This is a genomic window from Pseudomonas sp. GW821-FHT12A04, assembly GCF_058807755.1.
Map to the genome: position 1 here is coordinate 1 of NZ_JBXAQZ010000008.1, position 57,365 is coordinate 57,365.

Genomic DNA, 57,365 nt, shown 5'->3' on the forward strand with positions numbered 1-57,365 from the left:
CATGGAGCAAAAAGCGGCATAAACACCGTAACCGGTGTCCGGGATTACTTGACCAGTTCAAGCTCGCTCCCACAGGGTGGTGCACCAGGATTTTGCGGTTTTACCGCGATTGCGCCTGCTCCACCAACCACCCCATCAATTCACGCAACTTCGGCGAAGGCCCGGGTTTTTCCGGGAACACCAGGTAATACGCCAGCCCCGTTGTCACCTTCAAATCGAATGGCATGACCAGCCGCCCGGCGTTCAGGTCATCGCCGATCAGCGACCAGTCGCCAATCGCCACACCCGTTCCCTGGGACGCCATCGACATCGCCAGGTCCAGTGTTTCGAAGTGCTGGCCCTTGCCGACATTGGTCAAATGCACATTCGCGGCTTTCAACCAGGCCTTCCAGTCCCGTTCATCGCGGGTCGGATGCAGCAACAGGTGTTGTTGCAGATCGGCCGGATTTTGCAGGGGCATAGGGCCTTCGAGCATCGGTCTGGAACACACCGGCGTGAGTTGTTCGTCGAAGAGTTTTTGCGACATCAATGAATCATCCGGCGGTGCGCCGTACATCACCGCCGCATCGAACTGCTCGCGATGAAAATCCACCCCGTGCTTGACCGTGGTGGTCAGTTCCACCGGCACGTCCGGGCGTTCCCTTTGCCATTGCAACAGACGCGGCAGCAACCAGCGCATCACGCAGGTCGGTGCCTTGAGTTGCAGGGTTTCACGCTTCTCGCCGATCTGTTCAACGGCCTCGTCGATCAGGCCGAAAATCTGCTGGACCCGTGGCAGCCATTCCCGTCCCTCGGCTGTCAGGTCCAGGCCTCGGGCCAGGCGGATGAACAGTTCATAACCCAGATGATCTTCCAGCCCGGCGATCTGCCGACTCACCGCGCCCTGGGTGATGTGCAGCTGTTCGGCGGCCCGGGTGAAATTGCAGCACTGCGCGGTAATCAGAAAAGTGTGCAGCGCCGGCAGGGGAGGCAGTCGTTTCATTGGGATCCAAGGTATGACGTGAGGACATGGCTAGTATGACTTTTTATCCATTGTTGCGGCTACCTGTCGCCCGTTCCAATGAGGCCATTCCCGGGCCTGCGAATCCATCATAAACACAGCGCACGCCCGGCGTCTCAAACGAACAAAAAGGGCAAAGACATGGCGACGTGCGGCGAAGTATTGGTCAAGTTACTCGAAAACTACGGGGTCGAGCAGGTGTTCGGCATTCCAGGGGTGCACACCGTGGAGCTGTATCGCGGGCTGGCCCGTTCGAGCATCAACCACGTCACGCCGCGCCATGAACAGGGCGCCGGCTTCATGGCCGACGGCTACGCCCGCACCAGCGGCAAACCGGGTGTGTGCTTCATCATCACCGGCCCTGGCATGACCAACATCACCACCGCCATGGGCCAGGCCTACGCCGATTCGATCCCGATGCTGGTGATCTCCAGCGTGCAATCGCGCAGCCAGTTGGGCGGCGGTCGCGGCAAGCTGCATGAACTGCCGAACCAGGGCGCACTGTGTGCCGGCGTCGCGGCGTTCTCCCACACCCTGATGTCGGCGTCGGAATTGCCGGGTGTGCTGGCTCGCGCCTTTGCACTGTTCCAGGCTGGCCGTCCGCGTCCGGTACACATTGAAATTCCGCTGGATGTTCTGGTTGAAGAAGCCGACGACTTGCTCGCCAGCCTGCCGGTCAATATCGACCGCGCCGGTGCTTCGCCGAGCGCCGTGTCGCGCATGGCCGAGTTGCTGGCCGGCGCCAAGCGTCCGCTGATTCTCGCCGGTGGCGGCGCCATCGACGCGGCCGTCGAGCTGACCGAGCTGGCTGAACTGCTGGACGCGCCGGTCGCCCTGACCATCAATGCCAAGGGCATGCTCGCTTCCGGCCACCCGCTGCTGATCGGCTCGACCCAGAGCCTGGTCGCCACCCGAGCGCTGGTCGCCGAGGCCGACGTGGTACTGGCCATCGGCACTGAACTGGCCGAGACCGACTACGACGTGACCTTCGCCGGTGGCTTCGAAATTCCTGGCAAGCTGCTGCGCGTCGATATCGACCCGGACCAGACCGTACGCAACTACCCGCCGCACGTGGCGCTGGTGGCCGACTCGCGCAACGCCGCCCAGGCGTTGCTCAGTGCCCTGTCGCACAAATCCCTGGCCGAGCGTCGCAACGATTGGGGACAAGTACGTGCCGCCCGTCTGCGTGAAGACCTGGCCGCAACCTGGGACGCACCGACCCTGGCCCAGACCCGCTTCCTCGAAACCGTGCTGCAGGAACTGCCGGACGCGGTGTTCGTCGGCGATTCGACCCAGCCGGTGTACACCGGCAACCTGACGTTCAACCCGGAGCGTCCGCGTCGCTGGTTCAACTCGTCCACCGGTTACGGCACCCTCGGCTACGCCTTGCCGGCGGCGATTGGCGCCTGGCTGGGGGGCCGCATCGAAGGTGGCGCGCGTCCTCCGGTGGTGTGCCTGATCGGCGACGGTGGCCTGCAGTTCACCTTGCCGGAACTGGCCAGTGCCGTTGAAGCGCGCACCCCGGTCATCGTGCTGCTGTGGAATAACCAGGGCTACGAAGAGATCAAGAAATACATGGTCAACCGCGCCATCGAGCCGGTGGGCGTGGATATCTACACCCCGGACTTCATCGGTGTGGCCAAGGCATTGGGTTGCGCCGCCGAAGCGGTCAGCAGTGTCGAGCAATTGCGCGGCGCATTGCGGGTGGCTACCGATCGCCAGGGCCCGACCCTGATTGAAATCGACCAGACCCAGTGGATGCAGGCGGTGTCGAAATGAGCTTCCCGACGACTCTGGATGGCCTGTACATCAACGGCCAATGGTCGGCCGGCAACGAACACCTGCGGGTGATCAACCCGGCGACCGAAGCCCTGTTGACCACCGTCAATGGCGGCGACGAACGCGCGGTTGATCAAGCCGTGAACGCAGCGACCCAGGCATTCGCCGACTGGTCGAAAACCACGGGCGCCGAACGCGGTGCGATCCTGCGCAAAATCGCCACGGGCGTGCAGGCCAACCGTGAAAAACTGATGCACTTGCAGTCGAGCAACAACGGCAAACCGCAGTTCGAAGCCGCGATCGACGTCGATGACGTGATCGCCACGTTCGAGTATTACGCCGGTCTGGCCGAAGGCCTGGATGCCAAACAAGACAGCGCGGTAGAGCTGCCGACCGACGACTTCAGCGCTCGCCTGCGCCGCGAGCCGTGCGGTGTGGTCGGCCTGATCGTGCCGTGGAATTTTCCGATGGTCACCACCGCATGGAAACTCGCCCCAGCCCTGGCCGCCGGTTGCTGCGTGGTGCTCAAGCCTTCGGAAGTGACGCCGCTGCCGGAACTGGAACTGGCCGCGATCATCGCTCATGCCGGTGTGCCGGCGGGTGTCTTTAACCTTGTGTGCGGCACCGGCCTGGCCGTTGGCGCTCCGCTGTCGGCAGATCCGCGCATCGCCAAGGTGTCGTTCACCGGCAGCAATGCCGTTGGCGTGCAGGTCATGCAACGGGCGGCGGAAACCGTCAAAGGCGTGAGCCTGGAGCTGGGCGGCAAATCTTCGCTGTTGGTGCTGGCCGATGCCGATCTCGAACTGGCGGTGGAAGTGGCCTGTGGCGGTGGTTTCTTCAACGCGGGGCAGATGTGCTCTGCCACCAGCCGCGTGCTGGTCGCCGATGAACTGGCCGATGAATTCCTGAACCGAGTGAAGGCCCGTGCCGAAGCCATCCGCGTGGCCGACCCGTTTGACCCGAACGTGGAAATGGGCGCGCTGGTCAATCAGGCGCAATACCAGCGCGTGCTCGGTCACATCGATCGCGGTTTGAGTGCCGGTGCCAAGCTGGTTTGCGGTGGCAATCGCCCGGCCGACCTGCCGCGCGGATATTTTTTGCAGCCGACGGTGTTCACCGACGTGCCCCTCGACAGTGCGTTGTGGAATGAAGAGATTTTCGGCCCGGTGATCTGCGTGCGCCGTTTCGCCTCCGAGGCCGAAGCGATTGCCCTGGCCAACGACAGCCAGTTTGGCCTGGTCGCCAGTGTGGTGACGCGCAATGCACAGACCGCTGACCGCGTTGCCAATGCTTTGCAGGCGGGGCTTGTGTGGATCAACGCGCCGCAGGTGATCTTCCCGCAGACCGCCTGGGGCGGCTACAAGCAGAGCAGCATCGGCCGCGAATTGGGGCCATGGGGCTTGCAGGCTTTCCAGGAAATCAAACACGTGATCCGGGCCGTCTGACGCCTGGCACTGTGTAGGAGCGAGCTTGCTCGCGATGGACGCATGGACGACACGGGCTGTCTGATGCCCCGCATTATTGTTGACGTCCATCGCGAGCAAGCTCGCTCCCACAAGGAAAAGGAGGCATGCGCTGGCGTCATGGCTTCAATGAGTTTTTATCGATAGTCAGGTGTTTTACGCGACCTCAGGATGAACTTGCCGGCTCAGCCAAGCCCCCGAAAATACGAGGGCTAACGCTGGTCCGGTCGCGCGGATGCAACAGTTTCGACCTGCCTTATACCTACAAAAACAAAGGGAGTCCGTAATGGGCGAGCATGATCTGAACAGACGTCAATTCATCAAGACCGTGGGCGTAGCCTCGGTTGCAGCGGCAGCCATGAGCATGCCGTTCATCAAGGCCAATGCCAGCGACACACGCTTTGCCGGCAAGACCCTTCGTCTGCTGACCTGGTCCGATGACACCGGCCTGGCCGCACTGCGCAACATCGCCGCGACGTTCGAAGACAAGTACGGCTGCAAGGTCATCGCTGACCGCACCGGCAGTACCTCGGAAATGGTCGCCAAACTCAAGGCCGGCGGTGATCGTCCGCAGTACGACATCATCACCCTGGCAGGCGTTGGCGCCGAAGGTCTGGCCGCCGCCAACCTGCTGGAAAAACCCGACCTCAACCGCATTCCCAACCTCGTCGATGTACCGGAGAAATACCGCACCGGCGCCAATGGCCACGGTATCGGTTACCTGCTGTGGTGCAACAGCCTGGTCTACAGCACCCGCACCCAGAAAGAAGCCCCGACCAGCTACGCCTCCCTGTGGGATGCCGACGCGGCGCCGAACATCTTCCTGCCGCCGCCGAACTGGACCGAGGCCATGGACCTGATCATCATCGCCGCCAAACTGGCCGGTGGTGACGAACACAACATCGAGCCTGGCTTCAAGAAGCTCGCCGAGCTGAAGGATCGTGTGGTGACCCTGGGTGAAAACCCGAACCAGATCGCCGAACTGTTCCGCACCGGTTCCCTGGACATGGGCGGCCTGTACGCGCCAGCCTTCTTCCCGAAACAGATCCGCGATCCGAACTACGGCCTGGGCGCCACATTCGGCATGAAGGAAGGTTTCTACACCGACCTGATGCTGTCGGTGATGCCGAAGAACCGTCCGGGCGATACCGACATGGCCTACGCCTTCATCAACCACTCTCTGGACCCGCTGGTGCAGGGCAAGATGGCTGAAGACATCTACAACGGCCCGGTCAACGCCAAGGCGATCATTTCCGCCGAAGCACGCAAGAGCCCGTACATCCTCACGCCGGAGCAGATTGCCGAGAAGGCGATCATGCACGACAACGCCTTCCTGGCCAGCGTGCATGACCAATGGATTCGTCGTTACACGGAAATCTTTTCTTCCTGATCGAGTGACGTACACAGGATCTTCAAACACTGAAGATCCCCTGTGGGAGCGAGCTTGCTCGCGATATCGGAGTGTCAGTCGACATCATTGGCGACTGACAAGCAGTCATCGCGAGCAAGCTCGCTCCCACAAGGGGGCAAAGTGACCTTGAGGCTTGTGTTTGTCAGCTGCTGTCCATTGACGAGACCCTTTGCTATGGAACACCAACCTCTGACTCATCCGCTGAGTGCCGCCCCCGTGCGCGCCGCTCGGGGTGTTTCGCCGACCGCGCGCGCCTGGCTTTTCCTCACGCCGTCGATGCTGTTTCTCGGCGTTTTGATTGCCGCGAGCCTGCTGGTACTGCGCATGAGCGTGGGCACCAAAGGCGCGGAATGGTCCGGGTTCAGCCTGGCCAGTTACGCCCAGTTGCTGGAACCCTATTACCTCAAGTCGCTGATGCTGACCCTGCGCCTGGCGCTGATCAGCGCGGTGATCGCAGTGATTCTGGCGATCCCGGTGGCCTACACCATGTCGCGCCTGACCTCGCCGTTCGTGCGACGGATCTTCCTGGCGGCGGTGTTGCTGCCATTGCTGGTCAACCTGCTGCTGCAAAGCTACGGCTGGCTGGTGATCCTCGGCCCTGGCGGCATGCTCAACCAGGCACTGATGGGCCTGGGCCTGATCAAGCGCCCGATCATGCTGTTGTACAACCAGAACGGCGTGTTGATGGGCTTGGTGCAAACCGCCTTCCCGCTGGCCGTGTTGCCGATTGCCAGCGCCATGCGCGGTGTCGCCCGCAGCTACGAAGAAGCTGCCGCCACCCTGGGCGCCAGTCGCTTCCAGGTGTTCCGCCAGGTGGTATTGCCGATGAGTCTGCCGGGGATCATTACCGGTGCGACCCTGGTGTTCGCCTACAACGCCAGCAGTTTCGTGGTGCCCTTGCTGCTCGGAGGTCGGCGCGTGCCGATGCTGGCGGTGATGGTGCATGACCAGATCGCCCCGCTGATGAACTGGCCCGCCGCATCCGCTGCCGGCGTGGTGCTGATCGTCACCACCCTCGCGATCATGACCTTGTCCGAATACATCACTGGCCGTCGTCGGCGCATGCTGGAGGCTTCCCAATGAGCACCCTGACCAAAAAGCGTTATGGGCTGTTGCCCGGCGAGACCGGCAAGTTTGCCGGCATCCTTTCCGGCTTCATCCTGCTGCTGGCGGTACTGCCGATCCTGACCATGATCGTCATGTCGTTCAGCGGCGCGTCGAACCTCGACTTCCCGCCGAGCAGCTACAGCCTGCAATGGTACAAGGCCGCCTGGCACACCTTCGTGTCGCCGGATGCCAGTGACGTCCTGAGCCTCGGCCAGGCCATGTCTACCAGCCTGCTGGTGTCGTGCCTGACCATGATTTTCGCCACGATCATCGCGGTGCCGGCGGCCTACGCGCTGACCCGTTGCGAGTTCCGCGGCAAGGCGGTGGCGCTGCAACTGATGTCGTTGCCGCTGGTGTTTCCGATGGTGGTGCTGGGCCTGGCGTTGCTGCTGGTGTTCGACAGCCTGCCGTTCCACATGACCACCTCGCGCCTGGTGATTGCCCACGTGATCCTCGCGTTGCCATTCGTGGTGAAGAACTGCACGGCGGCGATGCTCTCCATCGGCAGCGAAGTCGAAGAGGCCGCGCAAATGCTCGGTGCTTCACCGCTGCGGGCGATTGTCGATGTGGTGGTGCCGTTGATGAAGTCGGGGATCCTGGCGGGCATGCTGCTGGCGTTCATCGTCTCGTTCAACGAATTCACCGTGACCTATTTCCTCTACACCATCGACGTCATGACCGTGCCGATCTGGATGTACAGCCGCACCGTGTCTTCGCTCGACCCAACCGTATTTTCGTTTGCCGTGCTGATCGTGCTGATCGACTTCGTCCTCATCTGGGCGCTGGAGAAGCTGGTTGGTGAAGGTGGCGTTTCGTTCTGATTTCTTGAGGTGATTCTTATGTCTGGTCTGATTCTGGAAAACGTCGAGAAACATTACGGCTCGGCCTGCGCGGTAAAGGATGTAAACCTGCATTTGCCCGAGGGCAAACTGGTGTGTTTCCTCGGTCCTTCGGGCTGTGGCAAAACCACCTTGCTGCGCATGATTGCCGGCCTTGAAACCCTGAGCGGTGGCGAGATTCGCCTGGACGGTGAGGACATCGGCCACACCCCGGCGCATCTGCGTAATTTCGGCATGGTGTTCCAGTCGCTGGCGCTGTTCCCGCACATGACGGTGGGGGAGAACATCGCCTATCCGCTGAAACTGCGCGGGGTCAGCAAGGCTGACCAGCAGGCGCGGGTGGTGGAATTGCTGGAACTGATCCAGCTGCAAGCGATGATCAATCGTCCGGTGGCCAAGCTGTCCGGCGGCCAACGCCAGCGCGTGGCGATTGCCCGGGCGATTGCCAATCACCCGAAAATCCTCCTGCTCGACGAACCTCTGTCAGCGCTGGATGCCAAGCTGCGTGAGTCGATGCAGGTGGAAATCCGCCAACTGCAACAACGCCTGAACATCACCACCATCATGGTGACCCACGACCAGCGCGAGGCCATGACCATGGCCGATATCGTGGTCGTATTGGGTGAGCACAAGGTGCAGCAGGTAGGCACGCCGATCGAGATCTATCGCCACCCGGCCAACGAGTTCGTCGCGGACTTCATCGGCTCGGGCAACATCTTCCCGGCCACGGTGCTGGGTAACGGCAAGGTCAGTTTGCCGGGCGGCGATGCGCTGCAAGTACCGATCTGCAGCAGCATCGTGGTCGGTGAAAAGGTGAAGATGCTGATTCGCCCGGAAGACCTGCAACTGTCCGCACCCCAGGCGACCGCGGGCAACCGCTTGCTGGGCAAGGTGACGTTCGTGCGCGATATCGGCGCGACCATCGAGACCACGGTGGAGTGTTCCGGGGTGTCGTTTACCGCGCTGAGCACGCCATGTCAGGGCTTTGGCCTGAGCGTTGGTCATCCGGTGTCGGTGACCTTGCCGGTGGAGGCATGCCGGGTACTGGGCGCCTGATCCGGATTTGATATTGGCCTCGCTGGCCTCATCGCGAGCAAGCTCGCTCCCACACTATCGGTGTACACCGGACCCTGTGGGAGCGAGCTTGCTCGCGATGGGGTCGGCACAACCAACACAAATTCTGGATCAGACTGACAACCGCAACCGCGCCAGATCCCGCAACGGCGGCGCCCCGAACAACCGGCTGTACTCTCGGCTGAACTGCGACGGACTTTCATACCCGACCCGATAGCCCGCCGCCGAAGCCTCCAGCCCTTCGGCGAGCATCAGCCGCCGTGCTTCCTGCAGGCGCAACTGCTTCTGATACTGCAACGGACTCATCGCCGTCATCGCCTTGAAGCGGTGATGCAGCGTCGACACGCTCAGGTTCACTTCCTTGGCCAATTCATCAATGCGCAACGGCTGTTCGAAATTGCCGTTGAGCCATTTGATCGCCTGGCTGATGCGATGGCTCTGACTGTTGGCGATGGCGATTTCGTACAGCCGATGCCCCTGTTTACTGCGCAACAGGCGATAGAGGATCTCCCGGCGAATCAGCGGCGCGAGCATGGCGATGTCTTTTGGCGTGTCCAGTAACCGTGCCAGGCGCAGCACGGCGTCGAGCATCGCGGTGTCGAGTTTTTCGACATACAGCCCGCGCCCGGTCGGCCGGGTGGGCACGCCGAGGGGGCCGGCGTCAGCGATCAGTGCGGTGATTTCCGTCGGGTCGATGTCCAGGCGCAAGGCCAGGATCGGTTCCTCAGGCGAGACATCCACCACTCGTCCACTGAGCGGCATCGAGACCGAGACCACCAGGTAGTTCAGCGGGTCGTAGTTGAAGTATTCGTTGGCCAGCTGAACTTCCTTGCGTCCCTGGGCCATGATGCACAGCGCCGGTTGCGCGAGCACCGGGGCGAACTCGTGGGACTGGCTGTGGCGGGACATGAACAGCGAGCCGATGGCCGTGGCATAACTGCCATCTTCGGCGGTGTTGCGGCGGATGATGGCCGCCAGTTCCGCGCGCTGCTTTTCCATGTCGGTGTCCAGCGGGGCTTGAAAGTGATCGAGCGACGACATGCGAGGCATCCTCGGCAAGGCATGAAGGGAGTGGTGCAGAGCATAAGTTTGTGCAAGCGACAGCGGTAGACACATCCTGCCGGATGCTTGCCTGATTCTGCCTGGGGGCGACCGGCGGTGTAGCCAATAGAGCCTTGTGCCGCAAGAACTTGCTTGAAACTCGTATGGCAGAACCGTGACAGGGTTTTACAGCTTGTTACAGGCTGGCGATGAAGTTTCGCAGGATTGTGCAACGCGCCGGCAGGAATCGACTAACGAGACAGGCATCGCGGCCCTTAACCTTTGATCCTGTCGCAGCCCGTCCCCCGGCTGCCACGCGACTCCCCGGGAGGGTTGAACATGTCCACGCAGATCCCCGTCAGTCATATGGCCTTCGTTCGAGCGCGCGCCGGGCGCTCGGAGGAACTCGGTGTGCGCCTCAGCGCCCTGATCGAACCGTCCCGCGCAGCGCCAGGCTGCCTGAGCTTTGCCTTGCAGCATTCGCAATGCGATCCGGAGCTGTGGCTGGTGTCCGGTTTCTGGAGCAATCAACAGGCCATGACCGCGTACTTCAGCACGCCGGCGATGGAGATTTTTGCCGAGCTGGTGCAGGAGCTGGTGGTCAACAGTCTGGATTTCCACACCTTCAAGGATGTCTCGGCGGCGCAGGCCCTGGGTCAGTCCGCAGTGGCGGTACACAAACTGGCCGGTTGAGGGTTTAATGACGGCATTCTCAACCAGCCAGGATTCGCGACATGGCACGTAAAGCCTTTGAACACTTCGAAGCTGTTTCCGCTGTAGTACCGGGCGAGGGTGGTTACCACGCCGCTATCGCCGTCAAAGCGCTGGGTGGTTCCGGCGCCCCGCGTTTTCACAAAGTGCTGGAAGGGCAGATCTTCAAGACCGCCCATGACGCCGACCTGGCAGCAGCCAAAGAGCTGACCCACCTCAAGGACGTCAAAGAAGACGCCGACCTGCTCTGGTGATCACTTCACCGCCCCCGGGCGGTACATCTTGAACAACGCCTCAGGCCCCAGCTGGAAATAATCCGCCGGCCCGCCGCCGCGCAGAATCGGTTCTGCCGCGGCGGTGTCGTATACCCCGTCCTTCAACAGCCATTTGGCGATATGCACGGCGACCACTTCGCCGAGGATCAGCCAGCTCGGCACCACGTTGCCGTCCGCCCGTTGCAACTGAATGATCTGCGTGACCTTGCACTCGAAGGACACCGGGCTCTCGGCGACCCGTGGCACCTGAATGACCTTCGAGGCAGCGGTCGTCAGTCCGGCCAGTTCGAATTCGTTGACCTCAGGCCCGACCATGGCGCAGCTCTGGTTCATCTGCTCGGCCAGCGGCCGCGTGGCCAGGTTCCAGGCGAACTCGCCGGTCTGTTCGATGTTGTTCAGGCTGTCTTTGCGCCCGACGCTGGAAAACCCAATGATCGGCGGAATGTAGTTGAAGGCGTTGAAGAAGCTGTAGGGCGCCAGGTTCAGGTGGCCCTTGGCATCCTGTGAAGAGATCCAGCCAATGGGGCGCGGGCCGACGATAGCGTTGAACGGATCGTGGGGCAGGCCGTGGCCGTTGGCGGGTTCGTAGAAGTGGATGTCGTCAGGCATAGGAGAGAATTTCCGGAGCGGGCTGGAGGCGCTCATGGTGCAAGCACGCGCCGCAGATTTCCAGCCCGACCTCACCCCCTGTAGGAGCGAGCTTGCTCGCGATGGTCGTTAACGATTACGCGTGTTCCCTGGCTGAACGCGGCGTGCTTGAGTCCATCGCGAGCAAGCTCGCTCCTACAGGTTTTGAAGCCGGATCAGCCGATAGCTTCAGCGCTACCGGTTTTGTCGAAACCGTCGGCAGCGATAGCGTCCGCGCTACCGGTTTTATCGAAGCCGTCAGAAGCATAGGTGCCCGAGTGGCTGCGTTCGATGGCGGCGCTGGCGCCGGAGCCGTAAGAGGCCGAGCCGGTTTTGTCGTAGCCATCGGCGGCGAACGTGTTGGCGGCCAGTACGGAAAGGGCCAGGGCAAGGATCAGTTTGGTCTTCATGGTAGTGACTCCCGTCTCGTTGGCGTTTAGTGGAAAAAAGCCAAGACGCCAGATATATCGATTAATTTTCGCAATTAAATCCTGCTACCTATCGATTAATTGGATGTTAAGGCCGTCAGGCTTTTTCGCTTTCAAGGACTGAGTGAGCGCATCGCAATGAATCGATCAGGCCGTTAAAGGTTGGGCGGCGAGCATTAACGCGTGATTAATCGGCTCTTTTACCTGGGTGACGGATTTTTCATGAAGCCTGTGGAGAACAGGTTCGGCAAGCGCGAGGGGGCGCAGTTGCCCTGATAGACCGAGTTGCGCCTATCGCGAGCAGGCTCGCTCCCACATTGGACCGCATTCCTCCTGGGGTACGCGGTCAACCTGTGGGAGCGAGCCTGCTCGCGAAGGGGCCTTGGCAGTCACCCTTGCGGTAACTGCCTGACGTCTGTCAGTCAGTGACGATCCGCGAATGCTTGCGGGTGTCTTTCATGGTGATGTACACCAGCAACGACACGGCAATACACGCGGTGACATACCAGTAGTAACCCGTCTCCATGCCGATGCTCTTGAACCACAGCGCGATGTATTCGGCGGTGCCGCCGAAGATCGATACGGTCAGTGCGTACGGCAGGCCCACGCCCAGGGCGCGGATCTCGGTCGGGAACAGTTCGGCTTTCACCACGGCGTTGATCGAGGTGTAGCCGCTGACGATGATCAGCGCCGCCATGATCAGGAAGAACGCGCCCCACCAGGTCGTAATGGTGTGCAGGGTGGTCAGGATCGGTACGGTGAACAGCGTACCCAGGATACCGAAGGCAATCAGGATCGGCCGACGACCGATTTTATCCGACAGCCCGCCGATGATCGGTTGCAGGCACATGAACAGGAACAACGTGGCAGCGGAAATGGTGGTGGAGTCGGAAATGCTCATACCGACGGTATTCACCAGGTATTTCTGCATGTAGGTGGTGTAGGTGTAGAACGCCAACGTACCGCCCATGGTCAGGCCGACCACGGTCATCAATTCCTTGGGGTGGCGCATCAAGGTGCGCATCGCGCTTTCCTTGGCTTTTTCTTTCTTGGTGAAGGACTCGGTTTCTTCCATGCCACGACGCAGGTACAGCGCAACCACGGCACACAGCGCGCCGATGGCGAACGGGATGCGCCAGCCCCAGGCGTAGAGCTCCTCGGTGGTCAGGAAGTTCTGCAGGACAATCAGCACCGCCAAAGCGATGAGCTGGCCGGAGATCAGGGTCACGTACTGGAAGCTGGAGTAGAAGCCGCGACGCTCCTTGGTCGCCATCTCGCTGAGGTAAGTGGCGGAGGTGCCGTATTCGCCACCCACCGACAGGCCTTGCAGCAAGCGCGCGAACACCAGCAGGATCGGCGCGCCGATGCCGATGACTTCATAACCCGGGCTCAGGGCAATCAGCAGCGAGCCAAAGCACATCAGGTACACCGAGGCCATCAGGGCCTTTTTGCGCCCGACCTTGTCGGCATACAGACCCATCAGCCAGCCACCGATCGGACGCATCAGGAAGCCCACGGCGAAGATCGCGGCGGTGTTGAGCAGTTGGGCGGTGGTGTCGCCTTTGGGGAAGAAGGTCTTGGCGAAGTACAGGGAGAAGGCGGCGTAGACGTACCAGTCGTACCACTCGACCATGTTGCCAACGGAACCGCTGAAGATCGACTTGATGCGGCTGGAAGTGGTTCTTTCTTTGGCCGGCGCGGCAGCCGACCCAAGCGGCAGGGAGTTGGAGTTATCCATTGAAGGATCCTTCATTTAATTGTTTTTGTGGAGCGCGATGAAACGCAGCCTGCCAGGGCTATAGCAGGAGCTGTGCCAACGGGGAGAGGGCCGGTTTAGAGGGGGTAGAGTGTTTCGGTGAGCGGAAATCCGCTTATTCGCGGCAGGTGATGGGCGGAAAATTGCTTACGGCTTTGTTGGTTGCTTTGCCTGTACAGGCCTCATCGCGAGCAAGCTCGCTCCCACAATGTTTGGCGTATACAGATCCACTGTGGGAGCGAGCTTGCTCGCGATGGGGCCAGGGCAGACACCACAAAAATCAGGCCTCGGGCAAAAACATCTCCCGGCTCAACCCATGCCGCTGCATCTTTTCATTGAAGGTCCGGCGTGGCAGTTGCAGTTCTTCGAGCACCGCTTTCACATCGCCCTTGTGCCGGGTCAATGCCGCACGCAGGCATTGCGCTTCGAACGCCTCCTGCTGAGCCGCCAGTGACTGGCCGGGCTCGATGCCCAAGGGCTCCGGTTCACCGAGCCCCAATACCTGACGCTCGGCGACATTCGCCAATTCGCGCACGTTGCCTGGCCAGTCGTGGCTCAGCAGATGACTCAACTGGGCGCCGCTCAACGGTGGAAATTTGCGTCCCAGGCGTTCGGCGGCGTTTTGGGCAAAGGATTCAAACAGCAGGGGTATGTCTTCACGGCGTTCGCGCAAGGGCGGCAGGCGTAGCTCAGCGACGTTCAAGCGATAGGCCAGGTCTTCGCGAAAGCGTCCGGCCCGCGCTTCGTCGAGCAGGTCCGGCTTGGTCGCGGCAATGATGCGCAAATCCACGCGGATACTCTGGTTCGAGCCCAGCCGTTCAAGCTTTTGCTCCTGCAACACCCGCAGCAGTTTCACCTGCTGGGCCAACGGCATGCTTTCGATTTCATCGAGAAACAGTGTGCCGCCGTCGGCGTATTCGAGCTTGCCGATGCGCTTGCCGGACGCCCCGGTGAACGCGCCGCTTTCGTGACCGAACAGCTCGGCCTCGAACAATTGCTCGGGGATGGCCGCGCAGTTGAGTGCGACAAAGGGCTTGTCGGCCCGCGGCCCGAAGTCGTGCAGGCAACGCGCGACCAGTTCCTTGCCGCTACCGGTTTCGCCGCGAATCAGCACGTTGACCGGCAGTGCTGCCAGGTCCAAAACTTGCCGACGCAGGGTCTGCAGACCCCGGGACACGCCGAGCAGCGTGGCATCCAGTTTGGCGCGGTTGTCCGCCTGTTCGTGCAGCGCGCGGTTTTCCAGCACCAGCCGGCGTTTGTCGAGGGCGCGGCGCAGGCTGCCGAGCAGGGTTTCCGGGCTGAAGGGTTTTTCGAGGAAGTCGTAGGCGCCGTCGCGCATGGCTTCGACGGCCATCGGTACATCGCCGTGACCGGTCAGCAGGATCACCGGCAAATCGGCATCCCGGCGCTGCACCTCGGCCAGCAGTTCGAGGCCGGTCATGCCGGGCATGCGCACATCGCTGAGAATCACCCCGGCAAAATGCCTGGGCAATTGCGCCAGGCATTCATCGGCGCGACTGAACAACTGTACCTCGAAACCCGACAGGCTCAACCATTGCTCGACGGCACTGCGGATGCTGCTTTCGTCGTCGACCACGATCACTGAGTTCAGCATGGTTCATGCACCTCCAGGTCGATGGGCAAGGTCACGGTGAACACGGCACCTTTGTCATGATTGTCGGCACTCAAGCGCCCGCCGGATTCGTGAACGATGGCAAACGATACGGCCAAACCGATCCCCAGGCCATCGCCCACCGGTTTGGTGGTGAAGAACGGATCGAAGACCTTGGACAGGTTCTCTTCGGCGATACCGCCGCCGTTGTCGATCACACTCAGGCGCCATAGTTGTTCGTCGGCTTCGAGGCGGATTTCCAGGCGTTTGCAGGGCTTGTCCTGCATTGCATCGAGGGCATTGCGCAGCAGATTGATCAGCACCTGTTCCAGGCGAATCGCATCGCCACGCACCCAGGCCGGGCGGGTCAGATGCAGCACGGTGCTGACCTGTTCGTCGCGCAGCCGGGTGTCGAGCAGTTGCAGCGACTGATCCACCACCGCCGCCAGGTCCAGGCGTTCGCGCAAACCGCTGGGGCTCTTGCGGGCGAAGGTTTTCAGGTGGCCGGTGAGGGCCGCCATGCGGGTGAGCATTTCATCCACCGGCTTGAGCGCCTTGTAGGCGTCGTCGACGCGGCCGTTGTCGAGCAGCAGGCGCAAGGTCGCCAGCTGCATGCGCTGGGCGGTGAGCGGCTGGTTGATCTCATGGGCCAGGGCGGCGGACATCTGCCCCAGCGCAGCGAGTTTGGCCGACTGCACCAGACCTTCCTGGGCGGTGCGCAGGTCGCGGGTACGCTCTTCTACAAGCTGTTCGAGTTCTTCGCGACTGCGCTGACGCAGTTTGGCCAGGCGCCAGCGCTGGTTGAGAAACAGCAGCAGGAATACCAGGGTCAGCCATAGCCCGGCCGCGGCGAGGGCGGCGTTGCGGCTGTCTTCGAAGGCGACTTGTGGGCGCCGCAGCAGGTGCAGGGTCCAGCCCTCGGTATTCAGCGGCAGGGATTCCCACAGGTAATCCGCCTTGCCGTCGGGGCCGTCGACCCGAGCCAGGTCACTGTTATCGTCGAAGCGCCGCAACGATTGAAATTCAAGCGGCGTCAGCGGCTGCTTGTCGTACTGGCGGGTGGTCTTGAGTTCGGCATGATCGCTGTCGCTCAGCGGCTTGAGCAGGCGATAGCGCCAGCCCGGCTGGTTGGCGATGAAGATTATTCCACGTGCGTCGCTGACCAGCAGTGTGTCGCTGCCCTGGCGCCACTCGCGTTCCAGTTCGGGGAACTCCAGTTTCACCACCATGGCGCCGAGGAACTGGCCATCGTCATCGCTGACCGCGCTGGAGAGGAAGTAGCCGGGAATTCCGCTGGTCACCCCCACGGCGTAAAAGCGCCCGGTGCCCTGGGTGCGGGTCTGGTTGAAATAGGGACGGAAACCGTAGTTGTGGCCGACATAACTGCTGGGCAAACGCCAGTTGCTCGCCGCCACGGCGAGGCCGGTGTGATCGAGCAGTTCCAGGGTCGATGATTGGGCGGCGCCGTTGATTTTTTCCAGTTTGCGGTTCAATGCGTCCTGCTGTTCGGGGCTCACCGCCCCCTTGAGCGCCGAGCGCAGCTCCGGGTCCAGCGCCAGCACCGCGGGCAGGGCGCGGTAACGTTCGATCAGGGTATGCAGGGACGTGGCATACAGCGCCAGTTGCTGATTGGCGCGAGCCGCGTCTTCGACCATTGACTGGCGCACGGTGTGGCGCATAGCCAGGGTGGCCGCGATGGCAGCACCGGCAATGATCAATACGGTATAGAGCGCCAGGCGCAGGGATCGAGATGACTCAAACATGCAGGGCTTACACAAGGAATACGGAGGGGTCGCACGATAACATGAGCGACTTGGCCCTTGTAGGAGCGAGCCTGCTCGCGATGGAAGTCAACGATAACGCGGGGCACCATTCAGCCCGTGTCGTCCATGCGTCCTTCGCGAGCGGGCTCGCTCCTGCAGGGGTATGGCTTGGCAATAAAAAAGGCGACAGGGATAACCCTGTCGCCTTTTCTGGAGCAGTCCAAGCGCTTACTGCACTTCTACCGCCAGGCTTTCACTGATCTTTTTCTGCCAGATGGCAGGACCGGTGATGTGTACCGACTCACCTTTGCTGTCGACGGCAACAGTCACAGGCATGTCTTTCACGTCGAACTCGTAGATCGCTTCCATGCCCAGTTCGGCGAAAGCCACCACGCGGGACTTCTTGATCGCTTGCGCTACAAGGTAAGCCGCGCCGCCGACTGCCATCAGGTAGACAGCCTTGTGGTCCTTGATCGCGTCGATTGCGGTCGGGCCGCGCTCGGATTTGCCGATCATGCCCAGCAGGCCGGTTTGCTCGAGGATCTGACGGGTGAACTTGTCCATCCGCGTGGCGGTGGTAGGACCGGCCGGGCCAACCACTTCGTCACCGACCGGATCGACCGGGCCGACGTAGTAGATGAAGCGACCCTTGAGGTCCACCGGCAGGGTTTCTCCCTTGTTCAGCATCTCGACCATGCGCTTGTGCGCAGCGTCGCGGCCGGTGAGCATCTTGCCGTTGAGCAGAACGGTTTCGCCCGGCTTCCAGCTCTGCACTTCTTCCGGGGTCAGGGTGTCGAGGTTGACACGACGGGCCGACGGACCTGCTTCCCAGACGATTTCCGGGTAGGCGTCCAGCGGTGGCGCTTCCAGCGAAGCAGGGCCGGAACCGTCGAGCACAAAGTGTGCGTGACGGGTGGCGGCGCAGTTCGGGATCATGCACACCGGCAGCGAAGCGGCGTGAGTCGGGTAGTCCATGATCTTCACGTCGAGCACGGTGGTCAGGCCACCCAGGCCCTGGGCGCCGATGCCCAGTTGGTTGACCTTCTCGAACAGCTCCAGGCGCATTTCTTCAATGCGGTTCTGTGGGCCACGGGCCTTCAGCTCGTGAATGTCGATGGATTCCATCAACACTTCCTTGGCCATGACGGCAGCTTTCTCGGCGGTGCCGCCGATGCCGATGCCGAGCATGCCCGGTGGGCACCAGCCGGCGCCCATTTCCGGAACTGTCTTGAGCACCCAGTCGACGATCGAGTCGGACGGGTTGAGCATGGCCATCTTCGACTTGTTCTCGGAGCCGCCGCCCTTGGCTGCCACGTCCACTTCCACGGTGTTACCCGGAACGATGGAGTAGTGGATGACCGCCGGGGTGTTGTCCTTGGTGTTCTTGCGAGCGCCCGCCGGGTCGGCGAGGATCGAAGCACGCAGGACGTTTTCCGGCAGGTTGTAGGCGCGACGTACGCCTTCGTTGATCATGTCGTCCAGGCCCATGGTGGCGCCATCCCAGCGCACGTCCATGCCGACACGCACGAACACGGTGACGATACCGGTGTCCTGGCAGATCGGGCGGTGGCCGGTGGCGCACATGCGCGAGTTGATCAGGATCTGTGCCATCGAGTCGCGGGCCGCTGGCGATTCTTCGCGCAGGTAGGCCTCGTGCATCGCCTGGATGAAATCCACGGGGTGGTAGTAGGAAATGAACTGCAGGGCGTCGGCAACGCTCTGAATCAGGTCGTCTTGCTTGATCACGGTCATGAGTCGCGCTCCTCTAAAAGACGGGAACATTCAATAAGGTGCTTGCAGCTTGGGTGCATCGGTCGGTTGCAAGCACCTTTCAAGGCACGCCGGGCAAGCTGGCGCGACGCTAAAAAGGCGCGGCAGTATACCGCGCCTCGCGGACAGGCACACGCGCCGGCAGTCAATCGTTGGTCGCATAGAAGCAGCTGCAAGCGGCAAGTTTGAAGCTGCAAGAGGAGTGCGTGGCTTTTGTGGCGAGGGGGCTTGCCCCTGTTCGGTTGCGAAGCAGCCGCAATACCGGTGAAAACAATCCGCCTGACACAACGACCTGTCTGTTACCGGGACTGCTCCGCAGTCCAACGGGGCGATGCGGCGGTCCGACAAGCCCCCCTCGCCACAGGGTCGCGCAAGGCTCGACCGTCGATCCCGAAAATTGAATGGTCATTTATCGGCCACGCCACTAAAGTGACATACGGTCTGTAGAGTAGGACGCTCTGTCAGTCTCCTTTCATTTGGTGAATCAACGATTGACCCAAAACGCCATCCAGCGCCTGTTGCTCAAACGTTTCGCCCTCGCGGCCGGCACCTATGCCCTGGCATTACTGTTGCTGTGGCTGGCGTTTTTTACCGGTCACTACAACGCGCCGCTTTCCAGTGTCGCCATCGGCAGCGCACTGGTAGTGATCAGTCAGGCCATCCTGTTCGCGGTGTTCTACAGCGGCTGCAACCTGCGCTTCACCGACCCCAGCCTGACCGAGGCACAAGTGTTGCTGGGGCTGGGTTGGCAAACCTGGCTAATTGCCCATCTGGACGAAGCCCGGGGCGCGTTTCTGGTGTTTTACGTGCTGATCCTGCTGTTCGGCCTGTTCCATCTGTCTCGCCGGTCTTTAGTACGATGCGCGCTGCTGGTGTTTTTGAGTTTCAGTGCGATCACGCTGTGGGAGGGCTACCACTTCCAGCTGCCTGACCCGGCCATGGCGGTGTTGCAGGTCTGTGTGCTGTTCATCGTGCTGGTGTGGCTGGTGCTGTATGCCCGCTATGTCCAGGCCTCGCGACAACGCATGCGCCAGCGGCGTTTTGCCTTGCAGGCGCACCAGGACACGTTGCGCGGGATGATGCGCCAGCTCGAAGACCTGGTGGCCACCGACGAGCTCACGGGCCTGTTCAATCGTCGGCATTTCCTGCGCCTGGCGTCACGCGAGCTGAACGCCATGGACGCCGGTGTCGTGCATGGCCTGGCACTGATCGACCTCGACCATTTCAAACGCATCAACGACCTGCACGGTCATGCTGCCGGCGATCAGGTGCTGCAAGCCTTTGCCGGCGTTGCCAGCGCGTGCCTGCGTGACGGTGACGTACTGGCTCGCTACGGTGGCGAAGAATTCGTGGTGCTGCTGCCCGATTGCGATGCCGACAGTCTGACTTCGTGCTGCGAACGGCTGCGCATAGCGTTCACCGATGTCGAGCTGATTGGTCTGAATGTGCGCAACCTCAGCCTGTCCGCCGGCATGACCCTGCTGGAATTGGGTGACGACCTCGATGATGCGTTGCAGCAGGCCGATCAGGCGCTCTATCGCGCCAAGCGTGACGGCCGCAACCGATGCGCGGCAGCGTGGGAGAACGTCGATGCCTGAGCTGCGGGTCGGCGAGCACCATTGGTCGGTGGCGGCGGGCAGCAATCTGCTCGATGCACTGAATCAGAACGGTGTGCCAGTGCCTTACAGTTGCCGCGCCGGCAGTTGTCATGCGTGCCTGGTGCAGTGTGTGCGGGGACTGCCGAACGACAGCCGCCCCGATGCCTTGAGTGCACAGCAGCGTGAACAAGGCTGGCGGCTGGCGTGCCAGTGCCAGGTGGTCGAGGACTTGCAGGTGCACGCCTTCGACCCGCAAACCGATGGTCATCCGGCCGAAGTCGCGGCGGTCGATTGGCTGACTACCACGGTGCTGCGCTTGCGGGTAATCCCCCAGCGACCGTTGCGTTATAGCGCCGGGCAGCACCTGGTGTTGTGGGCGGGCAGCGTGGCGCGGCCGTATTCCCTCGCCAGCCTGCCGCAGGAAGACCGTTTTCTGGAGTTTCATCTCGATTGCCGCACGCCCGGGGAATTCAGCGATGCCGCCAGGCAAATGCGCATCGGCGATCCGATCCGTCTCGGTGAACTGCGCGGCGGTGCCTTGCATTATGACCCTGACTGGCACGCCCGGCCGTTGTGGTTGATGGCGGCCGGCACCGGATTGGGGCCATTGTTTGGTGTCTTGCGCGAAGCATTGCGCCAGGATCATCAAGGCACCATCCGCGTCATCCACCTGGCCCATGATACCGATGAGCACTACCTGGCCAAACCCCTGCACGCCATGGCAACCAGCCGTCCGAACCTGAGTGTCGAACTGTGGACCCCGGCCGAGTTGCCAGCGGCTTTGGCGCAACTGCGGCTTGTTTCCCGGCAAACCCTGGCCTTACTCTGCGGAGGCCCCGACAGTGTCGACGCCTTTGCCCGGCGCCTGTACCTGGCGGGATTGCCGCGCAATCAACTGCTGGCCGATGTGTTCCTGCCCCGTGGTTGAGCGCTGACTTTTCAGACGCGAGACCTGCCATGACCGATGCCATCCAAGTTGAACGCGAACGCGGCCTGTTGACCCTGCGCCTGAATCGCCCGGACAAGAAAAACGCCCTGACCCGCGCCATGTACAGCCACTTGGCCGAGGCGCTGAAACAGGCCGACAGCGACCCCAATATCAACGCCGTGTTGATCACCGGCTCTGCCGAATGCTTCACCGCCGGCAACGACATCGCCGATTTCATCCAGCAACCGCCGAACAGCCTCGACAGTCCGGTGTTCCATTTCATGCTCAACTTGCTCGAATGCCGCAAACCGGTGATCGCCGCCGTGGCCGGAGCGGCGGTGGGCATTGGTACGACCATGTTGCTGCATTGCGACCTGGTGTACGTCAGCCGCGACGCCCGCCTGCGCATGCCGTTCGTCAACCTTGGTCTTTGCCCGGAGTTCGGTTCCAGCCTGATCCTGCCGCGTCTGCTCGGGCAGGCCAAGGCGGCGGAGTTGTTGCTGCTCGGTGAAGGTTTCAATGGGGAGCAGGCTGCCGCGTGGGGTATTGCGTCCGAAGCCTTGGGCAGTGGCGAAGAAACCTTGGCCAGGGCGCGGGAGATGGCGTTGCGATTCGAGTCGCTGCCGCCGGAAGCAGTGCGTATCAGCAAGCAATTGATGAAAGCGCCGGACCGGGAGCTGTTGCGCAAGGTGATTGAAGAGGAGGGTGCGTTGTTTACCCAGCGGCTGCGGTCGCCGGAGGCGTTGGCGGCGTTGACGGGGTTCATCAAGCGGCATTGAATCTTTCGCTGACTGGGCCGGCCCCATCGCGAGCAAGCTCGCTCCCACAGTAGATTTGTGTACACCAAACCATTGTGGGAGCGAGCTTGCTCGCGATGAGGCCAGCCTGAACAACACAACTATCGGATCAGAATGCAAAAAGCCCCGCCATTCACATGGCGGGGCTTTTGTTTTTCAGCAGCCGGTCACTCAGACCATCGGATCGCCAACGTGCAGGATCTTCATGCCGTTGGTGCCACCGGTAGTGTGGTAGCTGTCGCCTTTGGTCAGGATGACCCAGTCGCCTTTCTGTACCACGCCGCGCTTGACCAGCTCGTCGATAGCCTTCTGGCTGACTTCGTTCGGCGCCAGCGAAGCCGGGTCGAACGGGATGGTGTACACGCCACGGAACATTGCCGCGCGAGCCTGGGCTTCGCGGTGCGGGGTGAACGCGTAGATCGGCACCGAGGAGCGGATGCGCGACATGATCAGCGGGGTGTAGCCACTTTCGGTCAAGGCGATGATCGCCTTCACGCCCGGGAAGTGGTTGGCGGTGTACATGGTCGCCAGCGCGATGCTTTCGTCGCAGCGCTGGAATTCCTTGCCGATGCGGTGGCTGGAGGTCTTGCTGGTCGGGTGCTTTTCGGCACCGACGCAGATACGCGCCATGGCCTGAACGGCTTCCAGCGGGTACAGGCCAGCGGCGCTTTCGGCCGAGAGCATCACGGCATCGGTGTAGTCGAGCACGGCGTTGGCTACGTCGGACACTTCGGCGCGGGTCGGCATCGGGTTCTGGATCATCGACTCCATCATCTGGGTCGCCACGATCACCGCCTTGTTGTGGCGGCGTGCGTGCAGAATGATTTTCTTCTGGATGCCCACCAGCTCGGCATCGCCGATTTCCACACCCAGGTCACCACGGGCAACCATCACCGCGTCGGACGCCTTGATCAGGCCGTCGAGGGTTTCGTCGTCGGCCACGGCTTCGGCGCGTTCGATCTTCGCCACCAGCCAGGCAGTGCCGCCGGCCTCGTCGCGCAGTTGACGGGCGTACTCCATGTCGGCGGCGTCACGCGGGAAGGATACCGCGAGGTAGTCGACTTCCATTTCCGCGGCGAGCTTGATGTCGGCCTTGTCTTTTTCAGTCAGGGCCGGAGCGGTCAGGCCGCCACCGCGACGGTTGATGCCTTTGTGGTCGGACAGCGGGCCGCCGATGGTCACTGTGCAGTTCAGCTCGGTGGCGGTGGCGGTATCGACGCGCATCACCACGCGACCGTCGTCGAGCAGCAGCTCGTCGCCCACACCGCAGTCCTTGACCAGGTCCGGGTAGTCGATGCCGACCACTTGCTGGTTGCCTTCGGTCAGAGGATGGCTGGTGGAGAAGGTGAATTGATCACCGATCTTCAGTTCGATCTTCTTGTTGGCGAATTTGGCGATACGGATTTTCGGGCCTTGCAGGTCACCCAGCAGGGCGACGAAGCGGCCGTGCTTGGCAGCGAGGTCACGCACCAGCTTCGCGCGAGCCTTGTGCTCGTCGGGGGTGCCGTGGGAGAAGTTCAGGCGGGCGACGTCCAGGCCAGCCAGAATCAGCTGTTCGAGAACTTCCGGCGAGTTACTGGCCGGGCCAAGGGTGGCGACGATTTTGGTACGACGGACGGACATGCAAAGACTCCTGAGTTCAAGCGCTGAGTGAGGCTACTATGCTCCGAAGGTGTAGTCATTGTTCGTATGCACTACTTTTCGTGAAGAGCTTGGTTTTTTCGAAGAACCTGGTTATTGCCTTCTTTATAGAACCGCGCAACTTTGCATCCGGCAGCCTGAAGATTTCCGACCATGGGTCGATACAGCGTTCATGACAGGAGATTTTCCCATGCGTTGCGTACTCATTGCCGCCCTTGCCATCAGCGCCCTCAGCGTCACGGGCTGCACCCGTTGGTCGATGAACCATCATTTGAACAATGCCTACAAAGCCTATGACCGGGGCAATTGCGAGCAAGTCATGCTTGAACTGTCCAAGGTCGAGCGCGAAAGCCGGGCGCGACCTTATGTGTGGCCGGAAGCATCGATGATGCGCGGCCTTTGCCTGGAACGGCAGAAGATGTTTGTCGATGCGGCGCAGACGTACCAGTTCATCATCGCCTCGTACCCACAGAGCGAATACGCCTACCGCGCCCGAGCCCGTCTGGAAACCCTGCAAAGCCTGGGTCACTACCCGTTGCGCAGTGCCGCCGCGGCAAAATCCACGCAGTTCTGACGGCCGTAACCCTCTGATCGCTGGCTCCCCGGCGGTGGTGAGCTATAGTCCAGGGAACCGGTTTTAGAGCGTTGTCTCTGATGAACCGGGGCAACACCTGTGACCGGCACAAGCAAGACTCTGCGCTACAAGGACTGGCGCACCGGAATCGGGGAGAGCGGGCAAAGACTTATGCATACCCGTTCCGAAGCAGTAGTGCGGCTCTGCTTAAGAGCCTTGCATAGCGAAATTGCACATGTTCACTGACCGCCGAATCGAGCGGCATCAACTGCCGTACTTCCTGAAAGTGTTCAACGGCATCACCGGCAAACCCATCGGCTACCTGGGCAATGTCTCCGAAGACGGGCTGATGTTGATCAGCCAGCTGCCGATGATGATCGGCGCGGACTTCAGCCTGCGCCTGAAAATTCCCGCCAGCGAAGGTGGTCTGCGAATCATCGACCTGCAGGCCTGTTGCCTGTGGTGCCACGAAGACGCGACCCCCCAACATTTCGACGCCGGGTTCAGCCTGCAACGGGCACCGCCGGAGTATGGGCAACTGGTAGAGGCGTTGAAGCAGTATTTCAGTTTTCTGCCGCTGCCGGCTTCGGCCTGAGATCAATGAGAACCTGGCTGTGAGTGATTGCCCAGGCTCAGAGTCCGGTTCTCTTCCAGCCCAGGTACCGAGTCACCAACTCTGCCCCCAACTCACCGGGCCGCGCATCCATCACCAATACGCCATGAGCGTTCAAGCGCTCATGGAGTTCGGCGCGTGCATTCAGGTAGTCCACGGTCCCGCAATAGGCCAATGCTTCGGGCAAAGTCTGCACCGGTGACTGACGCAGGGTGTCGAGCACGTCTTCGTGCAGGCTCGCTACCAGCACCTGATGCTGCCGGCTCAGGCGGTGGATGGCCGGAAGCAATTCATCGTCGTCCTCTTCGCGCAGGTTGGTCACCAGCACCACCAGTGCCCGGCGTTTTTGCCGTGCCAGCAGTTGCGTGGCCGCGGCTTGATAGTCGGCGCTGCGTTGGGTGCTGTTCAAGTCATAGACGGTGTTGAGCAGGGTGTTGAGATGGCTGGTGCCTTTTACCGGCGCGAGGTAGCGCGGCTGTTCGCTGGCAAAAGTACTCAGGCCCACGGCGTCGCCCTGACGTAGAGCGACGTAGCTGAGCAACAAACAGGCGTTGAGGGCGTGATCGAAGTGCGACAGCTCATCATCCTGGCTGCGCATGTGCCGGCCGCAGTCGAGCATGAAAATGATTTGCTGATCGCGTTCGTCCTGATATTCCCGGGCAATCGGCGTGCGCTGGCGTGCGGTGGCTTTCCAGTCGATCTGGCGCAGGCTGTCGCCCTCGCGAAATTCGCGCAATTGATGGAATTCCAAGCCCAGGCCCCGCCGTTGTTTCTGGCGGACGCCAAGCTGGCTGAGCCAGTTGTCCACCGCCAGTAATTGCCCTTCATAGAGACGGGCGAAGTCGGGGTAGACGCGGGTGGTGTCGGGCAGGTCGAGCAAGCGTTTTTGCGACCAGAGCCCCAAGGGGCTTGGCAGGTTGATTTCGCAGTGTTCGAAGCTGAAGTGGCCGCGCTTGAGCGGGCGCAGGCGATAACCGGCCAGGCTGTGCTGGCCGGGTTGCAGCTCGACCGTCAGCGGCAGGTTTTCGAAACTCAGGCCCGGTGGCACATGGTCGAAGACTTGTACCTTCAGCGGTTGCGCAAAGTCGTGTTCGACCGTCAGTTGCACCTCGCTCCATCGACCCAGCGCCAGGCTGCCGGGTATCTGGCGTTTCAGCCGGGGCGACGGCAGGCGCTTCACGCACACCGCATCCAGCAGTGCCAGGGCCAGCAGCGCCAGGAGCAACCCCCAGTTGATCGCCATGAGATTCGTCGGAACCGAGACCTCCAATGCCACCAAAGTGCCCGACACAATGGTGCAGGCCAGCAGGATCAACAGCCAGACGAGCACCAGGCGCGAGGGTTTCACAGGCGCGGCGCCGGCACTTGGTCGAGCAACTGCTGGAGCACCTGATCGACATCCAGACCCTCGATATCCAGCTCCGGCGCGATGCGCACACGATGGCGCAGCACGGCCAGGGCGCAGCCTTTGATGTCATCCGGAATCACGAACTCACCGCCGCGCAGCAGCGCCCGGGCCCGGGCACATCGCACCAGCGCGATGGATGCGCGTGGGCCGGCGCCGAGGATCAAACCAGGCCAGTTGCGGGTGGAACGGGCCAGGCGCACGGCGTAATCGAGCACCTGGTCGTCCAGTGCCAGGTCGCTGGCGATGCGTTGCAGGGCCAGTACATCCCTGGCCTGCAATAACGTGCGCATCGGTTGGACATCAAGCATGTCGGCCCGGGTCGAGCGGCTGACCTGACGCACCATGTCCAGCTCCTGCTCGGCGTCGGGGTAATCCATGCGGACCTTGAGCATGAAGCGGTCCAGTTCAGCCTCCGGCAGGGGGTAAGTGCCTTCCTGTTCGATCGGGTTCTGCGTGGCAAGCACCATGAACGGTTGCGCAATCGGCAATGGACGGCCTTCGAGGGTGACTTGCCGTTCCTGCATGGCTTCGAGCAGCGCGGCCTGGGTTTTCGCAGGGGCACGGTTGATCTCGTCGGCCAGTAGCAGGTTGGTGAACAATGGCCCTTTGCGCAGTTTGAATTGCTCGGTCTGCAAGTCATATACGGCATGCCCGGTGACATCGCTGGGCATCAGGTCCGGGGTGAACTGGATGCGTGCGAACTCGCCGCCGAAGCAGCGGGCGAGGGCGCGCACCAACAGGGTCTTGCCCAAACCCGGCACGCCTTCGAGCAGCACGTGGCCGCCGGCGATCAGTGCCGTCAGGACGTCGTCGATCACGCTGTCCTGGCCAATCACCGCTTTTTGCAGTTCTTTGCGTACGGCCTGGGCCAGATGGCTGGCACGCTGACGCTGTTGAGCGGCATGGCTCGGTGCGTCGGGCTCGATCGGTTGACTCACGACTTCCGGAGCCTTGTTAACAGTTATATTTGTTTTATCTTCCATAAGTCAGTCACTTATCTAATCTAACTTTTTTCACGTATTTTTTTACGCGTGGAACGAGTGAGTGACTGCCAATCTGCCTCATTGCAAACCCATGGCAACCCTTCATTTGAGCGTTCGTCAGAGGTGGAGGTTAGTCTATGACGGTCAACTGCCGACATTACCTGCCTTGCTTGGGAGAATTTGGTTCGATGAGTGAATCAAACGCTGCTGTCAGGTCTGCACGATAAGGTGCAGCAAAGCCTTGCCGTGTCGCGGCAGTCATTCGGCCATCCCGGAACCAAGGGTGATGCGAGCGAAAAGCATGGCTGGAGCTGCTTGAAACGTATCTGCCGCACCGGTATCAGGCGGCAACGGCGCATGTCGTAGATAGCAGGGACGGGTTCAGCCAGTGACAATTTCACAGCAGAGCAAGCCTGCAACACTCCTTCTGCCTACACAGAATTTAGCTGTGTTGCATCGACCGGTTGAATCCACAGCCGAAAGCTGCCGACCATCAAGGGCTGCTACCGACCTGGAGCAGTCGGCGAACAGAATAATGGCAAATTAGTGGCTATGCTTGGTCTGCTGTCGAAGCTGATCAGGCAGTCCGGCAGGCTGCGCGGAAATGACCCGCAACGTGCTCTGTGTAACCCGACTATTCTGCATGAAGCATCCAGTTCAGGGGCGCAAATGCGCAACGACACTCGGGAGCTTCGCTCACGAAATCCAGCGTGAATCCAGAACAGAGAAAAAATTTGGCTAATGCTACGTGCGGTGTGTTCTCAGGTTCAGGTGGCGGCACAAAAGGTCAATTGGTTTCCGAATACCGCTTCTATTGGTCAATTTAGAAGGATTATGTTTGGAGATTGTGAAATGGATTTTTTCAGGAATAAAACCGCCGCAAAGCAAGCCATACCCACCAGTTCAAATAAGCCGCGCTCGACCAAATGGCACCGCATGTACTTTTTTCTTGCGGGATTCGACGTGCTGGTTGTTGTGCTGAGCGTGCTATTGAATCACCTGATCGTCGATACCTATCACCGCTCCATCAAGGCAAACCAGTCGTGGGTCCAACAGCTGTCGAGCTATTCAACGCTGGGCAGCCTGGCTTCCACAGTCAATGCGCCGGGCAATAATGTGTTCGATACACATAATGTTGAAGCCGAATCGCGGAACATGAATGAAGCCTTGCGCGCCTTCAACGAGCATTTGGCAATGGCCAAAAAACAGTTGGAAGTACGGATCGCCAATGAGGCTGAACACAGTGCAGATATACAGGCCTTTACCCTTGCATTGAAGGATGAGGTGGGTGCAGTTGATGCCGCGATGGTCGAAATGGTGAACGAGGCCTTGCTGATCTTTTCCTACTTCAGGGAGGGGCAGTCGGACAATGCCGGCAAACGCATGGCAACGATGGACAGGAAGTTTGCCCTGTTGCTCGCCTCACTCAGTACCGTGCGGGATCGCGTTGGCCTGATTCAAAGCAAGCTCCTGGAGGAGGAGCTTGAGTCGGTCGAAGAACTGCGCCGGGTCGAATACGCGATCATGGTGTTCGTGCTACTGATGGTCAGTGCGGCCGTTATCTACGGGGGCAAGATCAGGCGCGAAATGGAGTCGCAAGCAGCCGAAAGGGAAGGTTATCTGGCAGTGCTGCGCGAAAGCGAGAAGCAGGCCCGCCAGCAAGCATCGCTGCTGGACAAGGCCCAGGACGCCATTGTCGTTCACGGGATGGATAACCGCATCCTGTACTGGAACAAAAGTGCCGAGCGTCTCTACGGTCTGTCAAAGGAAGAGGCGCTCGGCAAATCGGCACAGGAGTTGATCTACCAGGGTAGCGCCGCTTTCAATGCGGCCACTGACAGCCTGATAGAAACGGGTGACTGGGCGGACGAAGTTACACTTCGACGCCGGGATGGCTGCACCATCACGCTCGAAAGTCATCGAACCTTGGTGCGAGACGATGATGGCCAGCCGCAATCCGTTCTGTCGATCAATACTGACATCACCCACCGTAAGACCGCTGAGCAAGAGGTCCAGCGTTTGGCCTTCTACGATCAGTTGACCGGGCTGGCCAACAGGCGGCTCATGTTGGACCGGTTACAGCATCTGCTGGCGGGCAGCGCCCGTAGCCTGCATACGAACGGGATAATTCTCATTGACCTGGATAACTTCAAGGCACTGAACGACACGCTGGGGCATGACAGAGGCGACATGTTGCTGCAGCAAGTTGCTCTGCGCCTTTGCGGCTGCATACGCGAGAGCGACACCGTGGCTCGCCTGGGCGGAGACGAATTCGTCGTCCTGCTGGATGGCCTTAATGAGAATCCTCCAGAAGCAGCTATCCAGGCCAAGGCTATTGGCGAAAAGATTCTCAACTCTCTGAACATTTCCTACCAGTTGGATGGATATGAGCACCACAGCACCCCCAGCCTCGGCATTGCGCTGTTCCAGGGGCAACTGAGCACAGCGGACGATATTCTGAAGCGCGCTGACCTGGCGATGTATCGCGCCAAGGCGGCGGGCCGCAATACCATGCGCTTCTTCGATCCGGAAATGCAGGCGGTTGCCACGGCACGCGCCAGACTGGAAGTAGACTTGCGCCAAGGCTTGCAGGACAACGAATTCCTTCTTCATTACCAGCCGCAGGTGAATAGTGAGGGCCGTATCATTGGCGCAGAGGCACTGATGAGATGGCGGAATCCTGAGCGCGGAGTCGTGTTTCCAGGCGAGTTCATTCCATTGGCAGAGGAAACGGGGTTGATTCTGCCATTAGGTCGTTGGGCGCTGCAGGCAGCCTGCACTCAGCTGGTTGCCTGGGCAAAGCGTTCGGAAACCGCCCGACTGGGTATGGCTGTGAATGTCAGCGCCCGCCAGTTTCACCATCCGGACTTCGTCGAGGAGGTACTGCAAGTACTGAGATACACGGGGGCCGATCCGAAGAAATTGAAACTGGAACTGACCGAAGGCCTGCTGATAGAGGATATGGAAGGTACTGTCGCCAAAATGATCGAGTTGAAAGAGATCGGCATAGGCCTTTCGCTGGATGATTTCGGAACCGGCTACTCGTCACTGTCATACCTGAAGAGCCTTCCGCTGGATCAACTCAAGATCGATCAGTCCTTCATCAGAGATGTGCTGGTTGATCCCAACGACGCCGCCATCGCCTGCGCGATTGTGAGCCTGAGCCAGATATTGGGGCTTTCGGTGATTGCAGAAGGTGTGGAGACAGAAGCTCAGCGCATCTTTTTGGTCAAGCATGGCTGCCAGACCTACCAGGGCTTCCTGTTTTCCCCGCCACTGCCAGCCGAACAATTTGAGGAATATGTTCACGAAAGATTAATGGCGAGCACTGATTTCCCACGGACCAAGACTAAATCGCCATAACTTCGTAGGTGCCTGGGAAAGTCCACTTTCGGCTATGGATTGAACCCAATGCGGACGATGAGAGGTTGACTCAAATGTGGCTCGCACCCGCAACTGCCGGAGGTAGCCTCGAACAGCTCGTAAGGGGCTGTCTTCTAATCCAATGGGAATCCAACACTTGTCAGGTGCCAGATCATAAGGCGTTCCTCAAGGTTTGCAGGTGGGCGACCTGGCGGCTGAATTCAACGCTGGAAAGCCGTTGTTTCGGCCGCGGGCTCATGGCCTGGCTGATGGCGCGCGTGGGTTGGCCGGTCAGGCGCGCGAGCACCAGCCATTGTTCGGTAACACCGAGCTGTTCAAAACCAGGGTGACGACGCCGTACACGCCGCAGGATGTCTTGCTGCAAGGCTTGCAGCAGGCCGGCCTGACCGTTGCGGCGCAACAGGAAGTCGGCACTGGCGCGCAGGTGCTCCTGCAATTGCCGGCGTGCTTTCGGAGCCGCTTCCAGCAGCGGTCCCTGGCGCACGCCAAAGTGCCAGAAACCCAGGCCGATCAAGGCGAACAACGCGACCAGCGCCTGGGGGAAGTAACGCAGCAGCAACGTCAGCAGGCTGTCGTGATCGGTGTTGAAGATCAGCGTCACGCGTGTGTCGGCGGTCAGGTACCAGAGCAGCCAGGCGTTGTCGTACCGGTCGATGGCCGGGGTTTTCCACAGGTCGGCATCGGTGACCACGATGATCGAACCGAGCCCGTGGTTGAGTTGCATCATGTGCGTGGCCCTGGCGCTGTTGGCCCAGGCCAGGGCGAGGTCTTTCGGGTCTTCGAGATGGAACGCGGTATCGAAACCGGCGTAGGCCGGGGCGTTTTCGTCTTCCAGATAGAGCTTGGTCAGTTGCGGGTACGGATCGTCACCGACATCCGGCGGTGGGTCCTTGAGGTCTTTGCTCAAGGACTGGTGCAGTTGCACCCGGTCGAGCAGCAGGTCATTGCTATGGCCGATTTTTTCATCCCACAGCGACTCGGCGACGAACAGAAGCCGCCCGCCGGCCCGGGTCCAGTTCATCACCTGGTCGATCTGCCGTGGGGTCATGTTGTAGCGTTCCCCGAGCAACAGCAGGCTGTGTTGATGCGGGTCGAGGCTGGGCAGGATATCGAGGCCGTTGGCGTGGCCGACCTTCAGGCCTTGCTTGCGCAGGAACAACTCGGCCGCCAGATAAGGATTGGCATTGGCTTCGGGGGAGGGGCCGTGATCGATTTCGGTCTGGTAGGGAGTCGCCTTGAGGTACAGATAAACACTCAACGCAGCCAGCAACACGGCCATCAACGCACCGGCTATCGAACCCCGGCGCCGACTCAACGGACAGCCTCCGGACCGAACAGAACACGCCAGCCATTACACAGTTCCTGTTGCACTTGAGCGGGCGGCAGGCGATGCCCGTAGGCCATGTTTTGCCAGTGCCCGGTCAGGTTTTGGCTGTAGGCCAGCAAGGCCGGCTGCTGCAGTAGCTCGACACGCCGAAGCACCTGGCCTTCGGTGTCGGCGGCCTTGAGCGCGATATTGAAGTCGTGCAGCAGGCGGCTGAGCAGAGCGCGATAGAGCAAGCCAAGCGCTTCGCGTGGGTGGGCTTGCCAGAGGCTTTCGGCGTGGGCGGCGATGTCGGCGGGTAGGGATTCGGGCTTGAGGTCCAGGCCGAAGGCCTGCTGCGGTAACGGTCGCGTGGCTTTGACATTGAGGGGCGGTCGTCGGCTGACGAACGCCTGCAGCCAGTCGCGATAGCGCCAGATCAACAGGCCGACGGCGCCAATGACGATGCCCCACAGTACGATTTCGATCAGTGTCGCCAATGCCCCGAAGTGTTGCCCCTCGAACAGCTTCAACAGCGCCTTCAACCATTGTGGTGTCTTGCCGTCGTCCAAAGCTTCAGCATTCGGTTGCTCTTCGCCAAAGCGGTAGCGCGTGACCGATTCCCGGTTCTTGAAGGGCGCCTGTTCGAGGATCGCCTTGATGCTGTCCCTGGAGGCCTGACTGGTCAGGGGCTGGCCCAGCAGGCGCGGGCTGTCGGGTGAGAGGGCCGGTTCTGTGGCCCATGCGTTGTGGGTGGTTGGCATCAGCATAATCACGGCCATCAACAGGACAGCGCCTGCACTGACCAGACGTTGGCGCATCCGGCGAAACACCAGTTCGATATCCCAGGCCTCCAGCACGGTGCGCCGGTTCAGGTACAGACTGAAACCGCAGGCGACATAGATCGGTTCCCAGACCACCAGCACCAGTGCATAAAAGGCATTAGTCAGGTGTTCCAGCCAACGCCAGTCCTGGGTGGCCGCCGAGATCAGCGACTGCCAGCTCCAGTCGAGCGCGACCTGTTGTGGCAGCAGCAGGTAGAACAACACCATCAAGCCGACCCACAATGCGCCTTCCAGGTGCGCGCCGATGATCGTCAGCCAGCGTGCGGCGCCGGCGTCTCGCTGCAACAGCACCTGTAGGCGTTGTTGCCGTTGCTGCCCGCCCAGTCCTTCGAGTTGCACCACCGGCATCACGAAACTGCGGGGCAAACTCAGGCGTCGCCAGGTCAGGCTGGCCAGCAATTGCGGCTTGAGCAGACGTGGCCATTGGCGCAGGGCCTGTTTGAGCGTGGGCGTTTCACCGAACATGGCTTTGGACAGGATGTATAGGGGAAGGCGTTCGAACGCCGGCTTCAGCCACCAGAAAATGAACACGGCGAGATCGGGCGAATCCCAGAGCCCCCAACTGAGCAGCGCGAAAACCGGCAAGGTGACCAAGGCCCAACTGGTCATCAACAGGCGTCGGTGGCGTTGGCTCAGCAGCACCCCCAGGTCCATGGCTTCCCAGGTCGAGCGCGGGCGAATCACCACCGTGGCGTCACTCAGGCGCATGGCGCTGACGTCCGGCAAACACGAGATAAACCACCACCAACAGCCAGAGCGCCGCGCCGACCAGATATTTGGTCTGGTGCGAAGGGCCGTTCATTGACGACCAATAGGCTTCGATAAACGCCGCGATCAACAGAAACAGCATGACCCCGCAGATCAGCAGCACGCTCTTGCGCGCAGCCAATCGCAAGGCCTCGGCCCGTGGCAGGCGCCCCGGGGCGACCAAGGCCCAGCCCAGCTTCAGACCGGCGGCACCGGCCAGGGCGATGGCGCTGAGTTCGAAAGCGCCATGGCCGATCACGAATGACCAAAAGGTTTGCCCGTAGCCGACGTAGGTCAGGTGCCCGGCCACCGCACCGATCATCAGGCCGTTGAAAATCAGGAAAAACACGCTGCCCAGACCGAACAGCAAACCACTGGCGAAGGTCTGAAAGGCAATGCCGATGTTGTGCATGATGTAGTAGCCGAACATCGCCCAGTCCTCACTGGCGGCTCGTTCCGCTGTGCGCCCGAGGTGACCGGCGACGGGGTCGTACATGCTTTGCATCTCGCTGACCTGCTCGGCGGGGATCAGGTTGTAGACCAGCTCCGGGTACAGGTACACCAGCAGCGCGAAACCGGCCAGGCTGCCAAAAAACATCAGGCTGGCGGCGAGGACAAAACGCCACTGTTCGCGCACCAGTCGCGGAAAGTCGGCCAGGATGAACGCCAGCACATTGGCCCCCAAATGGCTGCGATGACGGTAAAGCTGTTGGTGTCCGCGCAGCACCTGTTGCTGCAAGGAGTCGATCAGAAAACTGCTGTAGCCACGCTCCCGTGCCAGTGCCAGGTGTTGGCAGAGGCGTCGGTAGTCCTTCGGGAAACTGCCGGCTTCGGTAGCCTTGCCGTCCCGTTCCAACTGCTCGAGCAGATGGGTGAAATGGTCCCATTCGGCCTTGTGCCGGCTTTCAAAAAGGCTTTGCTTCATGTCGGCCCCAACAACCCGCGGGCGATGCCGTTGAGCTCGGTCACTGCCTGCGGCGGTTGGACTTGCAAGGGGTGGGCGAGAATCGAAGCCAGTTCATTGACCCGCGCTTCGGAGAGTTCACCCTGGCGCTCGGCAAACCCGAGGATGGCCCGTTGCTCGGTGAGTGTCAGGACAAAGGCCGGGCGGCGGGGCCGGGCTTCGGGGAGCTGGGGGCGGGTGTGCGGTCGTTCGCGGTAGATCACCAGGGTCCCGGCGGCGATATCGCCGAGGCGCTTGAAGTGGGGATGTTGCAGGCAACTGATGGCCCCGAGGAAGTAACCGAACGGCAGCAGGTCGACAACGCGCAGCAGGTTGCGCAACAGCGACGCCGACCAGCCGACCGGGGTGCCATCGTCGTGCACCACCTGCAGGCCCATCCATTGCTTGCCCGGCGAGCGACCGTGATTCAGCACCTCGAACAGCACCATGTACCACCAGCTCACCACGAACAGCAGGATCGAGCCGAGCCCGGCTCCGAGTTTGCCGAGCATCGCCAGCACAATGAACAGCACGCCCAGGACCAGGCCGCGCAAACCAAGATCAATGGAGAATGCCAGCGCACGGACCATCAACCCGGCCGGGCGCAGTGGCAGGTCGACGCCCTCCGGCGTTTCAACCTGATACCGCGTATCCAGCGGCGGTGACAGCGGCGCATTCCGTGGCTGTGCTGTGGTCTCGAGCATGGGCAACCTGATGATGTGGCCTTATTCGGGATTGTGTATCCATTCGATGCTAGCAGCCTATTCGAGGGGCGGGGGGCGGGGGAAACGACATAACTATGCATTGCATGGTGAGTCGCGCAAGGTGCTTGAATGACAAGACTACTGGCCGGGGCGGGCGGTGAACGCCTAGACTTTGCCGATCTTCAGTTCAGGAATCGCCCGTGACCTCCATTTTCTGGTACGACTACGAAACCACTGGCATCAATCCCCGTAGTGACCGTCCGTTGCAAATGGCCGGCCTGCGCACCGACTTCGATCTCAATGAAATCGACGAGCCGGTCAATCTTTACTGCCAGCCCAGTGACGACATCCTGCCGCATCCTGCCGCCTGCGCGATCACGGGAATCACCCCCGGGCAACTGCAAGAGCACGGCTTGAGCGAAGCCGATTTCATGACCCGGGTGCATGCCCAACTCGCGGCGCCCGGTACCTGTGGTGCGGGGTATAACACCTTGCGTTTCGATGACGAGATGACCCGCTACAGCCTGTACCGAAACTTTTTCGACCCCTATGCGCGGGAGTGGCAGGGCGGCAATAGCCGCTGGGACCTGATTGATGTGGTGCGCGCCGCCTATGCCTTGCGTCCCGATGGCCTGGTCTGGCCGACCGATGACGAGGGGCGGGTCACGCTCAAGCTCGAACGCCTGACCGCTGCCAATGGCATCGATCATGGCAATGCCCACGAAGCACTGTCGGACGTTCGCGCGACGATCGCCCTGGCGCGCCTGATACGGGAAAAACAGCCAAAGCTGTACGACTGGTTATTTCAACTGCGCAGCAAGCAAAAAGTCATGGACCAGATACGCCTGCTGCAACCGCTGGTGCATGTTTCCGGACGTTTTTCGGCCGCGCGCAACTATGTGGGGGTGGTGTTGCCGCTGGCCTGGCACCCGCGCAACAAGAACGCCCTGATTGTCTGTGATCTGCACCTGGATCCCCAGGGCCTGCTCGACCTGGATGCCGAAAGTTTGCGCCAGCGCTTGTATACCCGCCGCGACGAACTGGCCGAAGGCGAGTTGCCGGTGCCGTTGAAGCTGATTCACATCAACAAGTGCCCGGTGGTGGCACCGTTGTCGGTACTTCGCCAGGAAGATCAGCAGCGTCTGGGGCTGGATATGGCGCTGTATCAGCAGAGGGTGTCGCAGCTCAATGACGCCCGGAAAGTTTGGCTGGATAAAATCCTGGCGATTTATGCCCGCGAAGACTTTTCCCAGAGCCAGGATCCGGAGCAACAGTTATACGATGGATTTATCGGTGATCGGGATCGACGATTGTGTGAACAAGTCAGGGCCGTTGACCCGATGCAATTGGCACAAGAGCAGTGGCCCTTCGATGACGAACGTTTGCCTGAATTGCTGTTTCGATATCGCGCACGCAACTTTCCCGACACGTTGAATTCCGAAGAGCAAGAGCGCTGGCGAATATTCTGTCAGAAACGTTTGTCAGACCCTGAATGGGGTGCGCCAAATACCCTTGAAAGTTTTGTAGAAGCCGCGGCCCAATTGAGCGTTAGTGCTACTGCGTTTCAGCAGGGGGTGCTCGGTGAGTGGCAGGATTATGTCCAGGGACTGCGCCAGCGTTTGAGTCTTTGAAATCGAACATGCCAGGGCTTAAACGCCGAGCATAAATAACGCCAGCATTTGCTGGCGTTATTTTTTGTCACGGATCCATCTGCGACAAGCTCTGAGGCTTAGCCCAGCAGGGTAGCCCAGCCTTCCACCACGTCACCGCCCCACTTGGCTTTCCACTCTTTCAGAGTCTTGTGGTTGCCACCTTTGGTTTCGATGACTTCACCGTTGTGCGGGTTTTTGTATTGTTTAACTTTGCGAGCACGCTTGGTGCCGGTAGTTTTCACTGCACCGCCGCGTGGTGCCTTGGTTTTGGATTCTGGATCCAGCAGCGCGATGATGTCACGCAGGGACTTGGAGTATTCACCCATCAGGGTGCGCAGTTTGCCTTCGAATTCCAGCTCGGTTTGCAGTTTGTCGTCTTGGGACAGGTTCTTCAAACGGGCTTGCAGCTCTTTGATAGCTTCTTCGGTGGCGCGATATTCGTTGATCAAGGACATGTGGACTACCTTATGTTGTGCGCTGGATGGCAGGTGACAGTGCGGCAATAATAGTCACGGTGTTTCATCAAGTAAACATTTAAGGCAAGTTTATTCAATTTAATTGCCGGGGTTCTGGCGCGCATTGGTAGTGCGATTATTAGTGTGGTCCCGGTCTGTCAGATATACATAAATTAACAATTGGCCGGCACCGCAAGAGCATCTGTGCAAGCAGGCACTGCTGGTGTCCGCCCTGCCGCACTGACCTTCCGGCAGGGCGAAACGTCAACAATACTGCAGTTTTGTTGCGCAATCGCTAGAATGGCGGCCTTTGCGAAGTTCTGGAGTTCCCCCCTCATGCGCACTTTTCGTCTGGTGATTTCTTGCCCGGACCGTGTTGGCATCGTTGCCAAAGTCAGTAACTTTCTGGCATCACACAACGGCTGGATCACTGAAGCGAGCCATCACTCGGACAATCTCAGTGGCTGGTTCTTCATGCGTCACGAAATCCGTGCCGACTCCCTGCCATTTGGTATAGAAGCGTTTCGTGAAGCCTTTGCCCCGATCGCCGAAGAGTTCTCGATGGACTGGCGCATCACCGATACCGAGCAAAAGAAGCGCGTGGTCCTGATGGCCAGCCGCGAGTCGCACTGCCTGGCCGACTTGCTGCACCGCTGGCACAGCGATGAACTGGACTGCGAAATTTCCTGTGTGATTTCCAACCATGATGACTTGCGCAGCATGGTGGAGTGGCACGGTATTCCGTACTACCACGTCCCGGTCAATCCGCAGGACAAGCAGCCAGCCTTCACCGAGGTTTCGCGCCTGGTCAAGCAACACGATGCCGAAGTGGTGGTACTTGCCCGCTACATGCAGATCCTGCCGCCTGAGTTGTGCAGCGAATACGCGCACAAGGTCATCAACATTCACCACAGCTTCCTGCCGTCGTTCGTCGGTGCCAAGCCGTACCACCAGGCCTCCCTGCGCGGCGTGAAGCTGATTGGCGCGACTTGCCACTATGTGACCGAAGAGCTGGATGCCGGCCCGATCATCGAGCAGGACGTGGTGCGCGTCAACCACAGCGACAGCATCGAAGACATGGTGCGTTTCGGCCGCGATGTCGAGAAAATGGTGCTGGCCCGTGGCTTGCGTTATCACCTGGAAGACCGCGTGCTGGTGCACGGCAACAAGACCGTCGTCTTCTGACAGACGTACGTCACAGTTGAAATTCGAAGGGCCTGGGCGTTCAATCGCTTCAGGCCCTTCGCCGTTTTTGCACCGAGGACATGACCATGGCCGATCCACTGGACAAAGCCACTTCCAAGGCTCCCGCCACGCTGGGCGAGGGTTGCCTGAGCCGCTACGACCCGGATGACATGGGGCCTGAAACCGGTACGGAGTTTCCCGACGCCGCGCAGTTGTGGGAACAGTTGCAGCAAGAGCCCGAGGACAAACCTAAGCCTGCCTGAGTTTCATCAACTTCTTCAGCAGCGGCCGACCCAGCATCAGCAGAAACACCGGCCCACCGACCAGTAAATAGAAGTAATAGGTTACCGCCCGCCAAATCAGAATCGCCGCGGCTGCCGTGGACTTCCCGACCATGGGCGCCAGCAGTGCGGCGGACGTCAACTCGGCCGCCCCGGCTCCGCCCGGCAGCAGGCTGAATTGCCCGGCGCTCAGTGCCAGCATCTGGATCAGAAAACTCCAGGCCCACTGCAAATCCGCGCCGAGCCCACGCAACGCCAGGTACAGCACGCTGTAGCGCAGGCCCCAATGCACACAGGTCAGGGCGAATACCTTGATCAAGGTCTGCACGGGCAACTTCAACGTGTCGGTAAACGCCGCCAGAAACTGCAGGAGTTTGCGCGCCCAGCGCATTCGAGTGGCCGCTTTGACATTGAGTCGGGCGAGCCAACGACCACTCAGGCGAATCAATAATCGGTGATAGCGCGCCACCATGACGCAACTGATCAGGCCGCCGAACAGCGAAACGGCGCTGACCATCAGCATCCATTCCATACGCTGGCTGAGGTGCTGGAACAGGGCGTAAATCAGAATCCCGCTCAGGGCACAGAGAAAAAACAGCAAGTCGCTCAGTTGATCCATGGCAAACACCGCACTGCCCCTGGCCGGACGCACGCCGTGACGCGCCAGCAAAGCCATGATCGTCAGAGGCCCGCCACTGCCGCCGGGCGTGGCGCAGTAGGCGAATTCGGCGGCCATCACCACGCCGAGGCTCCTGAGCCGGCTGACTTTGTTGCATTGATCCCCCAGCAATAGGCGCAAACGCAGGGTGTTCACCCCCCAGCACAACAGGATCATGCCGAACATGATCAGCACCCACGGCAGCGGAAAGGCGGTCAGCCGAGACCAGATTTCGCTGCCGCCCAACAGTAATGGAATCAGCACTGCCGCGAGCAGACCGACGAGCAACAGCAGTGCGCGACTCATGCGGCACGGCCCAGTCGGCCGTTTTGCATCGCCAGCCAGTGGGCCTTGGTCATTGGCATCCGTCCGTTGTCGAGCTGGCGCTCAAGAGTTTTTAGCCAGTATCGGCGCGAGAACTCATGGCGCATGTCCACCGGGTGCAGACCCAGACGAATCACCGGAGCGTGCTGCCAGCGCTGTTCACGCCGGTCGCTGACGAGCTTCGACACACCCCGGCGCCAGGCACTGCGCGCACTCCAGACCAGCCCCGGCGCCTGGAGCGCGGTGAAATCCGGTAGCCGGTATAAATGTTGCGAGTCGCTGGTGTAACTCAGCGGCAATTGGCGCAATGCCTGGCGAGTGCCTTGGCTCATCAGCCAGGCTGGGGCGACGAACCCTTCCAGCGGCCAGTCATGGCGGTGGAACATCTCGATGCCCGAACGCAGGCGGGCGAGGGCGTCTTCCTGCGACAAACGGTAAAACTCGCCTTCGTGGGTGTAGATCCGGCGCATGAACCAGTCGCTGGGATTGATGGTCATCGGCCCGTCGTCGTAATGGAAATAGCCATGCAGTGCCAGTTCGTCGCCTCGGGCGACCCTGGCACTGAGCTGGCGGCAAAATTGCGGATGGGCGTCCAGATTGTTGTGTTTGTGCAAATCCGGCACCACCAGCCAGGTGATCGGTACGCCACCCAAAGCGTCGACGGCTTTGACGAACGGCTGGTAATCGGCCCAGGTGGGCGGCGCCACGTCGTGCAGTACCAGCAGTAAAGCGGGACTGTTCATGGGCTCAACCATTGGCTGTCAGCGGCCATTGGCTGCCGAGCACGGCGTGGTAGTGACGCAGCAAACTGGTGACCACCGTGTCCCAGGCATAATGTCGTTCGACATGTAATCGCGCCTGTTGGCCCAGCGCTACGCTGCCCGAGCCGAACAGTTCTCGAACAGCGGTGGCCATCGCGGCGGGATTGTTCGGCGCACAGAGCAGGCCGCAGTCCTCGGTGACGATTTCTTCGAACGCCCCGGCCGCCACGGCTACCACCGGAATACCGCTGGCCATGGCTTCGAGTATCACCAGGCCGAAGGTTTCCTGATCGCCAGCGTGGAGCAAGGCGTCGGCGCTGGCCATCAGGCGGGCCACCTGCGCCGCCGGGCAGAACTCGTCGATCACCGTCACGTTGGAGGGCACGGCCGTGGGCATCGACGACCCAACCAGCAGCAGGTGATAGCGTCGGCCCAGGCGTTTCATGCAGTCGAGCAGCACCGGCAGGTTTTTTTCCTTGGAACCGCGCCCGGCAAAGATCAAGAGGTGGGTGTTTTCGTCCAGACCCAGTTCGGCCCGCAACCCGGGGTCTCTGGCATCGGGATTGAAGGTTTGCAGGTCAACGCCGAGCGGCTGCACGAAGACATTCCTGACCCCAAGCCCGGTGAGTTTGTCGGCCATGACCCGGCTGGGCGCCAGGACCCGGTCGAAGTTGCCGTAGAGCTTGCTGACATAGGCCTCGACGTTGTTGGTCACCCAGTTGCCCATGCGGTTGCTGACCAGCAGGGGCAGGTCCGAGTGATAAAAACCGATGATCGGCACATCGAGTTGGCGCCGCGCATCCAGCGCTGCCCAAGCGGTGAGGTAGGGGTCGCCGACTTCGATCAGGTCGGGTTGCAAGTCTTGCAGGACATTGCGCCAGGGCGCCAGACGCAGAGGAAAGCGATAGCCCTTGCCGAAGGGCAGGGCAGGGGCGGGAACTGTGAAGATGCCATCCTGCTCTCCAAAGGATGATCCGGGGATCAGCAAACTGTGGCGAATGCCTGGCTTGATGCCCAGGCGACGGTGCTTGGCATCCAGATAAGTGCGCACGCCTCCGCTGGCAGGGGCGTAGAACATGGTGATGTCCGCGATATGCACGATGAACGATCCTCCGGTCCTGTTACTCCTTTGGTTGACCTATATGAAGGATAGATGTTCGGTTGGGGTTTGCGGGAGGGATGTCGGCGGGGGGATGTATCGTTTGGCAGGCCGCTATCGCGAGCAAGCTCGCTCCCACAGGAATCTTTGTCGCACTATAGATCTACTGTGGGAGCGAGCTTGCTCGCGATGAGGCCGGTGAGGTTGCCTTATATCCTGAAGCTACCTACCAACTGCTTCAACCGCGCCGCCTGCTGCTCAAGGTCCGAGCACGCGCGCAATGTCGATTGCAGGTTTTCCACACCTTCCTGGTTCAGCGTGTTGATTTCGGTGATGTCGACGTTGATCGACTCCACTACGGCGGTCTGTTCTTCGGTCGCGGTGGCCACCGACTGGTTCATGCCGTCGATTTCACCGATACGCAGCGTCACGCTGTTCAGGCGCTCACCCGCAAGGTTGGCGATTTCCACGCTGTCCTGGCTGTGGCGCTGACTGTCGCTCATGGTGCTGACCGATTCCCGGGCGCCAACCTGCAGCTCCTCGATCATGGTTTGCACCTGTTGCGCCGATTCCTGCGTGCGATGTGCCAGGTTGCGCACTTCGTCCGCCACCACGGCAAATCCACGACCGGCTTCACCGGCGCGGGCGGCTTCAATGGCGGCGTTGAGCGCCAGCAAGTTGGTTTGCTGGGAAATGCTGGTGATCACTTCGAGAATCTGCCCGATGTTCACCGTTTTACTGTTCAGCGATTCGATGTTGGAACTCGATGCACTGAGCATGCTCGATAGTTGATTCATCGCCACGATACTGCGGTCCACCACTTGCTGGCCGTCTTCGGCCAGGCTGCGGGCATCGCTGGCCTGGCTCGAAGCCTGAGCGGCGTTACGGGCAATTTCCTGGGCGGCGGCGCCGAGCTGGTTGATTGCGGCCGCGACGCTGCTGGTGCGCGAGGCTTGCTGGTCGGAGTTGAACATCGACGAATTGGAAGCCGCCACTACGCGCAATGCCACTTCGTTGACTTGCCCGGTGGCCGAAGACACTTCGCGGATCGAGCCGTGAATGCGCTCGACGAAACGGTTGAACGCGGTGCCCAGAGTGCCGAATTCGTCATTGTTCTGGATGGTCAGGCGCTTGGTCAGGTCGCCTTCGCCGTCGGCGATGTCGGCCATGGCGCGGGTCATGACGTGCAACGGCTGGGTCAGGATGCGAATCAGCATGCCGAGCAGGGCGATGATGATGGCCACGGCAATGATGGTCGCAACCACAGCCGAGGTGCGGAATTCGCTGAGCATCGAGTAGGCTTTTTCCTTATCGACCGACAGACCGATGTACCAGTTGACCGATGACAAGCCTTTGATCGGGGTGAAGGTCACGATGCGGGTTTTGCCGTCGACCAGGATTTCGCTCATGGCGCTGCTGATGGCCGGCGTGTCTTGCGGGTAGACATCCTTGAGCGTCTTCATCGCCAGCGCTTTGTCGGGATGTACCAGGATCTTGCCGTCGGAGCTGACCAGGAACGCATAACCCATGCCGTCGAAATCCAGCTTGCCAAGGCTGTCGGCGATCACCTGCAAACTCAGGTCGCCACCGACCACGCCGATGTTCTGGCCGTCCTTGATAACGCTGTCGACAATGGAAATCACCAGTTGGCCGGAGGCCAGATCAATATAAGGCTCGGTCAATGCCGAACCGCTGCTGCCTTGCGCGCTCTTGTACCAGGGACGTGCACGCGGGTCGTAGCCATCGGGCATCTTGCTGTCCGGGCGAATGATGAAAGAACCATCCTTGCTGCCGAGGTAGGCGCCCATGAAGGTCGAGGTCACGGCTTTTTGTACAAGCAGGCTGGAAACGTTGTCGGCATCGGGGTTGAGCGCGACAGTTTGTGACAGGTTTTCAATCAACAGGCTGCGCCCGTTCAACCAGGTCTGGATATTGTTGGCGGTCACCGCGCCCATTTCCTGCAGATAATTTTCCAGGTCTTGGCGGATGGCATTGCGCTGCAAGTAGTCGTTGTACAGCGTAAAGGAGGCGAAGGCGGCAATCACAATGAGGGCGGCAGCAAGCAGGATTTTATGGCTGAAACGCAGATTTTTGTTCATGGCTTGGGGTTCCGCTAAGGTCTTAATGTCCAGCGCGTGCTTTTATAAAGGGACGCACGACGGGCAAGGTTGAAAGCAAGTGAATTTTCCGACTCTCCTTAGGGAAATTTCCGACCAGATCGTGTCTGACTGCTTTGTCGTTATCTCTATCGGCCGTGTAGGACCAAAGATTAATCATGGGTGACCAAATGCCTGACTCATTGCAACTCGTTATCGGCGCCGATCCAGAAGGGCAGCCGACTGCCCAGGCCATGCGCCTGGCGAACCGCCACGGATTGATCGCGGGCGCGACCGGCACCGGCAAGACCGTCACTTTGCAACGAATGGCCGAAGCTTTCAGCGATGCCGGCGTGGCGGTGTTCGCCGCGGACATCAAGGGTGACCTGTGTGGTCTCGGCGCCGCCGGCAATCCCCAGGGCAAGATCGCCGAGCGGATTGCCGGGATGCCCTGGCTCAACCACAAGCCTCAGGCTTATCCGGTGACGTTGTGGGACATACACGGTCAGTCCGGTCATCCTTTACGCACAACCTTGAGTGAAATGGGGCCACTGCTGCTGGGCAGTCTGCTGGAGTTGACCGACAGCCAGCAGTCAGCGCTGTACGCCGCGTTCAAGGTGGCGGACCGCGAAGGCCTGTTGTTGCTTGATCTCAAGGACCTGAAGGCATTGCTCAATCACCTGCGGGACAACCCCCAGTTGCTGGGCGACGATGCGGCATTGATGACCACCGGCTCCAGCCAGGCATTGCTGCGACGTCTGGCGACCCTGGAGCAACAGGGCGCCGAAGCCTTGTTCGGCGAGCCGGCGCTGCAACTCGAAGACATCCTCCAGCCCACGGCGGACGGGCGCGGTCGCATTCATTTGCTGGATGCCAGCCGCCTGGTGCATGAAGCGCCGAAAGTCTACGCGACGTTCCTGCTGTGGCTGCTGGCAGAGCTGTTCGAACAGTTGCCGGAGCGTGGCGATGCCGACAAGCCGTTGCTGGCGCTGTTTTTCGACGAGGCCCACTTGTTGTTCAACGGTACGCCCCAGGCATTGCGTGATCGTCTGGAGCAAGTCGTGAGGCTGATTCGTTCGAAAGGCGTAGGGGTGTATTTCGTCACCCAGTCGCCGGGAGACCTGCCGGATGATGTGCTGGCGCAGTTGGGCTTGCGCATCCAGCACGGTCTGCGTGCCTTCACCGCCAAGGAACAGAAGTCCCTGCGCGCGGTGGCCGAGGGTTTCCGGCCGAACCCGGCGTTTGATGCGTTGTCGGTGCTGACCGAGCTCGGGATAGGGGAGGCGCTGGTCGGCACCCTGCAGGAAAAAGGCACGCCGGAAATGGTCCGGCGGGTTCTGGTCGCACCGCCGCAATCGCGGATCGGGCCTTTGACCGGTGCAGAACGCACAGCGTTGATTGCCGGTTCGCCGTTGCAGGGGCGTTATGACAAGCCGATTGACCGTGATTCGGCCTATGAGGTGCTGATGGGACGCAAGGGACTGGCACCTGAGCCCGAAGCGGAGCAGGGCAAACAGGAGCCGAGCTTCACCGAACAGGCCGGAGAGTTCCTTGGCACCGCGGCAGGGAAGGCACTGAAATCGGCGATGCAACAGGCGGCGAACCAGATTGGCCGACAGTTGGTGCGCGGGTTGATGGGGTCGTTGCTAGGCAGCAAAAAACGCCGCTAGCTTGAGCGAACACAATCAATGTGGGAGCGGTCTGCTATTCAACGGATATGCCGTCTGACACACCGCCATCGCGAGCAAGCTCGCTCCCACATTGGATTTGTATCAGGTTCTGGTTTTGGCGTGCGCCGCCAGTCGCTCCAGCGCTGCCCGCAAATTCGGGTCGCTGATCCCATCGGCCGTGGCCTGGATGGTCGCTGCCGCGTCGTTGGACAAGTCCATGGTATGCCCGGCCGCACCTTGCTGAACGGTCGGCGGTTGAACTTTGAACAGGATCCGGGTCAGATTGGCGAACTCATCGAACATCTGCAATTGCCGTTGCAGGCGCTTTTGCTGGTAGCGCAGGCGGGTTGCCCAATGACCGTCGGTGACAATCAGCAACAAACTGCCTTCGCGCCAGGAAGCCACGTGGCAATGCTCGCGAGCGGCGGGTTGCAATTGGCTTTCGAGCAAACGTTGCAGATGACCCAGGCGTTGAGCGTGGCCGAGAATGGCCTTCAGCGGCTTGGCTTCGCGTAGTAGAACGGCAGGTACTTTGGCCGTAAGTGGGCGAAATGCCATGATCAGACACCTGAAGTAACAGAGGCGCCATGGTAGCAGAAAGCACCGAGTGCACCCGCCCATTGCTTTTGTGGGTGCTTTACCCATTAAATCAACAACTAACTTCTGCCTTGAACGGCTTGAAGTTGAGCAAAACGCCCTTATTTTAAGTGAGCCCCGTCAAAGCGCTGTGCCAGCATCGTGGAATATCGCCACTTTCCTCTCCATCGTTTCCGGGTAGAATGCTCGTTCGCATGCGGCCATGAGGGCTGCACGGGCGACTCACGGGGCCGCCCTCCATCCCTTTAGTGTGGAAGATCCTGCCGATATGTTTGCGCCTTTGTTAAAGAAACTTTTTGGAAGCAAGAACGAGCGTGAAGTCAAACGCATGCTCAAGACGGTGCAACTCGTCAATGCCTTCGAAGAGCAAATGGTGGCCCTTTCGGACGATCAATTGCGTGCCAAGACAAGCGAGTTCAAGGCCCGTATCGCCAAAGGGGAGTCCCTCGACAAACTGCTGCCAGAAGCCTTTGCGGTCGCCCGCGAAGCCGGCAAGCGTGTCATGGGCATGCGCCACTTCGATGTCCAGCTGATCGGCGGCATGACCTTGCATGAAGGCATGATCGCGGAAATGCGTACCGGTGAAGGCAAGACCCTGGTGGCAACACTGGGCGTTTATCTCAACGCGCTGTCCGGCAACGGCGTGCACGTTGTGACGGTGAACGACTACCTGGCCCGCCGTGACGCCAACTGGATGCGCCCGCTGTATGAATTCCTCGGCCTGACGGTCGGCGTTGTCACGCCGTTCCAGCCGCCGGAAGAAAAGCGCGCTGCCTACGCCGCCGACATCACCTACGGCACCAACAACGAATTCGGTTTCGATTACCTGCGCGACAACATGGCGTTCAGCATGGAAGAAAAATTCCAGCGCGAACTCAATTTTGCCGTGATCGACGAAGTCGACTCCATCCTCATCGACGAAGCCCGTACCCCGCTGATCATCTCCGGTCAGGCCGAAGACAGCTCCAAGCTGTACATCGAGGTCAACAAGCTGATCCCGCAGCTCAAGCTGCACGTTGAAGAAGTCGAAGGCGAAGTGACCCAGGCCGGTCACTTCACCGTCGACGAGAAGACCCGTCAGGTCGAACTCAACGAAGCCGGTCACCAGTACGTCGAAGAAACGCTGACCCGCATCGGCCTGCTGGCTGAAGGCGAGAGCCTGTACTCGGCCCACAACCTGAGCCTGCTGACTCACGTTTACGCCGGCCTGCGCGCGCACAAGCTGTTCCATCGCAACGTCGAATACATCGTGCAGGACGGTCAGGTCGTACTGGTCGACGAGCACACCGGCCGTACCATGCCGGGCCGCCGCTTGTCCGAAGGCCTGCACCAGGCCATCGAAGCCAAGGAAAACCTGAACATCCAGGCCGAAAGCCAGACGCTGGCGTCGACCACTTTCCAGAACTACTTCCGTCTGTACAACAAACTGTCCGGCATGACCGGTACGGCCGACACCGAAGCGTTCGAGTTCCACCAGATCTATGGCCTGCAGGTCATGGTGATTCCACCGAACAAGCCGCTGGCCCGCAAGGACTACAACGACCTGGTGTTCCTGACTGCCGACGAGAAATACGCGGCAATCGTGGCCGACATCAAGGAAAGCATGGCCGCGGGCCGTCCGGTCCTGGTCGGTACCGCCACCATCGAAACCTCCGAGCACATGTCCAGCCTGCTCGTGAAGGAAGGCATCGAACACAAGGTCCTGAACGCCAAGTTCCACGAAAAGGAAGCCGAGATCATTGCCCAGGCCGGTCGTCCGGGCGCGCTGACCATCGCCACCAACATGGCAGGTCGTGGTACCGACATTCTGTTGGGTGGTAACTGGGAAGTGGAAGTGGCTTCCCTGGAAAACCCGACCCCTGAGCAGATTGCCCAGATCAAGGCCGACTGGCAGAAACGTCACCAGCAAGTGCTCGAATCGGGCGGTTTGCAGGTGATTGCCTCCGAGCGCCATGAATCGCGCCGTATCGACAACCAGCTGCGTGGTCGTGCCGGTCGTCAGGGCGACGCCGGTTCCAGCCGTTTCTACCTGTCGCTGGAAGACAGCCTGATGCGCATCTTCGCCTCTGACCGGGTGAAGAACTTCATGAAGGCCCTGGGCATGCAGCCTGGCGAAGCGATCGAGCACCGCATGGTGACCAACGCTATCGAAAAGGCCCAGCGCAAGGTTGAAGGCCGCAACTTCGACATTCGCAAGCAACTGCTCGAGTTCGACGACGTCAACAACGAACAGCGTAAAGTGATCTATCACATGCGTAACACGTTGCTGGCCGCCGACAACATCGGTGAGACCATCGCTGACTTCCGTCAGGACGTGCTCGAGGCCACCGTCAGCGCGCACATTCCTCCACAGTCGCTGCCTGAGCAGTGGGACGTGGCCGGTCTGGAAGCCGCATTGCAGAGCGATTTCGGTGTGGCGCTGCCGATCCAGCAGTGGCTCGACGAAGACGACCACCTGTACGAAGAAACCCTGCGCGAGAAACTGATGCAGGAACTGATCGCGGCGTACAACGAGAAAGAAGACCAGGCGGGCGCCGAAGCGCTGCGCACCTTCGAGAAGCAAATCGTTCTGCGCGTGCTGGACGACCTGTGGAAAGACCACCTGTCGACCATGGATCACCTGCGTCACGGTATCCACTTGCGTGGTTATGCCCAGAAGAACCCGAAGCAGGAATACAAGCGCGAGTCCTTCACCCTGTTCTCCGAATTGCTGGATTCGATCAAGCGCGATTCGATCCGTGTGCTGTCCCACGTTCAGGTTCGTCGCGAAGACCCGATCGAAGAGGAGCAGCGCCTGCGTCAGGAAGCCGAGGCATTGGCCGCTCGCATGCAGTTCCTGCATGAAGAGGCTCCAGGCCTGGAGCAACCGGAAGTGTTGGGCGAAGAGATTGACGTTGCTCTCGCTGCTGCACCGGTTCGCAACGAGCAGAAGCTGGGTCGCAACGAGTTGTGCTACTGCGGTTCGGGCAAGAAGTTCAAGCATTGCCACGGGCAGATTCAGTAAAACCCGTTTCAATCGCTGAAATACCCGCGCCGCGACCGGCTTCTGCCGTCGCGGCGTTTTACCATTCGAACCACCGTTCTGCTGAAACGGTGCTGACATCATTTATAAAGGAGCGCATTCATGGCTGTTGGTCTTGGTCCTTTGCCAACGTTGCACCCGGTTGCCGGTTTTGAACTCGGTATCGCCTCGGCTGGCATCAAGCGCCCGGGGCGCAAGGATGTTGTGGTCATGCGCTGTGTTGAGGGCTCCACGGTTGCCGGCGTGTTCACCTTGAACGCCTTTTGCGCCGCACCGGTGATCCTGGCCAAGCAACGCGTACAAGGCGCTGTGCGTTACCTGTTGACCAACACCGGCAATGCCAACGCTGGCACGGGCGAACCTGGCCTGGCCGCCGCCGAGCGCACTTGCGCGAAACTGGCCGAGTTGACCGGTGTCGATGCCAGCCAGGTGCTGCCGTATTCCACCGGTGTGATCGGCGAGCCGCTGCCGGTCGAGAAAATCGAAGGCGCGCTGCAAGCGGCCCTCGATGACCTGTCGATCCACAACTGGGAAGCTGCCGCCACCGGCATCATGACCACCGACACCCTGCCAAAGGGCGCCAGTCGTCAGTTCCAGCACGACGGTGTGACCATCACCGTTACCGGCATCAGCAAAGGCGCCGGCATGATTCGCCCGAACATGGCGACCATGCTCGGCTACATCGCCACCGACGCCAAAGTCTCCCGCGACGTGCTGCAAAACCTGATGCTCGATGGCGCCAACAAGTCGTTCAACCGCATCACCATCGACGGTGATACCTCGACCAACGACTGCTGCATGCTGATCGCCACCGGTCAGGCTGCGCTGCCGGAAATCACCCGCGCCGAAGGCGAACTGTTTGCCAAGCTCAAGCAAGCGGTGTTCGAAGTGTGCATGGACGTAGCCCAGGCCATCGTTCGCGACGGTGAAGGCGCGACCAAATTCGTCACCGTTGAAGTCAACGGCGGCGGCAATCACCAGGAGTGCCTGGACGTCGGTTACACCGTGGCCCACTCGCCGCTGATCAAGACCGCGCTCTTCGCTTCGGACCCGAACTGGGGCCGCATCCTGGCCGCCGTCGGCCGTGCCGGTGTACCGAACCTGGACGTGAGCAAGATCGACGTGTTCCTCGGCGACGTGTGCATCGCCAGCCGTGGCGCGCGCGCGGCGACCTACACCGAAGCCCAGGGCGCGGCGGTGATGCAGCAGGAAGAAATCACCATCCGTATCGAGTTGGGTCGTGGCGATTGCAGCGAAACCATCTGGACTACCGACCTGTCCCACGAATACGTGAAGATCAACGCGGAGTACCGTACGTAAGATCGAGTCGCCCCTATCGCGAGCAGGCTCGCTCCCACATTGGATTTGTGTACACCTCGAACCACTGTGGGAGCGAGCCTGCTCGCGATGGCGATCTGTCAGTCGCTAGCTAGACTGGCCTGTCTCCCTCATCCCAAAGGTCCCGAACATGAGCCTGCACCTGATCATCGGCGACAAACTGCATTCCTCCTGGTCCCTGCGCGGGGCTCTGGCCCTCGATCTGGCTGGCGCCTCCTACACCGAAGAACTGATCAAACTGAACCAGCCGGACACCCGCGAGTGTCTGCTCAAGCATTCTCCGACCGGCAAGGTCCCGCTGCTGAAAACCGAACACGGTACCATCGCCGACTCCCTGGCGATTGCTGAATACCTGGCAGAACAGTTTCCCGACGCGAACCTGTGGCCCAAAGACACCGCCGCCCGTGCCCAGGCGCGTTCGGCGTGCGCGCAGATGCACAGTGGCTTTTTCGCCATGCGCGGCAACATGCCGTTCGACCTGAGCCATGACGCAGCGCTGTCGCCGGTCCCGGCCGATGTCCAGGCGGACATCGAGCGCATGTCAGCGTTGTGGGCCGAGTGTCGTGTCGCTGCGACCGAGAGCGGTCCGTACTTGTTTGGCCGCATCACGTTGGCCGACGCGTTCTTTGCACCCATCGCCGTGCGCCTGCGCACCTATCGGGTGAAACTGTCCGCGGCTGATGAAGCCTATGTTGAAACCCTCTACCAATGGCCAGCGTTCAAGGCCTGGCAGAAGGCCGGACTGGAGGAAATCGAGCGGTGAAACGAGTTCATGTAGCCGCCGCCGTTATCCGTGATAACAACGGCAAGATCCTTATCGCCCGCCGTGCCGATACCCAGCACCAGGGTGGCCTGTGGGAGTTTCCCGGGGGCAAGGTCGAGGCCGACGAGTCGGTCGAAACCGCACTGGCCCGCGAACTCCATGAGGAACTGGGCATCGTGGTCGGCGCGGCGCGCCCGCTGATCAAGGTCCGGCACGATTACCCGGACAAGCAGGTGTTGCTGGATGTCTGGGAAGTCTCGGCGTTTAGCGGCGAGCCCCACGGTGCCGAGGGACAACCGCTGGCCTGGGTGACACCCCGCGACCTGTCGGATTATGAGTTCCCTGAAGCCAACCGGCCGATCGTCGCGGCCGCACGGTTACCCGAGCAGTACTTGATCACCCCGGAAGACCTGGAAACCCCCGCGTTGCTGCGTGGTATTCAGAAGGCCATTGCCGGCGGCGTCAAGCTGATCCAGTTGCGTGCACCGAACGGCTACGACCCGAAATACCGCGACCTGGCAGTGGATGCTGTGGGGTTGTGTGCCGGCAAGGCGCAATTGATGATCAAGGGGCCGTTCGAATGGCTGGGCGACTTCCCGTCCGCCGGTTGGCACATTACCGCGGCGCAACTGCGCAAATACGCAGCGGCTGGCCGACCGCTACCGGCATCGCGCTGGCTGGCGGCGTCTTGCCATAACGCTGAAGAGTTGGCGCTGGCCGAACAGATGGGGGTGGATTTCGTGACCCTGTCGCCGGTTCAACCGACCCTGACTCACCCTGGTGCCGAGCCGTTGGGTTGGGAGCAGGCATCGAGCCTGATCGAGGGCTTCAGCAAGCCGGTGTTCCTGCTTGGCGGGGTCGGTCCGGCTGAAGTCGAGAAAGCCTGGGCGACGGGTGCGCAGGGTGTGGCGGGGATTCGGGCGTTTTGGCCTGAGGCCTGATTCTGTGCTGTAGCTTCTGACGCCATCGCGAGCAAGCTCGCTCCCACAGGTTTTGTGAACGCCACAAGTCCACTGTGGGAGCGAGCTTGCTCGCGATGAGGGCCTGGCAGGCGCCGATTAAACCTCAGGCTTCGCCGCAGGCTGCCAAAGTATCTCCGCCACTCCCTGACGCTTGGCAATCAGCCGCGCCACCACAAACAACAAATCCGACAACCGATTGATGTACGCCAGGCCAACCCCGGCCAACGGTTCAATCGCGTTGAGCTGCTGACATCGCCGTTCTGCGCTGCGCGCCAGGCTGCGGCAGACATGGGCCTGGGCAATCAGCGTCGAGCCGCCGGGCAAGATGAAGTTTTCCAGCGGCCCCAGCTCTTCATTCCACAGATCAATCGCCGCTTCCAGTCGTTCGATTTCCGCTGCATTCAACGCCTGATACACCGGCATCGCCAGTTCGCCACCCAGATCAAATAACCGATGCTGGCAGGGGGCCAATACCTCGATCACTTCGTTCAGGTCCGGAAACTGACCCGTTTGCGCTGCCAACCCGGCCAGCAACACGCCCACCTGACTGTTCAGCGTATCGACTTCGCCAATGGCCTCGATCCGCGGGTGATCCTTGGGCACGCGACGACCATCGCCCAGCCCGGTCTCGCCTTTGTCGCCAGTGCGGGTGTAAATCTTCGACAAACGAAAGCCCATGGTTACCTCGATAGCAGATTGAGTTGTTGCGAGACAGGCGGCGTGCTCGCCAGGGGCAGGCGCAAGGTGAAGCAGGTGCCTTGGCCAAGCGTCGATTGCACTTCCATCTGCCCTTTGTGGTTATTGGTGACGATGAAGTACGACACCGACAGGCCAAGCCCGGTGCCCTGGCCGATTTCCTTGGTGGTGAAGAATGGTTCGAAGGTCCGTTTGCGCACGCTTTCGCTCATGCCGATGCCGTTGTCCTCGACCTGAATTTCCGCCCATGGCGGATTGAGCCTGGTGCGCAGAATGATCCGTCCAGGCTCGCTGTCATCTTCGCGCTGGTGGATGGCTTGCGCAGCGTTTTTCAACAGGTTGAGCAGCACTTGCTCCAGTTCGTTGGCGGTGCCGGGGACCGGTCCCAGCGCGGGATCGAACTGACGAATGATGGCCTGGCCCTTGAAGTCGAAGCCGATTGCCAGGTCGAAATCGTTACCGGCGATCTCCACTGCCTGGTCGATCAGGGCGGGCAGGTCGCAGGGGGCCATCTGGCGGGTGCTGCGACGACTGAAGCTGAGCATGTGGGTGACGATTTTCGCCGCCCGGGCACCTGCCTGCTGGATGCCGTCGAGCAACTGTGGCACCTCGCGAACTTGCAGGTACTGGTTGACCGTCGTCAGTTCGATGCCGGCCTGTTCAGCCACTTCGAGGTTCTTCGGCAAATCGGGTGACAGGCGTCGGCGAATGTTTTGCACGTTGTGCAGGATCGCGCCCAGCGGGTTGTTGATCTCATGGGCCATGCCGGCGGCCAGACCACCCACCGAAAGCATTTTCTCCGACTGCACCATCATCTCTTCCAGGGACAGGCGCTGGGTGATGTCATCGATCCGGATTACCACGCCACGCCCGGCACCGCCCATCAGCGGGTAGAAAGTCAGGGCGTAGTGGCGGGGCTCATCGTCCTTGAGCCAGGTGACACGTTCGATCTTGGCCACCGTATGCTGCTCGACCGTTTCCTTGAGTTGCGGCAAGAACGGCTTGAGCGGTTCGAAGGCGAGGAAGATAGGCTGGTTCAGGGCTTCATCGAGACGCGTGCCGGACAGGGCACTGGCCTCCTGGTTCCATTGCGTCACGTAGAGCTGTTCGTCGAGTGCGATCAGCGCCGACGGCATGGAGTCGATGATGCTGTTGAGGTAGTTCTGGAAACCGGTGAGCTTTTTCTCGATCTTGCTGCGCACCTGGACTTCGAGCTCCAGTTTGCGGTTGGTATGGCGGGTTTCCTCTGCCAGACCCTGGGCCTGGTCGTAGGCTGCCTGGGAGTCGTCCCTGGCCCGCTTGAGTTGCTGCTCCCTGGCCTCGATCCGCGAAAGCATGGTATTGAACGCCTCGGCGAGGCTGCCGATTTCATCGTGGTTTCCGCGCGAAGCACGCAGTGCATAGTTTTCTTCACGGGTTACCTGCCGGGACAATTCCTCGAGTTGGTGGATCGGCCGGGTAATCAAGCGCTTGATCTGGCGGGCAATGATCAGCCACAGCAGCACGCTGAAGATCAGAATCCCCAGGCTGGCCGTCAGGGTCCCGGTGTAGAACGCCACTGGCAGTTCGCTCGTGGCCACCAACAACAGGTGCCCTGGTGCCGCACCGGTGCGGGCCAGGGGGATGACCTGGTTGGTACGAAACTCGGTGGCCTGCCAGTCTTCGATATGCCGGAAACGCTTCGGCAGTTCTAGGTTGTCGCCATGCTGCAATTGCGCCAATCGCTCACCCTTTCCGTCATACAGGGCCGCCGCGCGCAACGGCGAATAGCTGTTGAGTTCATTGAGCAGGCGCTCGGCGCTTTGCGGTGACGCCAGCGCTTCGGAGGCCAGGCTCGGGTTGGATATCAGGCGGCCGATGGTCTGCAGAGCCTGGGGCGCCATGCTTTCCTGGGAGATGTAGTAGGCGGCACTGATAAAGGTCAGGTTGGCAACCAGCAGGACGGTGACCATCAGTACCAGCAGGGCGGCCAGCAGTTTCTGGCCGACGGGCAGGTTTTCAAGGCGCTGGCGCAATGGCATCGGATTCATCGCAGACAAGGAACAAGTGGCCAGCGTAGCCGCTGCTCAGTCGCTGGGCAATCCAAGGCTTTGCAGGCGAGCGATCAACCTTGTCTCAAGTTGATTGAGGTGAGGCAGGTTCAGTTGATGACGCCCGGCCACTTTGCAGGCGTAACCGAGCAGGTAGCTGATTTCCGTGCGGCGCTGGCTCGTGACGTCCTGATGCATCGAGGAGTAGTTGGCTGCGGTGGCGTGAATCACTCGTTCGACTTCCTGCTGCAGGTTTTCGGCGGCTGCCGGCTGACCACAACGCTCAAGCAACTCCGCCAGTTCGCCGCACAGGGTGGCGACCTCACATTGATGTTGCTGCAAACCGCCGTTGCGGCAATCGTGCAGCACCGTCAGCGGATTGATCGCACAGTTGAGGGCGAGTTTGCGCCACAGCCTGGTCAGAATCTCCGTGCTCCACTCGTGGGGAATGCCGGCAGCGCTCAGGTCATCAAGCCAGATCGGCGCCACCGGATGGCTCGCATCTCCCAGCCAGGTGAAGCCATGCCCGGCAAACACCACGCGCCAATCGCCATCGCGGAAGGCGCCTTCTGTGCTCGAGGCATAGATGCAGCGTGCCTGAGGAACCTGTGCGGCTACCGCGTCCTGACTGCCCAGGCCATTTTGCAGCAGGATCAGTTCGGCGCCTGGGGCCAGGCGTGGCGCCAATTGAGCCACCGCACTTTCGGTATCGTAGGCTTTGCACGCCACCAGCAGGCGGTGGATCGGTTGCGGGTTGTCGGCTGTCTCGGCGGGCACGGCATAGTGTTGCGCCTCGCCGTGTTCCACCAGTGTCAATCCACCGGCCGCCTCATAGGCCTGCAGTCTCGCGGTGTCCCGCAGGATCAGCCTGACCGGCATTCCAGCCCGTGCCAGACGTGTCGTCCATAATGTGCCGAGGCTGCCAGCGCCCAGTACATGCCAGGTGGTGGACATCAGCTTTTTGCTCTGTTTAAGGCGTGCATCGGCAGCTCGCAGTGAATGATGGGAAAGACCCGTTATAATCAGCGCGGATTTTAACCGCAAGCCAGGCGTGCTCCATCAGTGCGCCTTTAAATTTGGAGAGATTACATGCCGTCGTTCGACGTGGTATCCGAACTGGACAAACACGAAGTCACCAACGCGGTCGAGAACGCCGTCAAGGAACTCGATCGTCGTTATGACCTGAAAGGCAAAGGCAGCTTCGAGTTCAAGGAAAAAGACCTGACCGTCAACCTGACCGCCGAAGCGGATTTCCAGCTCGAAGCGATGATTGAGATCCTCAAGCTGGCGCTGGTCAAGCGCAAAATCGACGTGCAGTGCCTTGAAGTCAAGGACGCGTTCGCGTCGGGCAAGCTGATGAAGCAGGACGCCGTCCTCAAGGAAGGCATCGACAAGGAGCTGGCAAAGAAAATCGTCGCTCATGTCAAAGACGCCAAGCTCAAGGTCCAGGCGGCCATTCAGGGCGAGCAGGTTCGCATCACCGGCAAAAAGCGTGATGACCTGCAAGAAGCCATTGCAGTGCTGCGGGCCAAGGAATTCGGTATGCCGCTGCAGTTCAACAACTTCCGCGACTGATCTTGAAAGCGGGAACCTCCTGGCGTTTGCGACGTCGCAGACCCCAGCAACGGCAGAAACGATTGAGCCCGTCGCGGTTAGATCTTTCTGCCGCTTTTTTACGCATGCCGGGTAGCCGGAAAACAGGAGAATGTAGATGGACTTAAATGCCGAGGTAGACAATCTGGTCAAGGTATCCCAAAGCTGGATCCCGATGATCATGGAATACGGCAGCCGTGTACTGCTGGCGGTCATCACCCTGGCCATCGGCTGGTGGCTGATCAACAAGGTCACGAAAAAGCTCGGCGGCCTGATTGCATTACGTAATGCCGACCTGGCGCTGCAAGGCTTTATCAGCAGTCTGGCGAACATCATCCTCAAGATCCTGCTGGTCGTCAGCGTGGCCTCGATGATCGGTGTGGAAACCACTTCGTTTGTGGCGGCGATTGGTGCGGCAGGCCTGGCCATTGGCCTGGCCTTGCAGGGCAGCCTGGCGAACTTCGCCGGTGGCGTGCTGATTTTGCTGTTCCGTCCGTTTCGCATCGGCGACTGGATCGAGGCTCAGGGTATCGCCGGTACTGTCGACAGCATCCAGATTTTCCATACCGTACTGCGTACTGGTGACAACAAGACCATCATCGTGCCGAACGGCAATCTGTCGAATGGCATCATCACTAACACAAACCGTCAGCCGACTCGTAAAGTCGTATTTGATGTAGGCGTTGATTACGAAGCGGACCTTCAGAAAGCCCGTGAAGTTTTACTGGAATTGGCCAGGGACCCGCGAGTATTGACAGATCCGGAACCACAGGCAGTTGTTTCTACCCTGGGTGACAGTTCGATCACGCTTTCGCTTCGTGTCTGGGTAAAGACTGCCGATTACTGGGATGTGTTGTTCATGTTCAACGAACTATCCCGTGATCGCCTGAGAGAGGCCGGCATTGATATTCCATTTCCACAGCGGGTTATTCGTGTGGTTCAGGAGTCTGCGGTGCAGTGACAGGTCATTTGAACAATGTCTGACTCTTTGGTCAGGCATTTTCTGTAAGGGGCAGGTCGTTAAAGCAGTCAAGCGACAGCCAACAAAAAGGCCCATCC

Annotated in this window: 48 protein-coding genes and 1 pseudogene; 24 read left to right on the plus strand and 25 right to left on the minus strand. The window is 60.5% G+C overall.

From position 1 onward, the window contains the following. Window positions 1-100: 100 nt before the first annotated feature. Window positions 101-982, minus strand: coding sequence for a LysR substrate-binding domain-containing protein (locus AC1RS8_RS13780; protein WP_102671197.1), 882 nt, complete (start codon window positions 980-982; stop codon window positions 101-103). 159 nt (window positions 983-1,141) lie between these two features. Between AC1RS8_RS13780 and AC1RS8_RS13785 the strand changes: the two genes are divergently transcribed. The 6 genes from AC1RS8_RS13785 (at window position 1,142) to AC1RS8_RS13810 (ending at window position 8,655) form a co-directional block, all read left to right on the plus strand. Continuing rightward, on the plus strand, window positions 1,142-2,779 hold the full coding sequence (locus AC1RS8_RS13785; RefSeq protein ID WP_057713474.1) for a 5-guanidino-2-oxopentanoate decarboxylase: 1,638 nt from the start codon (window positions 1,142-1,144) through the stop codon (window positions 2,777-2,779). After that, complete coding sequence (locus AC1RS8_RS13790) at window positions 2,776-4,224, plus strand: aldehyde dehydrogenase family protein (protein WP_489339153.1); 1,449 nt, start codon at window positions 2,776-2,778, stop codon at window positions 4,222-4,224. The genes AC1RS8_RS13785 and AC1RS8_RS13790 overlap by 4 nt, the downstream gene beginning before the upstream one ends. A 304-nt stretch (window positions 4,225-4,528) precedes the next feature. Further along, the gene (locus AC1RS8_RS13795; RefSeq protein WP_057713476.1) at window positions 4,529-5,632 is read left to right on the plus strand and encodes an extracellular solute-binding protein; all 1,104 of its coding nucleotides are present in this window, start codon (window positions 4,529-4,531) and stop codon (window positions 5,630-5,632) included. Between the two features lie 195 nt (window positions 5,633-5,827). Further along, a complete protein-coding gene (locus AC1RS8_RS13800; RefSeq protein ID WP_057713477.1) occupies window positions 5,828-6,736 on the plus strand; it encodes an ABC transporter permease in 909 nt (302 codons plus the stop codon). Continuing rightward, window positions 6,733-7,581 carry an ABC transporter permease gene (locus AC1RS8_RS13805; protein ID WP_007978496.1) on the plus strand — a complete coding sequence of 283 codons (849 nt, stop codon included), beginning with the start codon at window positions 6,733-6,735 and terminating at the stop codon, window positions 7,579-7,581. The genes AC1RS8_RS13800 and AC1RS8_RS13805 overlap by 4 nt, the downstream gene beginning before the upstream one ends. An 18-nt stretch (window positions 7,582-7,599) precedes the next feature. After that, window positions 7,600-8,655 carry an ABC transporter ATP-binding protein gene (locus tag AC1RS8_RS13810; RefSeq protein WP_057713479.1) on the plus strand — a complete coding sequence of 352 codons (1,056 nt, stop codon included), beginning with the start codon at window positions 7,600-7,602 and terminating at the stop codon, window positions 8,653-8,655. Window positions 8,656-8,784: 129 nt separating this feature from the next. Here AC1RS8_RS13810 and AC1RS8_RS13815 read toward each other — a convergent pair whose 3' ends face one another. After that, a complete protein-coding gene (locus tag AC1RS8_RS13815; RefSeq protein ID WP_090457485.1) occupies window positions 8,785-9,714 on the minus strand; it encodes an AraC family transcriptional regulator in 930 nt (309 codons plus the stop codon). A gap of 339 nt (window positions 9,715-10,053) precedes the next feature. Between AC1RS8_RS13815 and AC1RS8_RS13820 the strand changes: the two genes are divergently transcribed. Further along, on the plus strand, window positions 10,054-10,407 hold the full coding sequence (locus tag AC1RS8_RS13820) for a putative quinol monooxygenase (protein WP_057713481.1): 354 nt from the start codon (window positions 10,054-10,056) through the stop codon (window positions 10,405-10,407). Window positions 10,408-10,448: 41 nt separating this feature from the next. Next, window positions 10,449-10,679 carry a hypothetical protein gene (locus AC1RS8_RS13825; protein WP_150813329.1) on the plus strand — a complete coding sequence of 77 codons (231 nt, stop codon included), beginning with the start codon at window positions 10,449-10,451 and terminating at the stop codon, window positions 10,677-10,679. Here the strand turns inward: AC1RS8_RS13825 and AC1RS8_RS13830 are convergent, their stop codons facing one another. The 6 genes from AC1RS8_RS13830 to AC1RS8_RS13855 all read right to left on the minus strand — a co-directional run bounded on the left by AC1RS8_RS13830 (window position 10,680) and on the right by AC1RS8_RS13855 (window position 18,638). Next, window positions 10,680-11,309: a flavin reductase family protein gene (locus AC1RS8_RS13830; protein WP_489339151.1), complete on the minus strand. Its 630-nt coding sequence runs from the start codon at window positions 11,307-11,309 to the stop codon at window positions 10,680-10,682. A 194-nt stretch (window positions 11,310-11,503) separates the two neighbouring features. Then, window positions 11,504-11,737: a hypothetical protein gene (locus tag AC1RS8_RS13835; protein ID WP_090457481.1), complete on the minus strand. Its 234-nt coding sequence runs from the start codon at window positions 11,735-11,737 to the stop codon at window positions 11,504-11,506. A 436-nt stretch (window positions 11,738-12,173) separates the two neighbouring features. Beyond that, window positions 12,174-13,493 (minus strand): MFS transporter, encoded by a 1,320-nt coding sequence (locus AC1RS8_RS13840; protein WP_057713485.1) that lies wholly within the window; start codon window positions 13,491-13,493, stop codon window positions 12,174-12,176. 298 nt (window positions 13,494-13,791) lie between these two features. Next, window positions 13,792-15,126, minus strand: a complete 1,335-nt coding sequence (locus AC1RS8_RS13845) for a sigma-54-dependent transcriptional regulator (protein WP_057713486.1) — start codon at window positions 15,124-15,126, stop codon at window positions 13,792-13,794. Beyond that, window positions 15,120-16,886: a sensor histidine kinase gene (locus AC1RS8_RS13850; RefSeq protein ID WP_349735235.1), complete on the minus strand. Its 1,767-nt coding sequence runs from the start codon at window positions 16,884-16,886 to the stop codon at window positions 15,120-15,122. The genes AC1RS8_RS13845 and AC1RS8_RS13850 overlap by 7 nt, the downstream gene beginning before the upstream one ends. Before the next feature lie 228 nt (window positions 16,887-17,114). Continuing rightward, a complete protein-coding gene (locus AC1RS8_RS13855; RefSeq protein ID WP_057396275.1) occupies window positions 17,115-18,638 on the minus strand; it encodes a fumarate hydratase in 1,524 nt (507 codons plus the stop codon). A 509-nt stretch (window positions 18,639-19,147) separates the two neighbouring features. On the opposite strand from AC1RS8_RS13855, the gene AC1RS8_RS13860 reads away from it, so the two are divergent. The 3 genes from AC1RS8_RS13860 to AC1RS8_RS13870 are packed head-to-tail and all read left to right on the plus strand — an operon-like array spanning window position 19,148 to window position 21,961. Next, on the plus strand, window positions 19,148-20,254 hold the full coding sequence (locus AC1RS8_RS13860) for a GGDEF domain-containing protein (RefSeq protein WP_154909448.1): 1,107 nt from the start codon (window positions 19,148-19,150) through the stop codon (window positions 20,252-20,254). Then, window positions 20,247-21,182, plus strand: a complete 936-nt coding sequence (locus AC1RS8_RS13865; protein ID WP_489339148.1) for an iron-sulfur-binding ferredoxin reductase — start codon at window positions 20,247-20,249, stop codon at window positions 21,180-21,182. The genes AC1RS8_RS13860 and AC1RS8_RS13865 overlap by 8 nt, the downstream gene beginning before the upstream one ends. A 29-nt stretch (window positions 21,183-21,211) precedes the next feature. After that, window positions 21,212-21,961, plus strand: coding sequence for an enoyl-CoA hydratase-related protein (locus AC1RS8_RS13870; RefSeq protein ID WP_489339147.1), 750 nt, complete (start codon window positions 21,212-21,214; stop codon window positions 21,959-21,961). A 189-nt stretch (window positions 21,962-22,150) separates the two neighbouring features. Here the strand turns inward: AC1RS8_RS13870 and pyk are convergent, their stop codons facing one another. Next, on the minus strand, window positions 22,151-23,602 hold the full coding sequence (gene pyk / locus AC1RS8_RS13875; protein WP_007978464.1) for a pyruvate kinase: 1,452 nt from the start codon (window positions 23,600-23,602) through the stop codon (window positions 22,151-22,153). Between the two features lie 208 nt (window positions 23,603-23,810). On the opposite strand from pyk, the gene AC1RS8_RS13880 reads away from it, so the two are divergent. Together AC1RS8_RS13880 and AC1RS8_RS13885 are read left to right on the plus strand one after the other, a co-directional pair. After that, window positions 23,811-24,194 carry a tetratricopeptide repeat protein gene (locus AC1RS8_RS13880; protein ID WP_090457471.1) on the plus strand — a complete coding sequence of 128 codons (384 nt, stop codon included), beginning with the start codon at window positions 23,811-23,813 and terminating at the stop codon, window positions 24,192-24,194. A gap of 235 nt (window positions 24,195-24,429) precedes the next feature. Further along, the gene (locus AC1RS8_RS13885; RefSeq protein WP_057713492.1) at window positions 24,430-24,789 is read left to right on the plus strand and encodes a PilZ domain-containing protein; all 360 of its coding nucleotides are present in this window, start codon (window positions 24,430-24,432) and stop codon (window positions 24,787-24,789) included. A 37-nt stretch (window positions 24,790-24,826) separates the two neighbouring features. On the opposite strand, the gene AC1RS8_RS13890 is transcribed toward AC1RS8_RS13885, so the two are convergent. Together AC1RS8_RS13890 and AC1RS8_RS13895 are read right to left on the minus strand one after the other, a co-directional pair. Then, window positions 24,827-26,155, minus strand: a complete 1,329-nt coding sequence (locus tag AC1RS8_RS13890) for a DUF58 domain-containing protein (RefSeq protein ID WP_489339145.1) — start codon at window positions 26,153-26,155, stop codon at window positions 24,827-24,829. After that, window positions 26,152-27,153 (minus strand): AAA family ATPase, encoded by a 1,002-nt coding sequence (locus tag AC1RS8_RS13895; RefSeq protein ID WP_057713494.1) that lies wholly within the window; start codon window positions 27,151-27,153, stop codon window positions 26,152-26,154. Before AC1RS8_RS13895 ends, AC1RS8_RS13890 begins: the two co-directional genes overlap by 4 nt. Window positions 27,154-28,050: 897 nt before the next feature. On the opposite strand from AC1RS8_RS13895, the gene AC1RS8_RS13900 reads away from it, so the two are divergent. Next, window positions 28,051-30,561: a putative bifunctional diguanylate cyclase/phosphodiesterase gene (locus tag AC1RS8_RS13900; protein WP_489339144.1), complete on the plus strand. Its 2,511-nt coding sequence runs from the start codon at window positions 28,051-28,053 to the stop codon at window positions 30,559-30,561. A gap of 172 nt (window positions 30,562-30,733) precedes the next feature. Here the strand turns inward: AC1RS8_RS13900 and AC1RS8_RS13905 are convergent, their stop codons facing one another. From AC1RS8_RS13905 to AC1RS8_RS13920, 4 genes are read right to left on the minus strand one after another with little or no spacing between them, the layout of a single operon-like run. Further along, a complete protein-coding gene (locus AC1RS8_RS13905) occupies window positions 30,734-31,861 on the minus strand; it encodes a DUF4350 domain-containing protein (RefSeq protein WP_489340644.1) in 1,128 nt (375 codons plus the stop codon). A gap of 32 nt (window positions 31,862-31,893) precedes the next feature. Next, a complete protein-coding gene (locus tag AC1RS8_RS13910) occupies window positions 31,894-33,438 on the minus strand; it encodes a DUF4129 domain-containing protein (protein ID WP_489339143.1) in 1,545 nt (514 codons plus the stop codon). Further along, entirely contained in the window at window positions 33,425-34,402 is a 978-nt protein-coding gene (locus AC1RS8_RS13915) for a stage II sporulation protein M (RefSeq protein ID WP_489339142.1), read from the minus strand. Before AC1RS8_RS13915 ends, AC1RS8_RS13910 begins: the two co-directional genes overlap by 14 nt. Continuing rightward, on the minus strand, window positions 34,399-35,124 hold the full coding sequence (locus AC1RS8_RS13920; protein ID WP_489339141.1) for an RDD family protein: 726 nt from the start codon (window positions 35,122-35,124) through the stop codon (window positions 34,399-34,401). Before AC1RS8_RS13920 ends, AC1RS8_RS13915 begins: the two co-directional genes overlap by 4 nt. A 200-nt stretch (window positions 35,125-35,324) precedes the next feature. Between AC1RS8_RS13920 and sbcB the strand changes: the two genes are divergently transcribed. Then, a complete protein-coding gene (gene sbcB / locus AC1RS8_RS13925) occupies window positions 35,325-36,755 on the plus strand; it encodes an exodeoxyribonuclease I (RefSeq protein WP_489339140.1) in 1,431 nt (476 codons plus the stop codon). Between the two features lie 98 nt (window positions 36,756-36,853). Here sbcB and mvaT read toward each other — a convergent pair whose 3' ends face one another. Continuing rightward, window positions 36,854-37,231, minus strand: a complete 378-nt coding sequence (gene mvaT / locus AC1RS8_RS13930) for a histone-like nucleoid-structuring protein MvaT (RefSeq protein ID WP_007933316.1) — start codon at window positions 37,229-37,231, stop codon at window positions 36,854-36,856. Between the two features lie 336 nt (window positions 37,232-37,567). Between mvaT and purU the strand changes: the two genes are divergently transcribed. After that, on the plus strand, window positions 37,568-38,416 hold the full coding sequence (purU, locus tag AC1RS8_RS13935) for a formyltetrahydrofolate deformylase (RefSeq protein WP_057713501.1): 849 nt from the start codon (window positions 37,568-37,570) through the stop codon (window positions 38,414-38,416). Between the two features lie 86 nt (window positions 38,417-38,502). Continuing rightward, complete coding sequence (locus AC1RS8_RS13940) at window positions 38,503-38,679, plus strand: hypothetical protein (RefSeq protein ID WP_173677941.1); 177 nt, start codon at window positions 38,503-38,505, stop codon at window positions 38,677-38,679. On the opposite strand, the gene gpgF is transcribed toward AC1RS8_RS13940, so the two are convergent. The 5 genes and pseudogenes from gpgF to AC1RS8_RS13965 form a co-directional block, all read right to left on the minus strand. Continuing rightward, on the minus strand, window positions 38,666-39,661 hold the full coding sequence (gpgF, locus tag AC1RS8_RS13945) for a glucosaminyl phosphatidylglycerol flippase (RefSeq protein ID WP_429520433.1): 996 nt from the start codon (window positions 39,659-39,661) through the stop codon (window positions 38,666-38,668). The genes AC1RS8_RS13940 and gpgF overlap by 14 nt on opposite strands. Then, window positions 39,658-40,434: an N-acetylglucosaminyl phosphatidylglycerol deacetylase gene (gene gpgD, locus AC1RS8_RS13950; protein WP_489339139.1), complete on the minus strand. Its 777-nt coding sequence runs from the start codon at window positions 40,432-40,434 to the stop codon at window positions 39,658-39,660. Before gpgD ends, gpgF begins: the two co-directional genes overlap by 4 nt. Further along, window positions 40,427-41,539, minus strand: coding sequence for an N-acetylglucosaminyl phosphatidylglycerol synthase (gene gpgS, locus AC1RS8_RS13955; protein WP_057713504.1), 1,113 nt, complete (start codon window positions 41,537-41,539; stop codon window positions 40,427-40,429). Before gpgS ends, gpgD begins: the two co-directional genes overlap by 8 nt. Window positions 41,540-41,748: 209 nt before the next feature. Continuing rightward, on the minus strand, window positions 41,749-42,513 hold the full coding sequence (locus tag AC1RS8_RS13960) for a methyl-accepting chemotaxis protein (RefSeq protein WP_412072454.1): 765 nt from the start codon (window positions 42,511-42,513) through the stop codon (window positions 41,749-41,751). Between the two features lie 93 nt (window positions 42,514-42,606). Then, window positions 42,607-43,638, minus strand: a pseudogene (locus AC1RS8_RS13965) (HAMP domain-containing protein); the annotation flags it as partial. Between the two features lie 188 nt (window positions 43,639-43,826). On the opposite strand from AC1RS8_RS13965, the gene AC1RS8_RS13970 reads away from it, so the two are divergent. After that, entirely contained in the window at window positions 43,827-45,305 is a 1,479-nt protein-coding gene (locus AC1RS8_RS13970) for a helicase HerA-like domain-containing protein (RefSeq protein WP_090457982.1), read from the plus strand. 102 nt (window positions 45,306-45,407) lie between these two features. On the opposite strand, the gene AC1RS8_RS13975 is transcribed toward AC1RS8_RS13970, so the two are convergent. Next, window positions 45,408-45,863 (minus strand): DUF721 domain-containing protein, encoded by a 456-nt coding sequence (locus tag AC1RS8_RS13975; RefSeq protein ID WP_090457454.1) that lies wholly within the window; start codon window positions 45,861-45,863, stop codon window positions 45,408-45,410. Window positions 45,864-46,170: 307 nt separating this feature from the next. On the opposite strand from AC1RS8_RS13975, the gene secA reads away from it, so the two are divergent. From secA to AC1RS8_RS13995, 4 genes are all read left to right on the plus strand, one after another. Continuing rightward, a complete protein-coding gene (gene secA / locus AC1RS8_RS13980) occupies window positions 46,171-48,906 on the plus strand; it encodes a preprotein translocase subunit SecA (protein WP_489339138.1) in 2,736 nt (911 codons plus the stop codon). Between the two features lie 120 nt (window positions 48,907-49,026). Further along, window positions 49,027-50,244 (plus strand): bifunctional glutamate N-acetyltransferase/amino-acid acetyltransferase ArgJ, encoded by a 1,218-nt coding sequence (argJ, locus tag AC1RS8_RS13985; protein WP_090457453.1) that lies wholly within the window; start codon window positions 49,027-49,029, stop codon window positions 50,242-50,244. Window positions 50,245-50,392: 148 nt separating this feature from the next. Beyond that, entirely contained in the window at window positions 50,393-51,025 is a 633-nt protein-coding gene (locus tag AC1RS8_RS13990) for a glutathione S-transferase family protein (protein WP_489339137.1), read from the plus strand. Beyond that, on the plus strand, window positions 51,022-51,966 hold the full coding sequence (locus AC1RS8_RS13995; protein ID WP_489339136.1) for a Nudix family hydrolase: 945 nt from the start codon (window positions 51,022-51,024) through the stop codon (window positions 51,964-51,966). The genes AC1RS8_RS13990 and AC1RS8_RS13995 overlap by 4 nt, the downstream gene beginning before the upstream one ends. Before the next feature lie 117 nt (window positions 51,967-52,083). Here AC1RS8_RS13995 and AC1RS8_RS14000 read toward each other — a convergent pair whose 3' ends face one another. The 3 genes from AC1RS8_RS14000 to AC1RS8_RS14010 are packed head-to-tail and all read right to left on the minus strand — an operon-like array spanning window position 52,084 to window position 55,667. After that, window positions 52,084-52,665 carry a cob(I)yrinic acid a,c-diamide adenosyltransferase gene (locus AC1RS8_RS14000; RefSeq protein WP_057713510.1) on the minus strand — a complete coding sequence of 194 codons (582 nt, stop codon included), beginning with the start codon at window positions 52,663-52,665 and terminating at the stop codon, window positions 52,084-52,086. A 2-nt stretch (window positions 52,666-52,667) separates the two neighbouring features. Further along, the gene (locus AC1RS8_RS14005; protein ID WP_218494504.1) at window positions 52,668-54,704 is read right to left on the minus strand and encodes a sensor histidine kinase; all 2,037 of its coding nucleotides are present in this window, start codon (window positions 54,702-54,704) and stop codon (window positions 52,668-52,670) included. A gap of 45 nt (window positions 54,705-54,749) precedes the next feature. Next, complete coding sequence (locus AC1RS8_RS14010; protein WP_489339135.1) at window positions 54,750-55,667, minus strand: putative 2-dehydropantoate 2-reductase; 918 nt, start codon at window positions 55,665-55,667, stop codon at window positions 54,750-54,752. A 135-nt stretch (window positions 55,668-55,802) separates the two neighbouring features. On the opposite strand from AC1RS8_RS14010, the gene AC1RS8_RS14015 reads away from it, so the two are divergent. Together AC1RS8_RS14015 and AC1RS8_RS14020 are read left to right on the plus strand one after the other, a co-directional pair. Beyond that, entirely contained in the window at window positions 55,803-56,288 is a 486-nt protein-coding gene (locus AC1RS8_RS14015; RefSeq protein WP_007990750.1) for a YajQ family cyclic di-GMP-binding protein, read from the plus strand. A 136-nt stretch (window positions 56,289-56,424) separates the two neighbouring features. Continuing rightward, window positions 56,425-57,267, plus strand: a complete 843-nt coding sequence (locus AC1RS8_RS14020; RefSeq protein ID WP_057713512.1) for a mechanosensitive ion channel family protein — start codon at window positions 56,425-56,427, stop codon at window positions 57,265-57,267. The last annotated feature ends 98 nt before the right edge of the window (window positions 57,268-57,365 follow it).

Excerpts from the sequence above, each read along its gene's own strand:
- AC1RS8_RS13780 (WP_102671197.1), bottom strand. The coding sequence starts at position 982 with ATGAAACGACTGCCTCCCCTGCCGGCGCTGCACACTTTTCTGATTACC.
- AC1RS8_RS13785 (WP_057713474.1), top strand. The coding sequence starts at position 1,142 with ATGGCGACGTGCGGCGAAGTATTGGTCAAGTTACTCGAAAACTACGGG.
- AC1RS8_RS13790 (WP_489339153.1), top strand. The coding sequence starts at position 2,776 with ATGAGCTTCCCGACGACTCTGGATGGCCTGTACATCAACGGCCAATGG.
- AC1RS8_RS13795 (WP_057713476.1), top strand. The coding sequence starts at position 4,529 with ATGGGCGAGCATGATCTGAACAGACGTCAATTCATCAAGACCGTGGGC.
- AC1RS8_RS13800 (WP_057713477.1), top strand. The coding sequence starts at position 5,828 with ATGGAACACCAACCTCTGACTCATCCGCTGAGTGCCGCCCCCGTGCGC.
- AC1RS8_RS13805 (WP_007978496.1), top strand. The coding sequence starts at position 6,733 with ATGAGCACCCTGACCAAAAAGCGTTATGGGCTGTTGCCCGGCGAGACC.
- AC1RS8_RS13810 (WP_057713479.1), top strand. The coding sequence starts at position 7,600 with ATGTCTGGTCTGATTCTGGAAAACGTCGAGAAACATTACGGCTCGGCC.
- AC1RS8_RS13815 (WP_090457485.1), bottom strand. The coding sequence starts at position 9,714 with ATGTCGTCGCTCGATCACTTTCAAGCCCCGCTGGACACCGACATGGAA.
- AC1RS8_RS13820 (WP_057713481.1), top strand. The coding sequence starts at position 10,054 with ATGTCCACGCAGATCCCCGTCAGTCATATGGCCTTCGTTCGAGCGCGC.
- AC1RS8_RS13825 (WP_150813329.1), top strand. The coding sequence starts at position 10,449 with ATGGCACGTAAAGCCTTTGAACACTTCGAAGCTGTTTCCGCTGTAGTA.
- AC1RS8_RS13830 (WP_489339151.1), bottom strand. The coding sequence starts at position 11,309 with ATGCCTGACGACATCCACTTCTACGAACCCGCCAACGGCCACGGCCTG.
- AC1RS8_RS13835 (WP_090457481.1), bottom strand. The coding sequence starts at position 11,737 with ATGAAGACCAAACTGATCCTTGCCCTGGCCCTTTCCGTACTGGCCGCC.
- AC1RS8_RS13840 (WP_057713485.1), bottom strand. The coding sequence starts at position 13,493 with ATGGATAACTCCAACTCCCTGCCGCTTGGGTCGGCTGCCGCGCCGGCC.
- AC1RS8_RS13845 (WP_057713486.1), bottom strand. The coding sequence starts at position 15,126 with ATGCTGAACTCAGTGATCGTGGTCGACGACGAAAGCAGCATCCGCAGT.
- AC1RS8_RS13850 (WP_349735235.1), bottom strand. The coding sequence starts at position 16,886 with ATGTTTGAGTCATCTCGATCCCTGCGCCTGGCGCTCTATACCGTATTG.
- AC1RS8_RS13855 (WP_057396275.1), bottom strand. The coding sequence starts at position 18,638 with ATGACCGTGATCAAGCAAGACGACCTGATTCAGAGCGTTGCCGACGCC.
- AC1RS8_RS13865 (WP_489339148.1), top strand. The coding sequence starts at position 20,247 with ATGCCTGAGCTGCGGGTCGGCGAGCACCATTGGTCGGTGGCGGCGGGC.
- AC1RS8_RS13870 (WP_489339147.1), top strand. The coding sequence starts at position 21,212 with ATGACCGATGCCATCCAAGTTGAACGCGAACGCGGCCTGTTGACCCTG.
- pyk (WP_007978464.1), bottom strand. The coding sequence starts at position 23,602 with ATGTCCGTCCGTCGTACCAAAATCGTCGCCACCCTTGGCCCGGCCAGT.
- AC1RS8_RS13880 (WP_090457471.1), top strand. The coding sequence starts at position 23,811 with ATGCGTTGCGTACTCATTGCCGCCCTTGCCATCAGCGCCCTCAGCGTC.
- AC1RS8_RS13885 (WP_057713492.1), top strand. The coding sequence starts at position 24,430 with ATGTTCACTGACCGCCGAATCGAGCGGCATCAACTGCCGTACTTCCTG.
- AC1RS8_RS13900 (WP_489339144.1), top strand. The coding sequence starts at position 28,051 with ATGGATTTTTTCAGGAATAAAACCGCCGCAAAGCAAGCCATACCCACC.
- AC1RS8_RS13905 (WP_489340644.1), bottom strand. The coding sequence starts at position 31,861 with ATGGCCGTGTTGCTGGCTGCGTTGAGTGTTTATCTGTACCTCAAGGCG.
- AC1RS8_RS13910 (WP_489339143.1), bottom strand. The coding sequence starts at position 33,438 with ATGCGCCTGAGTGACGCCACGGTGGTGATTCGCCCGCGCTCGACCTGG.
- AC1RS8_RS13915 (WP_489339142.1), bottom strand. The coding sequence starts at position 34,402 with ATGAAGCAAAGCCTTTTTGAAAGCCGGCACAAGGCCGAATGGGACCAT.
- AC1RS8_RS13920 (WP_489339141.1), bottom strand. The coding sequence starts at position 35,124 with ATGCTCGAGACCACAGCACAGCCACGGAATGCGCCGCTGTCACCGCCG.
- mvaT (WP_007933316.1), bottom strand. The coding sequence starts at position 37,231 with ATGTCCTTGATCAACGAATATCGCGCCACCGAAGAAGCTATCAAAGAG.
- purU (WP_057713501.1), top strand. The coding sequence starts at position 37,568 with ATGCGCACTTTTCGTCTGGTGATTTCTTGCCCGGACCGTGTTGGCATC.
- AC1RS8_RS13940 (WP_173677941.1), top strand. The coding sequence starts at position 38,503 with ATGGCCGATCCACTGGACAAAGCCACTTCCAAGGCTCCCGCCACGCTG.
- gpgF (WP_429520433.1), bottom strand. The coding sequence starts at position 39,661 with ATGAGTCGCGCACTGCTGTTGCTCGTCGGTCTGCTCGCGGCAGTGCTG.
- gpgD (WP_489339139.1), bottom strand. The coding sequence starts at position 40,434 with ATGGTTGAGCCCATGAACAGTCCCGCTTTACTGCTGGTACTGCACGAC.
- AC1RS8_RS13960 (WP_412072454.1), bottom strand. The coding sequence starts at position 42,513 with ATGTTCAACTCCGACCAGCAAGCCTCGCGCACCAGCAGCGTCGCGGCC.
- AC1RS8_RS13970 (WP_090457982.1), top strand. The coding sequence starts at position 43,827 with ATGCCTGACTCATTGCAACTCGTTATCGGCGCCGATCCAGAAGGGCAG.
- AC1RS8_RS13975 (WP_090457454.1), bottom strand. The coding sequence starts at position 45,863 with ATGGCATTTCGCCCACTTACGGCCAAAGTACCTGCCGTTCTACTACGC.
- secA (WP_489339138.1), top strand. The coding sequence starts at position 46,171 with ATGTTTGCGCCTTTGTTAAAGAAACTTTTTGGAAGCAAGAACGAGCGT.
- argJ (WP_090457453.1), top strand. The coding sequence starts at position 49,027 with ATGGCTGTTGGTCTTGGTCCTTTGCCAACGTTGCACCCGGTTGCCGGT.
- AC1RS8_RS13990 (WP_489339137.1), top strand. The coding sequence starts at position 50,393 with ATGAGCCTGCACCTGATCATCGGCGACAAACTGCATTCCTCCTGGTCC.
- AC1RS8_RS14000 (WP_057713510.1), bottom strand. The coding sequence starts at position 52,665 with ATGGGCTTTCGTTTGTCGAAGATTTACACCCGCACTGGCGACAAAGGC.
- AC1RS8_RS14005 (WP_218494504.1), bottom strand. The coding sequence starts at position 54,704 with ATGCCATTGCGCCAGCGCCTTGAAAACCTGCCCGTCGGCCAGAAACTG.
- AC1RS8_RS14010 (WP_489339135.1), bottom strand. The coding sequence starts at position 55,667 with ATGTCCACCACCTGGCATGTACTGGGCGCTGGCAGCCTCGGCACATTA.
- AC1RS8_RS14015 (WP_007990750.1), top strand. The coding sequence starts at position 55,803 with ATGCCGTCGTTCGACGTGGTATCCGAACTGGACAAACACGAAGTCACC.
- AC1RS8_RS14020 (WP_057713512.1), top strand. The coding sequence starts at position 56,425 with ATGGACTTAAATGCCGAGGTAGACAATCTGGTCAAGGTATCCCAAAGC.